The organism is Neisseria sp. P0009.S008, assembly GCF_051958615.1.
GTDB lineage: Bacteria > Pseudomonadota > Gammaproteobacteria > Burkholderiales > Neisseriaceae > Neisseria > Neisseria subflava.
The window spans coordinates 1-57496 of sequence record NZ_JBQCVG010000002.1 but is presented as its reverse complement, the minus strand read 5'-3'; the positions used below and the strand labels follow the sequence as shown (position 1 = coordinate 57496).

The window sequence follows — 57496 nt, the reverse complement described above, 5'->3', positions numbered from 1 at the left end:
CAAAGCATCCTCGCCGGTATGGCCAAATGGCGGATTGCCCAAATCATGCGCCAAACAGGCAACCTGCACCACGGCACCAATATCGCTGGGCGTATTGCCCTGCGGCAGAAAACCGCCGTTGTGCAACATCACGCCCACGCGGTTACCCAAGCTCCTGCCCACGCTGGCAACTTCAACGCTGTGCGTCAGGCGGTTGTGCGTCAAGTCATGTTGTGCCAGCGGATGCACTTGCGTTTTACGGCCAAGGCGACGGAAGGCTCCGGAAAAAACAACCCGGTCGTAGTCGATGTGAAAATCCGTACGCAAAGCATCGGCACCTTCCTGAGTCGAAGGGGTAACGGTCGGCACGATTTCGCCGTTTTTGGTACGGAAGCGTTGGGTGGACAATAAGTTTTGCCAATTCATTCGGATGGTCATAAAGGTTCCTCAAACAAAGTAAAGGCCGTCTGAAACATATTCAGACGGCCTTATGCTTATTTACCGCGCATCAATTCAAAGAAATCGTCATTGTTTTTAGAGTCTTTGAGTTTGCCCACCAAAAACTCGGTCGCTTCGATTTCGTCCATAGGATGCAGGAATTTGCGCAAGAGCCACATACGTTGCAACTGATCGTTCGGCACCAGCAATTCTTCGCGGCGCGTACCGGATTTGTTGATGCTGATGGCCGGGAACAAGCGTTTTTCTGCCATGCGGCGGTCAAGGTGCAATTCCATATTGCCCGTGCCTTTGAACTCTTCGTAAATCACGTCGTCCATGCGGCTGCCGGTTTCAACAAGTGCCGTCGCAATAATGGTAAGCGAACCGCCCTCTTCCACATTACGCGCTGCACCGAAGAAGCGTTTCGGACGGTGCAAAGCGTTGGCATCGACACCACCGGTCAGAATTTTGCCCGAAGTCGGCACAACGGTATTGTAGGCGCGTGCCAAACGGGTAATCGAATCCAGTAGAATTACCACATCTTTTTTGTGTTCGACCATGCGTTTGGCTTTTTCAATCACCATCTCGGCCACTTGTACATGACGTTGCGCAGGTTCGTCAAACGTAGAGGAAACCACTTCGCCGCGTACAGAACGACTCATTTCGGTAACCTCTTCCGGACGTTCGTCAATCAACAGGACAATCAGCTCGACATCGGGATAATTGGCGGTAATGGCATGAGCAATGTTTTGCAACATCACGGTTTTACCGGTTTTAGGAGGGGCAACCAACAATGCACGTTGGCCTTTACCGATTGGGGAAACCAAGTCGATGGCGCGGCCGGTCAAATTCTCTTCCGCTTTGATGTCGCGCTCGAGTTTGAATTGTTCTGTTGGGAATAAAGGCGTGAGGTTTTCAAAAAGGATTTTGTGTTTGCAGACTTCAGGCTGATCGCCGTTGATGGTGTCTAGACGGACAAGCGCAAAATAACGCTCATTGTCTTTAGGCACGCGCACGCTGCCTTCGATGGTGTCGCCGGTGTGCAGATTGAAGCGGCGGATTTGCGTGGGCGAAACATAAATATCGTCAGGACCGGCAAGGTAGGAAGTATCTGCGCTGCGCAAAAAACCGAAGCCGTCAGGCAGGATTTCGAGTGTACCGGAACAGGTAAAGCTGACATTCTGCTTCATCATCTGGCGGACGATGGCAAAAACGAGGTCTTGTTTGCGGAAACGGTTGGCGTTTTCAATGCCATGTTCTTCTGCCATTTCCAAGAGTTTGGAAATGTGGAGGGTTTGGAGTTCTGAAACGTGCATAGTATTGATATATTTTGAATGGTATCAGAGAGATGGCACAAAGGCCGTCTGAAAGTATGAAATCGTGCCGCAGGATACGGTAGATTTTTGAGAAAGTTGAATTTTAGGCAGTTGGAGGCAGGGTGTCAAATTTTTAAATCGAACACTAAGGCCGTAACTTAGTCTTATCCTTCAATAAGATTACGGCTGGAAGTAACGTGGCAACCGCAATCTTATTATCAAAAATCCGAGTATTTGCCCAACTTCAGACAGCCTTCTGCCCGTACCGCATCAGCGTCATGCCGCCGACTGCCGCTGCACAACCTGCAACCAGCGAAATATGCAGCGGTTCGCCCAAAACCCACGCCGAAGACAGCATACCGAAAATCGGCACCAGCGTAATATACGCCGCCGCGCTGCCTGCACCCAAAGTCTTCACGCCTTCGAAATACCACGCGTAGGCCAATACCGTCGCGCCGATGACCAACCACGCCAAGGCAGTCCAACCGCGTGCACCCATCGCCGCCATTGCATCAAACGGCAATCCATCGACCCACAACGCCACCACTGACAACATCAGCGCGCCGATGAACGACGTTGCCGCCGTTATCGTCAGCGCGTCTATCCCGCGCAAAACCGCACGTCCGATTAAAGTATAAGCCGCCCAGCAGACCACACAGCCGAAAATCAGCCACTCCCCCGCCTTGATGCCGCCCGACAACACCGTCAACGGCTGCCCCTGTGTGACCGCCACAATGGCACCGCTGACCGCCAGCAGCATACCCGCCAAAATCTTCGCATTTAAACGTTCGCCGAAAAGCCAAGCCGCCAGCAGCAGCGTCAGCACGGGATTCACCGCCACGACTACCGCCGCCTTACCCGCCGGCATCGCTTGCAAACCCAGCATAAAAAACACCGCATAGCCGCACACCCCGACGGAAGCGGCCACCGTCAAACCCAGCCATTGCCGCACCGACAAAGCCGCCAAAGTCGCAAACCTGCTGCGCGCAAACAACCAGCCCAACAACAAAACCGAAGCCAGCACAAACCGAACCGCCCCGCCCGTCAGCGGCGGAAGCGACTGCCCCAGCATCCGCCCCATCGGCCAAGACGCACCCCACAACACCGCCATCCCCAGCAGTTTAAAATGTACGGAATAACGTTCCATCTCAATCCTTTATCAACAAATGGCCGTCTGAAAACCGAAATTCAAGTTTTCAGACGGCCTTTCAGTGCAGCTGCTGCAAACAGATTACTTGGGCTGCCAAGAATCTTTCAGCGTGACCGTGCGGTTGAACACGGGTTGCCCGGGGCGGTGGTCTTTGCGGTCGGTCACGAAATAGCCCAGTCGCTCGAACTGCCAGCGGCTTTCGGCGGGCAGGTTTTTGGCTGCGGGTTCGGCGTAGGCGGTGATTTCTCTGGCCGATTCGGGGTTGAGGAAATCGGTAAACGGCAGGTATTCGCCGTCTTCGCCGCGCACGGCATCGGGACGCTCAACGGTAAAGAGGCGGTCGTACAGCCGCACGGTAACGGGCACGGCGTGTTCGGCTGAGAGCCAGTGAATCACGCCTTTCACTTTGCGGCCTTCGGGATTTTTGCCCAAGGTGTCGTAATCCAAGCTGCATTTGAGTTCGACGATGTTGCCGGCAGCGTCTTTCACCACTTCGTCGCACTTCATCACATAGCTGTGGCGCAGGCGCACTTCGCCGCCGGGCGTGAGGCGTTTCCAGCCTTTGGGCGGGTTTTCGCTGAAATCGTCGGCTTCGATGTAGAGCGTGGACGAAATCGGCAGTTCGCGGCTGCCCATGTCTTCGCGGTTCGGGTGATACGGCGCGATGCGGCTTTCGGTACGGGCGGCATCGTAGTTGGTAAGCGTTACTTTAATCGGATTCAACACGGCCATCATGCGCGGGGCGGAGTTTTCCAGCTCTTCGCGAATCGCGCCTTCCAACACGCTCATATCGACGATGTTTTCAGATTTGGAAATGCCGGCACGTTTGGCAAACAGGCGCAGGCCTTCGGGCGTGTAGCCGCGGCGGCGCATACCGGAAATGGTGGGCATCCGCGGATCGTCCCAGCCGGCAACGTGGCCGTCTGAAACCAGTTGGTTCAGCTTGCGTTTGGACGTGATGGAATACAAAAGCTCCAAACGTGAAAACTCGTATTGGCGCGGGCGGGTGGCGTGAGGCGCGGGGATGTTGTCCAACACCCAGTCGTACAGCGGGCGGTGGGCTTCAAATTCGAGCGTACACAAGGAATGCGTGATGCCTTCGATGGCATCGGAAATGCAGTGCGTGTAGTCGTACATCGGGTAGATGCACCATTTGTCGCCGGTGTTGTGGTGATGGGCGCGGCGGATGCGGTAGATGACGGGGTCGCGCATATTGATGTTGCCTGATGCCATGTCGATTTTCAGGCGCAGGGTTTTGCTGCCGTCGGGGAATTCGCCGTTTTTCATGCGCGTGAACAGGTCGAGGTTTTCTTCGATACTGCGGTCGCGGTAAGGGCTGTTTTTACCCGCTTCGGTCAGCGTGCCGCGGTATTCGCGCATTTCTTCGGGCGTCAAATCATCCACATACGCTTTGCCGTCTTTGATTAAGCCGACGGCGTAGTCGTAAAGCTGGTCGAAATAATTGGAAGCGAAACGCGGCTCGCCCGCCCAATGGAAACCGAGCCACTCGACATCTTCTTTGATGGCGTTGACGTATTCGTCGTTTTCTTTTTCGGGGTTGGTATCGTCGAAACGCAGGTTGCACAGGCCGTCGTAAATATACGCCAAACCGAAGTTCAGGCAGATGGATTTGGCGTGGCCGATGTGCAGATAGCCGTTGGGTTCGGGCGGGAAACGGGTTTGGATGGCTGTATGTTTACCGCTTTTGAGGTCTTCTTCGATAATGGTGCGGATGAAATGGTTGTCCGCGAATTGGTCTTTATTCAACATAATATTTCTTTGATGGGAAAATGATTTTCTGTTTTCAGACGGCCTGAGCATTCAATCAGGCCGTCTGAAAGGAATGGAATGATGGCTCAATTGTACCCGACTTGGCTACTTTGATACAGGGTCGGCAACCTGCCACGCCACGCCGCGCTCGTTTAGGGTTTTCTGCATGGCGGCGGATGGTGGGCGGTTGGTAAACAGCTTATCGAATGCACCGATATCGCCCAGTCTGACCAAGGCATTGCTGTTGAATTTGCTGTGATCGACGCCAAGATAGCGCACGCGGGCATTGTTCACCATCGCCTGCATCACGCTGACTTCCTTGTAATCGTCATCCAAAAGCGAGCCGTCGTTTTCTATGCCGTGGGTACTCATGATGGCATAGTCGACTTTGAATTGGTTGATGAAATCGACGGTCGCCACGCCGGTAATACCACCGTCCAAGGGGCGGACCACCCCGGAAGCGATGATGACCGTGTAGTCGGTACGTGCCGCAGTGATGGAGGCGGCGTAAATATTGTTGGTGATAATCCGCAGGTTTTTACGCTGTCTGACCAACTCGGCGGCAACGGCTTCCATGGTGGTGCCGATGCTGATAAACAGCGAGGCATTGTCGGGAATGGTGGAAGCAATCAGTCGGGCAATGGCGTTTTTTTCCTGCTGCTGATGGTTGCGCCGCTCCTGCCCTGCCGTTACAACTGAAACGTCGCCCAAAGATGCGCCGCCGTGATAGCGTTTGAGCTGTCCGGTCTCGCTTAACTCTTGCACATCGCGGCGTATGGTTTGTGGCGTCACATCCAAATTTGCCGCCAATTCTTCCACCGTCATAAAGTTATGTTCGCGGACAAGGGTGAGGATATGTTCGTGTCTTTGGATTTTGGGTTTCATGGTGTTTCGTTTTATAGGGATAAACCAATGGCCGTCTGAATATTTCAGACGGCCTTGTTATTGTCAAACCGATTACATCTCGAGTTTCTGTTCCAAGCGTTCCATACACGCACCCAAGTGGCGGCGCATGACTTTGGTCACACGGTTGCGCTTGCCTGCCAGCAACAAATCGAGGATTTCTCGGTGTTCATGGTGCGAATTGGAATCGATGTTGCGCTTTTCTTTGCGAAGCGGATCGGAAACGGCCACAATCAATGAAGAGCGCGCGCACAAGGTATTCATGATTTCAAACAAGACATTATTATCCAACAGCCGCGCCAATTCGACATGGAAGGCATTGGACAGGCGGTTCCAACCCACGCGGTCGCCGCTTTCGGAGGCTGCGCCCTCTTGCTCAATCATGGCGTAAAGCGGTTGCAGACGCGTTTCCAAATCAGGCATATCGATGAGGACGCTCAAAATCATGCTTTCCATTTCGATACGCGTGTTGAACACGTCTTTCATTTCTTTCAAGTCCGGCACATGGACAAATGCGCCGCGGTTGGGCTGCAAATCGACGATTTTGTCGTGCGCTAAAAGCGACAATGCGCCACGCACGGTATTGCGCGAGCAAACCATTTGTCGGCAAAGCTCAGACTCGGTCAGTTTTTTGCCCGGCAACAGCAGATGGTCGGTAATGCCGTCCAAAATCAATGCGTACACGCGGAAGAGTTCGGAATCATGACGCTCTTCCAAAATAAGCGATGAAGTTGCAGGCGCAACGTTGGTATTATTTTCGTAATCCATAATGTTTCCCCAGTATCCGTATTAAGGCGCAAGCGTTTACAAACCAGCATCTTCCGAGGTTGTTTAAAATATAATTAAAAATTGTTGACAATGTTAAACGAAACTTGCACAATGAGATCAACAAGCCAAGTTATAAAGGCTGATAGAGAGAGAAGAAAAAGGAATAAAAAGCAAGCAGATATATTCATGTTAATGCGTGAATATATCTGCTTTTTTTGTGGGCAGCCGTTTCACGCTCCGGCTTTTTCCTTGAAAACCGCCCTATTCTGCTTCGACGATTTCGAAGCTGTGGCTCATTTTTGCCGCTTTGCCCAGCATAATCGATGCGGAGCAATATTTTTCGGCGGACATCTGTACGGCGCGTTCAATCGCGCTTTCTTGTAAATTCCGACCATACACTTTGAAGTGGATATGAATTTCGGTAAACACGCGCGGCGCGGTGTCGGCGCGTTTGGCAGTCACTTCGGCACGGCAGTCGGTGATTTTTTGGCGTTGTTTCTCGGCAATCATCACGACATCAATGCTGGAGCAGCCTGCTACACCCAACAGCAGCATTTCCATCGGGCTGGGGCCGCATTTGACTTCGCCTTCAGCCGCCGCGCCTTCCATTACGACGCTGTGTCCGTTTGCCGTCGTGCCGACGAAGCACATTCCGTCTATCCATTTTGAGGTAACTTGCATGGTGTCTTTTTTATCCGTAAAAGCATTAATCCGATATTGTAAACAATTTCAAGTGATAAACCTAGTCAGGCCGTCTGAAAAATACAATCAATTACAATCGGACTAAACGCATCATTCGTCCCGATACGCCCAATGATTGACCGGCCCGTGCCCTGCCCCGATGCCCAAAGGATGGGAAATGGCGGCGGCAATATAGTTTTTTGCCGTTTGAACCGCCTCAGGCACGCTAAACCCTTTTGCCAACTCGGCAGTAATACAGGCGGAAAACGTGCAGCCCGTGCCATGCGTATGCGGCGTTGGGAAACGTTTGCTGTTCAGCTCGATGGTCTCGTATGGCGTAAACAGCCAGTCGGTGCAATATTCGCTTTGGCTGTCGGCAAGATGGCCGCCCTTAATCACCACATTTTTCACACCCCAATCCTGAAGAGTTTTGGCGGCGCGTTCCGCATCTTGGCGGTTTTCAATATTGATACCCGTCAATGCCTGCGCTTCGGGCAGATTGGGGGTCAATACGTCCGTATGCGGCAACAGCAGGCGTTTCATGGCTTCGACGGCTGAATTTTCCAACAACGGCGCACCGCCTTTAGCAATCATGACCGGATCCAATACGCGTTTACCGAAGTCGCATTCGGCGGTTTGTTCCGCCACGCATTCGATGATTTCCGCCGTACCCAGCATGCCGATTTTATAAGCGCGGATTTGAAAATCCTCCTGAATCGCGGCAATTTGCGCGGCAATTATGTCGGTCGGTATCGGATGCACTGCCGATACGCCCAAAGTATTTTGTGCGGTAACCGCTGTCAGTACGCTGGTACCGAACACGCCGCGCATCTGAAACGTCTTCAAATCCGCCTGTATGCCCGCGCCGCCTCCGGAATCTGAGCCGGCAATCGTCAGCGTTTGAATAAAAAGTTCGTCCATCGTATTCTCCTGTTTTTCAGACGGCCTTTTGCTTATCGTTATGGAAAGCCGTTTGGTTTTATCCGCAAGCAAAGGCATTCGCCGTCTATCTTTCCGAATGCCTTATCTGTTGTTTTGCCAAAAACAAATATATGTTCTCGGGCGAAATATCTTAACAAACAAAAGGCCGTCTGAAAACTATTTTCATTTTCAGACGGCCTGTTCAATTTTAAACCTATTCAGGCTTAATCTTCGTATGCGTCAATCGGCAAGCAGGAGCAAATCAGATTGCGGTCGCCATACACTTCATCTACCCGTTTCACGCTCGGCCAGAATTTGTGTTCGCGGACAAACGGCAATGGGAAGACGGCTTCTTCGCGGGAGTAAGGATGCGTCCATTCGCCGGTTACGTCTGATGCAGTGTGCGGAGCGTTGACCAGCGGATTGTCTTCTTTTGGCCATTCGCCGCGCTCGACTTTCAGCACTTCCTGTTTGATTTGTTTCAGGGCGGCGATGAAGCGGTCGAGTTCGGCTTTGCTTTCGCTCTCGGTCGGCTCAATCATCAGCGTACCGGCAACAGGGAAGGAAACCGTCGGCGCGTGGAAGCCGTAGTCCATCAGGCGTTTGGCGATGTCGGTTTCGGTGATGCCGCTTTCGGCTTTAAGCGGACGCAAATCGACGATACATTCGTGCGCGACACGGCCGTTTTTGCCTGTATACAGAATCGGATAGTCTTCGCTCAGACGTTTTGCAACGTAGTTGGCGTTGAGCAATGCCCAGCGTGTCGCCTGCTCCATGCCTTGTTTGCCCATCATGGTCAGGTACATCCAAGTAATCGGCAGGATGGACGCAGAACCATATGCTGCGGCAGCCACGGCAGTTTGATCGGCACTGGCATTGTGCATATCAGTCACCACATGGCCTGGTGCGAACGGAGCCAAATGGGCCTTCAAGCCAATCGGACCTATGCCCGGGCCGCCGCCGCCGTGAGGGATACAGAAGGTTTTGTGCAGGTTCATGTGCAACACGTCCGCACCGACTTCGGCAGGCTGCATGATGCCGATTTGGGCGTTGAGGTTGGCGCCGTCCATGTAAACCTGTCCGCCGTTTTCGTGAATAATGCGGCAGATGTCGCGGATGCCTTCTTCGTACACGCCGTGGGTGGACGGATAGGTAATCATGATGGCGGACAATGCGTCGCGGTGTTGCTCGGCTTTGGCTTTTAAATCGTCAATGTTGACGTTGCCGTGTTCGTCAGTGTCGACAACGACGACTTTCAAGCCCAGCATGGCCGCAGTCGCAGGGTTGGTACCGTGGGCTGATTTTGGAATCAGACAGATGTTGCGGTGTCCCTCGCCATTGGCTTCTTGGTAACGGCGTATGGAGAGCATACCGCTGTATTCGCCCTGTGCGCCGGAGTTGGGCTGGAAGGAAATCGCGTCAAAGCCGGTGATGGCTTTCAGGCTGTTTTCCATATCGGCGAGCAATTCGCGGTAGCCGGCGGTTTGCGCTTCGGGAGCGTAAGGGTGGATGTCGGTGAACTCAGCCCAAGTAATCGGCAGCATTTCCGCAGTCGCGTTGAGTTTCATGGTGCAGCTGCCCAATGAAATCATGCTGCGGTTCATCGCCAAATCGCGGTCTTCGAGTTTTTTCAGGTAGCGCAACATTTCGTGTTCGGTGTGGTAACTGTTGAACACAGGATGTTGCAGAATGTCGTCCTGACGCAGCAATTCGGCGTTCAGACGGCCTTTGACATCATCGGCAAATGTGAACGTATCTTTGCCGGTAAACGCGCGGTACAAATCGACCAAATCTTCGTATGCCGACGTTTCATGGAACGCAGCCGCAACTTGAGTGTCGTTGACGCGGCGCAGGTTGTAACCCGACTCCAAAGCAGCGGCAAATACTTGGTCTGCTTTCTCTTTGCTGCCGAAATCAACGGTAACGGTATCGAAGAAGACTTTGTGAACCACATTCAGGCCGTCTGAAACCAGCGCATCGGCAAAGGCGGAAGCCAGCGCGTGAATGCGGTTGGCAATGCGTTTCACGCCTTCAGGGCCGTGGTAAACGGCGTACATACCTGCCAAGTTCGCCAGCAATGCCTGTGCGGTACAAATATTGGATGTCGCTTTTTCGCGGCGGATGTGTTGCTCACGGGTGGACAAAGCCATACGCAAGGCAGGTTTACCCGATGCGTCTTTGGATACGCCGATAATGCGGCCCGGAGCGGAACGTTTGAACTCGTCTTTAAACGCGAAATAAGCAGCGTGCGGACCACCGAATCCCATCGGCACACCGAAGCGTTGGGTGTTGCCCAAAGCAATATCTGCGCCCAATTCAGCCGGAGACTTCAGCAAGACCAAGCTCATGATGTCGGCGGCAACGGCCACGATTGTGCCTTTTGCTTTCAGACGGCCGATAACGTCCTGCAGGTCTTGCACGTCGCCGTCTTTGCCGACGTATTGGAGCAGCGCGCCGAAGTATTCGCCTTCATCCGCTTGGGCAAAATCACCGACCACCAGTTCAAAGCCGAAATATTTGGCGCGGGTTTTCATCACGTCCAAAGTTTGCGGATACACGCGCGCATCCACAAAGAAACGCTCGGTTTTCACTTTGCCCACGCGGTGCGCCATCGCCATCGCTTCAGCGGCGGCAGTTGCCTCGTCCAACAAAGACGCGCCTGCCACAGGGAAACCGGTCAAATCGATACACACTTGTTGGAAGTTCAACAAAGCTTCCAAACGACCTTGGGCAATTTCCGCTTGATACGGGGTGTAGGCGGTGTACCAACCAGGGTTTTCCAATACGTTGCGCAAAATCACGTTCGGCACGCGTGTCGGGTAATAGCCCAAGCCGATATAGGACTTGTTGATCACGTTTTTCGCCGCAATGGCTTTCAGCTTCGCCAAAGCGTCCGCCTCGGTCAGGGCTGCGGGCAGGTCGAGTTCGGACGGCATACGGATGCTTTGCGGCACGGTGTTGCCGACAAAATCGTCCATACTCTTCTCGCCGAGCGCCTCCAAAAGCGCAGCCTCGTCGCCGAAACTCAAATGGCGCGCGGCAAATTCGTTCGGGTTGAACAATTCAGATAGTTTCATTTCTACTCCTTCGGTGTTATCGATATAAACACTGTTTTTTCTTGCAGATGTTGTTTCAGACGGCCTCCGCCCACTTTGGACGACATGCCAATATTTCCCTATAAACCGGACAGGTTGCCACATGCGCGCCGGGCAGGTAGCCGGTACTCATCAGAAATTCGCCGACGATTTCGCCACCGACAAATTTGAAATGTTTTTTAAACAGCTTCACCCATTCAGTCTTGTCGAGCGGATGGTGAGTATCCAGCCAGTTTTTGAATGAGCCGTATTCTTGCTGTATTTGTCTGATTTGTCGCGCGTTATAAATGGCTGCGTTGATTTTCAGGCGGTTGCGGACGATGCCTGCATCGGCAAGCAGTCGCTCAATATTGGCTTCGTCAAATGCAGCAACCGTATCGATGTCAAAACCTTTAAATGCCGTCTGAAATGCCTGCTGCTTCTTCAGCATCAGCGTCCAGCTTAATCCTGCCTGATTGATTTCCAACACCAGCCGCTCAAACAATTCATTGTCGTCCTCAATCGGAAAACCGTATTGCGTGTCGTGATAATGTTTGTTGGGATTGTCCGTATCATCAGGAAGCGTGTCGACAAATTCGCAGTAATTCATGTTTGCTGAGGAAAAATTGAAACAAAGGCCGTCTGAAAGCATTTTTCAGACGACCTAAGACCTGCAATATCAAACAGATGAAAAACCTGTTTGGATGTTTGCAAAAATCAAGCTACTTCGCCTGCGTATTGTTCGGCAGTCAGCAGACCGTCGTAATCGGCAGGGTTGGCAGGCTTGATTTTGAAGAACCAGCCTGCGCCGTAAGGGTCGCTGTTGGCAGTTTCCGGAGCGCTTGGCAAATCTTCGTTGACGGCGACGACTTCGCCTGCAATCGGCGCATACACGTCGGACGCGGCTTTTACAGATTCAACCACACCGGCTTGCTCTTCGGCAACCAGGTTTGCGCCGACTTCAGGCAGCTCGACAAACACGATGTCGCCCAACAGCTCTTGCGCGTGATGGGTAATGCCGACGGTGATGGTGCCGTCTTCTTCAAGGCGCAGCCATTCGTGGCTGGCAACGTATTTCAGTTCTGCTGGGATGTTGCTCATGGTTTGATACTCCATTGATAGGGGGTTATTTTCGGACGGCATCTGCTCAGCTTAGCGTGCGCAGATACCTCGTGCGATTAATTCTTCCAAGCGTCCGTAATGGACGGCAATCATATTGTTTTTATCTTGTTCCAATTTTTGCTTTTGGGCGGAAGGAAGTTTAGGGGAAGCAGAATAATCCAAATATGCTTCATTTATCTTGCGCTTGTTACTTGCCATTACGCCGCTTGCGCGGAATACAACGATTCCTTGTTTGGAACTCATATTGTCTGCAACGGCAACCTTCAGGCCTTTGCTGCGGTAATCTGCACAAATGCCTGTAACAGCCGATACTTTATCCACTTCAACTGTTCCTGCATAACGGCTGAACGCAAACAGGGTAAATGATTTCGCTTGCGACAATGATTTCAGGTCGGCAGCACGGCTTCTACCCTTATTATCTTGCACGGCAATACTCAAATCATCATTCATGCGGATAATATCAAGAGCATATTCCCCATCTATCATCACCTCGCTGGCAATCTTTCCATTGCCGCCAACGGTTTTCATAAATGTTGTAGTACGGGATTTTCCCTCTGTATCGAAAAACATCAATCCGCGCTCGCCGGCAGACGAAGCGCAAGCCGATAACATCAATAACAACAATAAACTGCCAAAGGTTGCTTTCATAGGAAACAACAATTCCTTAAAACCTGCTTTCAGACGACCCTTAACAAATAAAGGCCGTCTGAACCGATATTAATCAAATTGTTTTTGACCGTTGCGGACAAACGGCAGCTTCAGTACGCGTACGTCCACTTCTTTGCCGCGCATCAGCACTTTGGCGGTATCGCCGTCAAAGTCTTTCGGTACGCGTGCAATGGCGATGGATTGTTTCAGGCTGGGCGAGAATACGCCGCTGGTGGTTTCGCCTTGGCCTTTGTCGGTTAACACTTCCATATGCGCGCGTAGGATGCCGCCTTTTTCGAGCAACAAGCCGACCTGTTTGACGGCAACGCCTTTTTCTTTCAATGCCAACAAGGCGGCTTTACCGACGAAATCGCGGCTTTCGTCTTTCAAGTCAACCGTCCAACCCATGCCTGCTTCGAGCGGGCTGGTGTCGTCGTCCATATCGTTGCCGTAGAGGTTCATACCGGCTTCCATGCGCAGGGTGTCGCGTGCGCCAAGGCCGCAAGGTTGTACGCCTGCTGCTTGCAGGGCTTTGAAGAATGCGACGGCTTCGGTGTCGGGCAGGATGACTTCAACGCCGTCTTCGCCGGTGTAGCCGGTGCGGGCGACAAACCAGTCGTTGCCCAAATCCGCGCCTTGGAACGGTTTGAGGTTGTGGACGACATCCGCCCATTCAGGTTTGACGGTCAGGAGTTTTTCGATGGATTTAGGGCCTTGTACGGCAAGCATACCGAGGTCGTAGCGCGGGTTGAAGGCGACGCCGAATTCTTGTCCGACTTTGTGGAACTGGGCGGTATCTTTTTCACGGGTCGCGCCGTTGGACACGATGCGGTATTGGGTTTCGGCTTCGTTGGTACGGTAAACGATCAAGTCGTCAATCACGCCGCCGTTGTCGTTGAGCAGCGCGGAATAAAGGGCTTTGCCGACGAAAGCGAGTTTGGCAACGTCGTTGGCAATCAATTTGCGGAAAAAGGCTTTGGCGTTCGCTCCGGCGACGTCGGTAACGAGCATGTGGGATACGTCGAACATACCTGCGTCGGTGCGCACGGCTTCGTGTTCGGCGATTTGTGAACCATAATGGATGGGCAGCTCCCAGCCAGCAAAATCTACCAGCTTCGCGCCTGCATCTTGATGGGCTTGATGAAATGGGGTGGTTTTCAGAGCAGTCATTCTCAAATTTCTCCGGATTTTTTGTTCAGATGCCGCCCGCGCACCTATGCGCGGATGACCCTATCTGTCCTTGAACCTGAGATTTTCGGCCGTATCCGCATGATGGCAAACCAGTCTGCTCACTGCTTTGCGCGGTTGTCTGAATGGTGGTCCAGACGGCCTTCTCCCCTTCGGTGGACGTTATTCCAACGCCGCTCTCCAGATTGTTTGTTTCAATGTGCAGTCCCTGATACCTGAGCGATTTAAGGGTGTCTGCGCCTTCGGTGGTTACATTGTAGTTGGATGTAACACTCTCCTGCACATTTCCCGATTATGTCTTGAATCGGCGGTTTGGGCAAGTAGCCGACGAATATTTATGATGTGAATATTCGTCTTTTTATTGAGGCGGCAAAACCTTAGCCTTTATAAAATTGTTAGCCATGCGGCAAATGTTTTTGCAAAAGTCTCAGGCCGTCTGAAGCCCTTACCCGTTTTTCCTATATAATTCTGTTTTTTCGATTTATCTGCGTCCATCATGAACCGCCTCAAACGCATTAAAACCATCCTCTGCACGCTCTACCGCTACCGCCTTGCCGAGCTGATTGCCTCGCTGGTCCGTCCGGGTTGGGCGCGGACTTTCCTCAATATGCTGCCGCAGTCGTCCAAGTTCAAACACGAGACGCCTGCCGTGCGCCTGCGTTTGGCGTTGGAAAGTCTGGGGCCGATTTTCATCAAATTCGGACAGGTATTGTCCACGCGTCCCGATTTGATTCCGCACGATTACGCGGTCGAACTGGCAAGGCTGCAAGACAAAGTGCCGCCGTTTGACGCGCAGCTTTCACGCTCGCAAATCGAAAAATCTTTGGGCCAATCCATCGACACTTTATACGCGGAATTTGAAACCGAGCCTGTCGCCAGCGCGTCCATCGCCCAAGTACACAAAGCCCGCCTGCATTCTGGCGAACAGGTCGCAGTGAAAGTCTTGCGCCCCAATCTTCTGCCCGTTATCGAACAGGATTTGTCTCTGATGCGCTTTGGTGCAGGCTGGGTGGAACGTTTGTTTTCAGACGGCAAGCGTTTGAAGCCGCGCGAAGTGGTGGCCGAATTTGACAAATACCTGCACGACGAGTTGGACTTGATGCGCGAAGCCGCCAATGCCAGCCAGCTTGGCCGAAATTTTCAAAACAGCGATATGCTGATTGTGCCTAAGGTGTTTTACGATTACTGCACCAGAGACGTGCTGACTATCGAATGGATGGACGGCACGCCGGTATCGGACATCGCCAAACTCAAAGCCGACGGCATCGATTTGCACAAACTCGCCGATTACGGCGTGGAAATCTTCTTCACGCAAGTTTTCCGCGACGGCTTTTTCCATGCGGATATGCACCCCGGCAATATTCTGGTCGCCGCCGACAACCGCTACATCGCCCTCGATTTCGGCATCGTCGGCACGCTGACCGATTACGACAAACGCTATCTCGCCATCAACTTCCTCGCCTTCTTCAACCGCGATTACCACCGCGTCGCCACCGCCCACATCGAATCGGGCTGGGTGCCTGCCGACACGCGTGCGGAAGAATTGGAAGCTGCTGTCCGCGCCGTGTGCGAGCCTGTGTTCAACAAACCGATTTCGCAGATTTCCTTCGGCTTGGTGCTGATGCGCCTGTTTGAAGTCAGCCGCCGCTTCAATGTCGAAATCCAACCGCAGCTGGTATTGCTGCAAAAAACGCTGCTCAACATCGAAGGCTTGGGTCGCCAGCTCGATCCCGATTTGGACTTGTGGAAAACCGCCAAACCGTTTTTGGTGCGCTGGATGAACGAACAGGTCGGCCCCAAAGCCCTTTGGCGCAACCTCAAAAACGAAGCTCCCGATTGGGCGCAAATCATCCCTTCCCTGCCGCGCAAAATCAGTGCGCTGATTGATGAAAACCGCCAGCAGGAAATGCGCGATGCCTATGTTCACTTGGTCAAAGTACAGCAACGCCAAAGCCTGTGGCTGGGTGTGATTGCGGTTGTTTTGCTGCTGATTTTGCTGTTTAAGTAAACTGTAATACAGCTTTAAACGACATAATAAAGGCCGCCTGAAATCTGATTTTCAGACGGCCTTTTATATACCGACCTATTCTTTTTTCTCGTGCTGAACATGTCCGCTTTCGGCTTCAATATGCCGTCTGAAGCGCAAACCTGCGGCATGGTAAAACGGATGCGGCGAGAATTGGCGCGAGACTTGCGAAGCGAAGATGCAAGTCAGCAACATCCAAAACAGTAAATTCTGTCCGCCCGTCATTTCCATGACCACCACGGCGGCGGTCAACGGCGATTGGGTCGCGGCGGCAAGGAATGCGGCCATGCAAAGCAAAACCGCGACATTGGACGCGTCGCCCAGTTGCGCGAAAGAAGCCATGTGTTCGCCTATCATCGCGCCGATGGTTAAAGACGGCGTGAAGATGCCGCCGGGAATGCCTGCCCAATAGCTGAACACGGTTGCCGCCCATTTTGCGACTGCCAAGCCGAACGGCGCTTCATACGCGCCTTTTAGTGCGGCTGCGGCTTCGTGATAGCCCGTACCATAGGTTTTACCTTGATAAAACGTACCGAGCAGCGCGAGCAAGATACCCATTACAAAGGCGACCACCAACAAATGACGGCGGATGAAACTGCGCCAGCGTACCGGTGCGAATGCCGCCGCGCCACGATACAAAAAGCTACTGAACAATCCGCCAGCCACGCCGCAGACGATGCCCGACACCGCCGCCCACATCAGCATGTTTGGCAGCTCATGCCCTTGAAAACCTGAGAAATACGGGTTGTTGCCCTGTATCGCCACTTGAATGAAACCGGCCGCCAACACTCCCATCAGGATTTGGCGTTCCCAACGCAAAAGCACGCCGCGCCCCAATTCTTCGATGGCAAACACCACGCCGGCCAAAGGCGCGTTAAATGCCGCCGCCAAACCGCCGGCCGCACCTGCGGCAATCAAATCGTTTTCCTGCATACCCCTAAACGCCAGCCCGTGCTTTTTACACCACGCGCCCCAAGCGTTCATCACCGCCGCACCCACTTGCACAGACGGCCCTTCCCTGCCGACAGACGCGCCCAACAGCATGGCGCAAAACGTCAGCGGAATTTTGAAAAAGGTTTCGCCCAAACGAATCAAACGGGTTTTCTGCGCGCCATAAGGCAAAGACAATGAAGCGATGACCTGCGGAATACCGCTGCCGGAAGTGTACGGCGCAAATTTGCGCGTAAACCACGCCAAAAGCGGCAAACCCAGCGGCAAAGCCACCCACGCAAACCACGGATATTTCCCCACCAGCAAAGCGTTCCATTCCAAAGCCAAATCCGCCAAGTACGCAAACATCAAAGCCGTCAGGGCAACCAGTGCCGATCCTGCCAACAAAAACAGAAGGGCAATGCTCTTTTTCGACAAGCGTTTGGTTTGGCGGATTTTGTGGGCAAGGCGCGCCGCCCAAGTCTGGGGAAATTTCATAATAAACACGCAGTCAATGTGTTCAGACGGCCTTGATACTTTTCTCAAAGGCCGTCTGAACACAAGGATAAAGGTTTTTAAGAACGGTAATCCGCGTTAATCGACACATATTCGTGCGACAAATCGCAGGTATAGACAGCCGCCGTCGTATCACCGTGTTGCAAATCGATGCGGACGGTGATTTCCGGACGGTTCATCACCGCTTGTCCTGCTTCTTCGGTATAGCTTTCCGCGCGGCCGCCGTTTTCGGCAACCAACACGTCATCCAGCCACATTTTCAAAGCATCGACATCCAAGTCTTCAATACCGGCATAGCCGACGGCTGCCAACAGACGGCCCAAGTTCGGGTCGGAGGCAAAGAAAGCGGTTTTCACTAAAGGCGAATGGGCAACGGCATAAGCCACTTTGCGCGCCTCTTCGCGGTTTTTCGCATTTTGCACTTCAACCGTGATGAACTTGGTCGCACCCTCGCCATCACGGACAATCGCCTGCGCCAATTCCAAAGCCAGCGAACCGAGCAAGGCTTTGAGCTGCGCATAGCGCGGATCGGCGGTATTGTCGATTTCGCTCTGACCGCAACGGCCTGTCGCCATAATCACGAAGCTGTCGTTGGTGCTGGTATCGCCGTCCACGGTAATCGTATTGAAACTTTCGTCTGCGATTTCTTGCGTCATCAGTTGCAAAATCGGTTGGGACACTTTGGCATCAGTGGCAATAAACGACAACATGGTCGCCATGTTCGGATGAATCATGCCCGAGCCTTTGGCGATGCCGGTAGCGCGGACTGTGTGTTTTTCGCCGACCAAGCCTGTGCGTGAAGTGGCTTTCGGTACAGTATCCGTCGTCATGATGGCACGCGCCGCGTCCGACCAGAATGCAGGACGTACTTGCGGCAAGGCGGCCACGATTTTATCCACAGGCAGAGGCTCCAAAATCACGCCGGTCGAAAACGGCATAATCTGATTGGATTGGCAGCCGACCTGTTCCGCCGCCGCCGCGCACACTTTGATCGCGTCCAGACGGCCTTGTGCGCCGGTACCCGCATTGGCATTGCCCGTATTGATGACTAAGGCACACACGCCGTCTTGGTCAAACAGATGCGACTTGGCGATATGCACCGGCGCGGCGCAGAAACGGTTTTGCGTAAACACCGCGCCCACCGTATGTCCGCCGCCCAACACCATCAGTGTCAAATCGTCGCGGTCTTGTTGTTTGATGCCGGCACGACCTGTAAACAGACGGATGCCGTCGATTTCCAACAATTCGTCTGCACGTTTTTCAGTCAAATTTACAGCCATATCATTTTCTCCTGTTTACACTATTTTCAGACGGCCCAAACGCTATACGCCCAATAAGGGAATCAAGATAGGCACCAATATCGCCGTCAACACTCCGTTGAGCGTCAAGCCCAAGCCGGCATATGCGGCCATACGGCGACCGTATTCCAAAGAAGCCGCAATACCCATCGCATGCGAGGCTGTCCCCAAAGACATTCCCACTGAAGAAGGCATATACAACGCCCCTTTCAACACTTTATATCCGGCCATCTGTCCAAAAAGTCCGGCAATAATCACCGTTGCCGCCGTAATCGCCGGAATACCGCCGATAGACGCCGTGATTTCAATCGCAATCGGGTTGGTCACGGATTTGGAAGCCAGCGACAAAATCACTTCATGCGAAGCACCTAACCATTTGGCAAAATACACGCCCGTAACAATGCCTGTCACGCTGCCCGCCAACTGCGACAACACCACCGGCAACCACTGGCTGCGGATACGGTCCCAATTTCGATAAAGCGGCACGGCCAGCAACACGACTGCCGGTTTCAACCAAAAATCAATAAAGCGCGAAGCAGAATGATACAGCTCGTAATCGATGGCAAATACCTTCAAATACCCCATCAACACCAGCGTACTGATCAATACCGGATTACACAGCACATTCCCCGTGCGCGTCCGAATCTGCACCGCCAAAGCATATACGGCCAAAGTCAGGAACAGCATGACCGAGGGCATGCGCAACAGCCCGTCTATATTCATCACATCCGCCTCCTGACCCACTCATGCACTTTGCCGGTCACCAACAATACGCAGATCGTACTGCCGATTGTGGCCGTCAAAATCGAAAACCAGTCGTTTGCAATCACATCCAAATAGCTGATGACGGCCACGCAAGGCGGCACCAAAAACAAAGTCAGGTTTGCCATCAAAATGTCTGCCAGTTCGCCCACCCAAGACAATTTGACCCAGCCCGCCTGAAGCGCGGCAAACAGCAAAGCCATGCCGACAATACTGCCCGGCAGCTTCAACCCCAAAATCCAAACGGTTGCCTCGCCCAAAGCCAGGCAACCCAATACCACCAATAAGGCACGAATAATATTCATTAAGCCGGTTTCTCCTTATCCTTTTTCAGACGGCCTCAAAAAATTTATTAATCATTGAATCATATCGTGCCACAGGCCGTCTGAAAAGGGAAGAAACGCCTTCCTTCAAGTTTAATGAAAGATAAGTATGATTACTCTAGCGGATTGGCTTAGGAATGTTGAAACCCCTACCCTGCTTTTTGTCTTTAACGGCCACTGCAAACCGGGCATTCGGGATTGTGTCTCACCCCGTATTGCTGCCATTTTCCGCTCAACGCGTTGTAGGTAGAAAGTTTGCCGTGCGACGGCGTACCGATACCGATCAGCACTTTAAGCGCTTCGGCGGCTTGGGTCGTTCCGATAACGCCGACCAATGGCGAAAAAACGCCGAACAATGCACAAGCGCCGTCGCTGGCTTGTTCGCCATCAAACAGGCAGGCATAGCAGGGCGTATCGGGAAGATCGGGACGGTACACGGCGATTTGTCCGTCAAAGCCGACGGCCGCTGCGGAAACCAAAGGCGTGCGCGTGGCAACGGAGGCGCGGTTAACTGCTTGGCGTGTGGGATAATTGTCGGAACAATCAAGGATGATGTCGGCGGCGTTTGCCAATTCGACAAGCCTGGCCTCATCAAGAAATTCGGCAATAGCTGTAATGTGTGTTTGGCTATTGATCTGTTTCAGACGGCCTTGCATGACCAAAGCCTTGTTTTTACCGATGTCGGCTTCGGTAAACGTGATTTGGCGTTGAAGGTTGGTCTCGTCGATGGTATCGGCATCGGCAATCGTCAGGCTGCCGATACCGGCGGCGGCAAGATACGGCAAGGCCGCCGCACCCAGCCCGCCGCAACCGACAACAAGCACATGGGCGGACAAGAGTTTTTCTTGGCCTTCGATACCGATTTCGTCAAGCAAGATATGGCGGCTGAACCGCAAGAGTTGTTGATCGTTCATCATAATAATAAGGCCGGCTGAAACCCAATGTTCAGACGGCCTGAATGGTTTAGAAATTAATATTTTCGTATGCGTTGTCAAACAAGAAAGGACGGCCTTCGCTGCTGGTTTCGGATTCTAGGCGGATGCCGCTGAGCATCATATTGCGGTCAACGTCTTTCATCATGTCGTAAACGCTCAAGAGCGCCAAATTGAGGCCGGCCAGGGCTTCGGTGGCAATGCTGCCGTTGCTGTGCGCTTGGACGGTCAGCGTGGCCTTCAGGCAGGCCAACTCAACGTTAATATCGAAATCAACCTGCACGCCGATGATGCGGCCGGGCAGGTGTAGCGGAATCAGGTTGGCGGTCTGTTTGATGCTCTGAATGGCGGCAACGCGGGCAATGGTCAGGATACTTGCCTTTTCGGTGGCATTCTCTATCAACACCCTTATCGCCTGCTGGCTCATGTTGATAGTGCCGACGGCGACGGCGGTGTGTTGCTCAGGAAAATCGGGTTGGTTGGGAAATTCAATCATGGGTTTCTCGCCTCTGTTTTGATGGGCAATATTTTACGGCATTTTACAGACAGCGACCACGCGGCGGATACAGACGGCCGTTTTCCGGTTTGAAATGTATCGGGTGTTACCATTGGCAGTTTATAAAAATCTGCTATACAATGGATTCACGATACACCCAAATTAACATTTAAATAAGAGAAAAATCATGCAACTGCATATCTTGAATAATCCAAAAGATGCCGCTCTGGCAGCGGATGCGGAATTTTTAAAACAGTCTCTTTTCAATCTGCTGCATGAGGAAGCGTCGCCTTTGGTGGTCGAAACCGTTAAGCTATTATCGACCTCAGACGACAGCGCTGCCTTGATTGAGAAGGTGTTGCCGCAATTGGACGAACAACAAACCCACGATTTAACCTTGGCCTGCGGCCTGTTCGCGCAGATTTTGAACATCGCCGAAGACGTACACCACGAACGCCGCCGCCAAATCCACGAAGAGGCCGGACACAACAGTGCCGAAGGCAGCCTGACGGAAACCGTGCGCAAGCTCAAAGCCGGAAAAGTCAACGGCAAAGCGGTGCAACAACAACTGGACAACACGGTCGTTACCGCCGTTTTGACCGCGCACCCGACCGAAGTGCAACGCCAAACCGTCTTGAGCTTCAACCGCCGTATCCGCACGCTGCTGCCGCAACGCGAACGCTGCACCAACCCCGAAGCGCTGGCTCAGTTGCGCCGCGAAATCGACACTGTCCTTTTGGGCCTGTGGCAGACCAGCGAAACGCGCCGCCACAAACTTAGCGTCAACGACGAAATCAACAATGGTGTATCCATCTTCCCAATGAGCTTCTTTGAAGCCCTGCCTAAACTCTACCGCACAATGGAACGCGATTTTCAGACGGCCTATCCCGGTGTCCGCGTTCCGAATATCCTTAAAATCGGCGGCTGGATCGGCGGCGACCGTGACGGCAATCCGTTCGTTTCTGCCGAAACCTTGCGTTTTGCGTTCAGACGGCATGCCGATGCAGTGTTCCGCTTCTATCGTGGCGAACTCGACAAACTCTACCGCGAATTGCCGCTCTCCATCCGCCGCGTCAAAGTCAACGACGACGTGATGGCACTGGCCGCCCTCTCGCCTGACGAAGAAATCGCCCGCACCGAAGAACCCTACCGCCGCGCCATCGCCTACATCATGGCACGCGCCATGGGCAAAGCACGCTCACTCGGTTTGGGCATGGGCTGCAAATTCGGCTTCCTCGAGCCTTATGCCACGGTCGAAGAGTTCCTCAACGACCTGAAAAAACTGCAACGCTCGCTCCACGAAAACGGCAGCCAACTGCTGGCGGAAGGCCGTCTGGCCAATATTATCCGCAGCGTATCCGTGTTCGGCTTCCACATGATGCCGCTCGACCTGCGCCAACACGCAGGCAAACACGCCGATGTGGTTGCCGAGCTTTTCCAACATGCAGGCTTGGAAGACTACAACAGCCTGAACGAAGAGCAAAAACAAACCGCCTTATTGCGCGAATTGAGCCATCAACGTCCGCTGTACAGCCCGTTCATCACATACAGCGACCATACCCGCCACGAATTGGCAATTTTCAACGAAGCGCGCAAAATCAAAGACGAATTCGGTGAAGATGCCGTTACACAAAGCATTATTTCCAACTGCGAACAACCCAGCGACCTGCTCGCCTTGGCATTGCTGCTGAAAGAAAGCGGCCTGTTGGTGGTTGAAAACGGCAAACCGCACAGCCGCATCAATATCGTGCCTCTGTTTGAAACCATCGAAGCACTCGAAAACGCCTGTCCGGTCATGGAAACCATGTTCCGCCTCGACTGGTATGATGCCCTGCTCGAAAGCCGAGGCAACATCCAAGAAATCATGCTCGGCTACTCCGACTCCAACAAAGACGGCGGCTACGTTACCAGCTCATGGTGTCTGTATCAGGCCGAATTGGGCTTGGTCGAACTCTTCAAAAAATACGATGTCCGCATGCGCCTGTTCCACGGCCGCGGCGGCAGCGTAGGTCGCGGCGGCGGCCCATCTTACCAAGCCATCTTGGCGCAACCTGCAGGCAGCGTTGCCGGACAAATCCGTATTACCGAGCAAGGCGAAGTCATTACCGCCAAATACGCCGACCCGGGCAATGCCCAACGCAACTTGGAAACCTTGGTTGCCGCAACTTTGGAAGCCAGCATCCTGCCGGACAAAAAAGACCCTGATGCCAAACTGATGCAGGATTTGTCGGACGTATCGTTCAAATACTACCGCGAACTGATTACCCATCCCGACTTCATCGACTACTTCCTGCAAACCAGCCCGATTCAGGAAATCGCCACCCTCAACCTCGGCAGCCGTCCCGCCAGCCGCAAAACCTTGGCGCGGATTCAGGACTTGCGCGCGATTCCGTGGGTATTCTCATGGATGCAAAACCGCCTCATGCTGCCGGCTTGGTACGGTTTCGGCAGCGCAGTGGAAACCTTGTGCGAAGACAATCCCGACACACTGGCCGCCCTACGAGAACATGCCCAAAGCAATCCGTTCTTCCAAGCCATGCTCTCCAATATGGAACAGGTGATGGCAAAAACCGACATCACCTTGGCGGAAAACTATGCCGGCTTGAGCGAATCGCCCGATAAAGCAAAAGTCATCTTCGGCATGATCAAGGAAGAATACCAACGCAGCCGCAAAGCACTGCTCGACCTGCTGCAAACCGAAGAGCTCCTGCGCGACAACCGCAGCCTCGCCCGTTCGCTTGCCTTGAGGATTCCATACCTAAACGCCCTCAACGGCCTGCAAGTCGCCATGCTCAAACGCCTGCGCAAAGAGCCCGACAATCCGCACGCGCTGCTGATGGTCCACCTGACCATCAACGGCGTAGCGCAAGGTTTGCGTAATACCGGTTAAGGCAACACGGAAAAAAGGCCGTCTGAAACAGTTTTCAGACGACCTTTAAACTAATTGCGAACCGCAGCAAAGGTTTTACCTGTAAACCCCATAATGTTTCCCAACCTGCTTGCCACTCTTCCCCCCTATTCATTAAGCTTATCCTGTATTTCGGACTATTGCGGGCAAAAGCAGATAATCCACTGTCAAATCAAAGTGTTCATTTAAGTATAGCAACTGCTTCAGCATGGTGGATGGTCGGCCTACTGACGTACCTTACCGCGGCACTACCCCATACGCCGCACAATACGCTTTCAGACAATCCTGAGGCCGTCTGAAAACAAAAACATCTTACGCCAAGGCAACTATCATTATGTTTGACATTGTATTTATCTTGTTATTCGGCAGGCTTCAACCCCACAAAATACCCGATTCATCCGACACGCCCGTCCCTTTTGGGCATTCGGCGGCAGGATCGGCTTTAATTTATTTATGCATACGCATAGGGACAATCATCCTTCATGATTCGATTTCCGGAGCTATTGACAACCTCCCCCTCATTCTGTTTCAAACAATCTGCATGTTCGGCTGTCTGGTTTTGTATTTTAAAATGTTGCGTACCGCATCCGACCCGAAATACCGTCAGATGATTTATTGGGTACTGGGCATTCTTTCAGGTTTGATCTTAAGCCTCCTGTCCGAAAAATTGTTTTATTTAACGGCTTTATTCATTTACTCATTCTTCGGAGACACAATAAGCTGAATGCCTGCCCCTCTTTTTCAGACGGCCTTTTATCATAAGAACACACCAGCATTGCGGCTGTGTTGAGTACCTCCACAATATGCTATAATCCGCCGTTAAACTTTTATCTTTTCAGGAAAAACCATGAGCTTGAAATGCGGCATCGTCGGTTTGCCCAACGTCGGCAAATCTACCCTCTTTAACGCGCTGACCCAATCGGGCATCGAAGCGGCGAACTATCCCTTCTGCACCATCGAACCCAACGTCGGCATCGTCGAAGTACCCGACCCGCGCATGGCGGAGCTGGCGAAAATCGTCAACCCGCAAAAAATGCAGCCCGCCATCGTCGAGTTCGTCGATATTGCCGGTTTGGTTGCAGGCGCGAGCAAAGGCGAAGGCTTGGGCAACCAGTTCCTCGCCAACATCCGCGAAACCGACGCCATCGTCAACGTCGTGCGCTGCTTTGACGACGACAACATCGTCCACGTCGCAGGCAAAGTCGATCCGATTGCCGACATCGAAACCATCGGCACCGAATTGGCGCTTGCCGACCTCGCCAGCGTCGAAAAAGCCATTGTCCGCGAAGAAAAACGCGCCCGTTCCGGTGACAAAGACGCGCAAAAACTGGTCGAGCTGTGCAAAAAACTGCTGCCGCATTTGGACGAAGGCAAACCCGTCCGCTCTTTCGGTTTGGACGCTGAAGAACTCGCCATGCTCAAACCGCTGTTCCTGCTGACCGCCAAACCTGCCATGTATGTCGGCAACGTTGCCGAAGACGGTTTTGAAAACAATCCGCACCTCGACCGCCTGAAAGAATTGGCTGAAAAAGAAAACGCCCCTGTTGTCGCCGTATGCGCCGCGATGGAGAGCGAAATCGCTGAGTTGGAAGACGACGAAAAAGCCGAGTTCCTCGCCGAAATGGGCTTGGAAGAACCCGGCCTGAACCGCCTGATTCGTGCGGGCTACGACCTCTTGGGCCTACAAACCTACTTCACCGCCGGCGTCAAAGAAGTCCGCGCCTGGACCATCCACAAAGGCGATACCGCCCCGCAAGCCGCCGGCGTCATCCACACCGACTTCGAACGCGGCTTCATCCGCGCCCAAGTCATTTCCTACGACGATTTTGTCTCACTCGGCGGCGAAGCCAAAGCCAAAGAAGCCGGCAAAATGCGTGTAGAAGGCAAGGAATATGTCGTACAGGACGGCGATGTGATGCACTTCTTGTTTAACGTGTAAAATATACATTTGGTCAGTTTCACAGAGACTGACCAAACACAAATCTTTAAAGATGTCTAACTTATGAAACAGAGTTATATTGCATTGATTATTGGTCTAATTTTTCCTACTATTGTGGCCATATTCGCATGGTCCTTAGGCTGGATTACTATTCCAGATGACAAACTTTCTATAGATTACAGCTACTCAACAAAACCTCTTTTCCCCTCAGAAAATAATGAGTTATTGAAAAGTTTAAAAGTATCATTTCAAGGAAAAGAAACCCAAAACCTCAACATAAGCACCATTGAATTTATCAATCAATCTCCCAAAAATCTTGATAATTTAGATATTCAGATTAAATGGCCAAAAAATTATACTCTTCTTTCATCCTCTAAAAATATACCTATTGGATATTCGGAAAAATCAATACATGACTTATACAATCCCAATGAATCTCAAATAACATACAATCTACAAAAGTTTGATAGAAGCAATCTTGACTCAGATAGAGAAATTATTTCTTTTACCTTATTATTTTTAGGAGATGCCCCACTTAAAGAAGAAATATACATCTCAACCTCAACAAAATCTATTCAATTTACTGATTTTGATGAAAAAAGAGAAAAAATAAATACAAAAACTAAAATTTTTCTTTTAATATTTTTTATAGTATATTTAATTGTACTTATAATTTCTTTATTTTACGCCAATAAGAAAAGCAAGCAGAAAGAAATAGAATATAAAGAAAAAATGGAAAACTATATAAAAAATACGATTATTCCCCGTTACAAAATATTAAATAATAGTATTGACCAAGAAGTTGACCAAACATTTAACGAGTTAAAAATGATCAGTCTTTCTATTTATAATCCAAAAAAATTCAAAAAAATGAATAAAATTTAGCTCCCTACCATTTACTTAGCCATCTGAGCACTTTGATTTCATTAGTAATTTGAGAATTTAACATGACCTCCGTTATCCAAGACCTACAATCGCGCGGCCTTATCGCGCAAACTACCGACATCGAAGCCTTAGACGCTTTGTTAAACGAACAAAAAATCGCCCTCTACTGCGGTTTCGATCCGACTGCCGACAGCCTGCATATCGGCCACTTGCTGCCCGTGTTGGCATTGCGCCGTTTCCAACAGGCAGGGCATACGCCGATTGCCTTAGTGGGCGGTGCGACCGGCATGATCGGCGACCCCAGCTTCAAAGCGGTGGAGCGCAGCTTGAATTCCGCCGAAACCGTTGCTGGCTGGGTAGAAAGCATCCGCAACCAACTGAAACCGTTTTTGAGCTTTGAAGGCGAAAACGCCGCCATTATGGCGAACAACGCCGACTGGTTCGGCAGCATGAACTGCCTCGACTTCCTGCGCGACATCGGCAAGCATTTCTCCGTCAACGCCATGCTGAACAAAGAATCCGTCAAACAGCGTATCGAACGCGACGATGTGGGCATTTCCTTCACCGAATTCGCCTATTCCCTGCTGCAAGGCTACGACTTTGCCGAACTGAACAAACGCCATGGCGCGGTTTTGGAAATCGGCGGCTCCGACCAATGGGGCAACATCACTGCCGGTATCGACTTGACCCGCCGTCTGCACCAAAAACAAGTATTCGGCCTGACCCTGCCTTTGGTAACCAAATCAGACGGCACCAAATTCGGCAAAACCGAAGGCGGCGCGGTATGGTTGAACGCGAAGAAAACTTCTCCGTATCAGTTCTACCAATTCTGGCTGAAAGTGGCCGATGCCGATGTGTATAAATTCCTGAAATACTTTACCTTTCTGTCTATCGAAGAAATCGATGCCATCGAAGCCAAAGACAAAGCCAGCGGCACCAAGCCAGAAGCGCAACGCATTCTCGCAGAGGAAATGACCCGCCTGATTCACGGCGAAGAAGCCCTTGCCGCCGCCCAACGCATTTCAGAAAGCCTGTTTGCCGAAGACCAAAGCCATCTCACCGAAAGCGACTTCGAGCAGCTGGCACTCGACGGCCTGCCGACTTTTGAAGTTTCCGAGAGCCTCAACGTGGTTGAGACTTTGGTGAAAACCGGTTTGGCATCTTCTAACAAAGAAGCGCGCGGTTTTGTGAACAGCAAAGCGGTATTGCTCAACGGACAAGCCGCCGAACTGAACAATCCGAACCACGCCGCCGAACGCCCCGACGATGCCTATCTGCTGACCGACGCGCACAAACGTTTCGGCAAATACACCATCGTACGGCGCGGCAAACGCAACCACGCTTTGTTGGTTTGGAAATAATCTTTAAACATTAAACACATCGTTTAAAACAATCATGCCGTCTGAAATCAGCCACGCTTTTTTTTCAGACGGCATTTTCTATTGATGATATTCAGTTTTCCAAAAAGAAAGGGCAGGTTTTGCACCTGCCCTTCTATTAAGCCAATTTCCTTAAGAAACTTTTATCCCCAGCTTACTGCAAACGCTCATTTTCTTGACGGACGGCATTCACCACATCCGCGCCAAACAAAGCATTGACATCGGTTTCATCAAACACATACTTGGTATGGCAGAAATCGCAATCGATTTGAATGCTGCCTTGTTCCGCCACCACGCCGCCGACTTCTTGGCCGCCAAGCATCAACAGCATATCGCTGACTTTGCCGCGGGAGCAGGTGCAGGCAAATTCAATAGTCTCCGGTTCAAAAACGCGGGGCGGGGTTTCATGGTAAAGGCGGTAAAGGGCGTGATGAGCGTCCAAACCGGTCAATTCTTGCGAAGTAAGCGTTTGCGCAAGCGTAGTCACATGCTCCCACGCGGCATCATCCAATTCTTCTTCCGGCAGACGTTGCAGCAATAATGCGCCTGCGGCTTGGTCGTCGGCGGCAAGCGTAATATAGGTATCGAGCTGCTCGGAACGTTTCATATAGTTGACCAACATTTGCGCAATACTGTCGCCTTCCAGCGGTACAACACCTTGCCACGGGTCGGTATCTTTAGGCTGATGGGTCAAAACGAACACGCTGTTTTCGCCCAACAGCTCAGTCAGACTTTCATCATCACGGATTTCAGCAGTTTCGTCCCAACGCGCGGTAGCGCGGACAGTATTTTCAGAAGTCGCTTCCACCACCAACATTTTCAGACGGCCCTGACCTTGAACCTGAACAATCAGCGCGCCTTCGTTTTTAAGGTTGGCAGACAATAAAGCACCGGCGGCCAACAATTCGCCCAATGCGCGACGGATGGCGACAGGATAATGCTTTTGGTTGACAATGTGGTGCCAAACCTTTTCAAGGCGGATGTGCATGCCGCGGATAGGCATATCGTCGAAGATAAAGCGTGTACGGATATCGCTGTGATTTTGTGTCATGTCAGTCTCTGAAAATAAATCAATGAATGCCGCTTATATGGTTGCAGCGGCGGATAAATCAAGCGAAACCGTGTTTGATGTTTTTCTAGTTTGTTTGGAAACAAGGGTTTAACGCAAAATAACAGCAGTTTTTTTGCCAAAAAGACAGTTTTTGAATACAATCAAGCAGATAACAAGAGAATGATACGGGATAACATCTCAGAAACCGGCAATGTGCCTGCAATCGGCAGGGAATGCCTTCTGAAACGGAAGTTTTTATAATGAATTTTTTACTCCGGCTCGCAGCAGTTTGGACTTCGGTCGCCATGCTCGCGAGCGTCAATTTTTCTTACGCCGATGATTTGGAAAACCTGATTACCACCCGTCAGCATGTTTTAAACCAATTCAACGACAACGCCAACGTTTACGACAATACGCGTCAGGCAACCCCTGTCCACCCCGTCAATACACACCCCGCTCCAAGCAACAATACGCGCGCACCTTCAGGCAATGCAGACGAATTGATCGGCAGCGCCATGGGCTTGCTCGGCGTGGCCTACCGCTACGGCGGCACATCGGCTTCTACCGGCTTTGACTGCAGCGGCTTCATGCAACACATCTTTAAACGCGCCATGGGTGTAAACCTGCCGCGCACCTCTGCCGAACAGGCGCAAATGGGCGTTGCCGTGAGCCGTTCGGAATTGCAGCCGGGCGACATGGTCTTTTTCCGCACCATGGGTCCCGGCCGTATTTCCCACGTCGGCCTTTACATCGGCAACAACAATTTCATTCATGCGCCGAGAACGGGCAAACGTATCGAAATTACCAGCCTCGGCCACAAATATTGGAGCGCGAAATACGCCTTCGGCCGCCGCGTGAAGAAAAACGATCCATCCCGTTTCTTGAATTGAGGTGCATGATGGCAATGCCGCAAATGCCCAAATGGTATGACGATGACGGTCAGATTGTTTCCTGCACCGAAAAAGTCAAAGTCATGACCGAAAACTTGAACGAACTGTACCAAATAGCGCAGGACGCATTTGAAGACGCGCTGCTGATGGGTTGTTCCGAAAAACAGCTACGCGAATACTTCCGCGACTTAATGGCCGGACTGGAAAACCCTTATCAAAAAAACGGTTAGTTATTCGATCCATACAAAAAAGGCCGTCTGAAAGTTTTTCAGACGGCCTTTTCTTATTGGCCAGACCCCTACCCTATTGCTAACATTCCACCACGCGCACGGATACTGGGACGGCTTTTTTCTGCAAGGTAATGGCCAGGCCTGCGAGTGAGGTTTCTTTGTAGGTTGCCTTCATATCGCGGCCGGTTTGCAACATGGTTTGAATCACTTCATCAAGTGAGACTTTTTTGTCTGTGCCGTCTTCCAAAAGCGCAAGGGTAGCGAGCTTGAGGGCTTTTTCGGCGGCGATGCCGTTGCGCTCGATACAGGGGATTTGCACCAAGCCGCCGACCGGGTCACAGGTCAGGCCTAAGTGGTGTTCCATGGCCATTTCGGCGGCATTTTCCACTTGTTTCGGTGTACCGCCGATAACTTCGGCGTATGCGCCAGCCGCCATGGAACACGCCACGCCGACTTCACCTTGGCAGCCTACATCCGCGCCGGAAATCGACGCGTTGGTTTTATACAAAATACCGATGGCACCGGCAGTCAGCAGGAAATCTTCGACACGCGATTGGTTGGCGTGCGGATTAAATTTGCGGAAATAGTGCAAGACGGCAGGAATGATGCCTGCCGCGCCGTTGGTGGGTGCAGTTACAACACGGCCGCCGGCGGCGTTTTCTTCATTAACCGCCATGGCGTACACCATCGGCCAAAGTTGGGTATTGACGATTTCGCTCTCACGCAGGACTTTGAGTTTGGCCGCCAACTGCGGCGCGCGGCGGCGGACGTTCAAGCCGCCCGGCAGCTGCCCTTCCGCACCCAAGCCGCGCTTGATGCAGTTTTCCATTACATCGGCCACGGCAGCCACACGGCGGCGTACTTCCGCTTCATCGCAACCTGCCAACGCCGCTTCATTGGCCAACACGACTTCGGAAATATTCAACTGGTTCAGACGGCATTGTGCCAGCAGCTCGTCGCAGTTTTTGTAAGGATATGGCACGTCTGAATTTTCCTGCGCTTCTTGTGCAAACCCTTCGTCTGTTACGATAAAACCGCCGCCGACCGAATAATAAATCTGCTCTTTCAGCTTCTGGCCGTCTGAATTGTAGGCGATAAAGTTCAAACCGTTCGGATGTTTGGGCAACACTTTGTCGCCGCGGATATCCAAATCTTTTTCAGGATTGAATGCCATTTCACGGCCGTTGAGTTTTAAAACGTGCTGCGTGCGGATGCGTTCCAAGCGTTGGGGGATGTCTGCAAGCGGAATATCGTGCGGCAGGCTGCCTTCCAAACCAAGCAATAATGCGTCGAATGTGCCGTGTCCGATGCCGGTCAAGGCAAGCGAGCCGTACACTTCGATGACAATGCGCGCCACTTGCGTATCCAAGTTTTCGGCATGCAGCAAATCGGCAAAAGTGGCCGCAGCCTTCATCGGGCCGACGGTATGCGAGCTGGACGGGCCGATGCCGATTTTAAAAATATCGAAAATACTGATCATGGGGTTTTCCCTTATAGTCTGAAAAGGCCGTCTGAAGATTTCAGACGGCCTGTTGTTTGTAAAGCTTAAACAGTCTCTATCCAACCGCCAATGCGTTTTTCAACGGCTTCGGCATTCAGCCCCAAATCGGCTAAAAGTTTTTTCGGATCGCCGTGTTCGGTGACTTTGTCTTCTACACCCAGCAACAATACCGGTTTGCAGATGCCGTGTTTCGCCAACACTTCCAACACTGCGCTGCCTGCGCCGCCTTGTTCGGCGTTTTCTTCGGCGGTAACGATGTAATCGTGGCTTCGGGCAAGACGGACGATCAGCTCTTCATCTATCGGTTTGACAAAGCGCATATCGGCAACAGTGGCGTTCAGCTTGTCGGCGGCGGTCAATGATGGGGCAACCATGCTGCCAAAGGCAATAACGGCAATTTTCTCGCCTTCGCGACGGATGATGCCTTTGCCGATTTCAACGGTTTCCAGGCCGTCTGAAACGGTTGCACCCGTGCCTGTACCGCGCGGATAACGGACGGCAGATGGAGAGTTTGTCTGATAGCAGGTTGAGAGCAGCAGGCGACATTCGTTTTCGTCGCTTGGTGCAGCAATAATCATGTTCGGCACGCAACGCAAAAAGCTCAAATCGTACAAACCGGCATGGGTCGGGCCGTCTGCACCGACAATACCTGCACGGTCGATAGCAAACAAAACAGGCAGGTTTTGCAAGGCAACGTCGTGTACCAACTGGTCGTAAGCGCGTTGCAGGAAAGTGGAATAAATCGCCACGACAGGCTTGATGCCTTCGCATGCCAAACCGCCGGCAAAGGTAACGGCGTGTTGCTCGGCGATGCCGACGTCGAAATAGCGGTCGGGGAATTGCTGTTCAAACTCAACCAAGCCGCTGCCCTCGCGCATGGCAGGCGTGATGGCAACCAAACGCTCGTCCGCCGCCGCTTGATCGCACAGCCATTGGCCGAACACTTGCGTATAAGTCGGTTTGGCCGTGGCAGGTTTGACTTCCGGAGCAGGCACTTCGCTCGGCAGCTTGGCGACAGCGTGATATTTGACAGGATCGTTTTCGGCGAATTTGTAGCCGTTACCTTTTTTGGTGATGACGTGCAGCAACTGAGGGCCTTTGCGGCCGCGCAAGTCTTTTAATACATCGACCAGATTTTCAACGTTGTGGCCGTCCACCGGGCCGGTATAACGGAAACCGAAGTTTTCAAACAAAGACAGCGACTGTTTGGCGTGTTCCGCTTCGCCTGCCAAGGTTTTGATTTTGTTTTCAACTTTTTGGGCAAGCTCCATTGCGCCGGGCAATTTGTCCAACACTTTGCTCGATTGGGCTTTGATGGTGCTCAACAGGCCGTGCATATCGCGCACGACGTTGCTGGCAAGGTATTTCGGCAGCGCGCCGACATTGGGGGAAATCGACATTTCGTTGTCGTTGAGGATGACCAGCAAATCAACATCCATATCGCCTGCGCAGTTCAGGGCTTCAAATGCCTGACCCGCCGTCATGGCTCCGTCGCCGATGATGGCGACGCTGCGGCGGTTGTTGCCCAACTGTTTGTCCGCAACGGCCATGCCCAATGCCGCGCCGATGGATGTGGAAGAATGCCCCACGCCGAACGCGTCGTATTCCGACTCACTGCGTTTCGGAAAACCGGCTAAACCGCCGTATTGGCGCATGGTGTGCATTTGATTTTTGCGGCCGGTGAGGATTTTGTGCGGATAGCTTTGATGACCGACATCCCAAACCAAATGGTCTTCGGGCGTGTCGTACACATAATGCAGTGCCACCGTCAGCTCGACCGCGCCCAAGTTACTGGCGAAATGGCCGCCCGTCTTACCGACGGAATCCAACAGAAATTCGCGCAATTCGGCGGCGACTTGCGGTAGCTGTTTTTTCTCCAGACGGCGCAAATCCTGAGGCGTATCGATAATATCGAGCAAAGGGCTTGGGTTCATGATTTTTGGCGGTGAATTTTTGTGTAACGGACGATTATATCAAGAGATTGCACAACTTGTTACAAATGCTTTCAGACGGCCCGAACCTTTATCCTTTATAATACTACCAACTGAAAACATAAGGCCGTCTGAAATGACCCAAAACGCAAACAATCTCTGCTGGCTCGATATGGAAATGACCGGCCTCAACCCGGAACACGACCGCATTATCGAAGTCGCCATGATCATTACCGATTCCAATTTGAACGTACTGGCGCAATCGGACGTTTACGTCATCCATCAAAGCGACGAGTTGCTCGACGGCATGGACGAGTGGAACACCGCCACCCACGGCCGTACCGGCCTGACCCAACGCGTGCGCGAATCCAAACTGACCGAAGCCGAAGTCGAGCAAAACCTGTTGGACTTCATGTCCGCATGGATACCCGAGAAATCCACGCCCATGTGCGGCAACTCCATCCATCAAGACCGCCGCTTCATGGTCAAATACATGCCGCGTTTGGAAGCCTATTTCCACTACCGCAACTTAGACGTATCCACGCTGAAAGAATTAGCCAAACGCTGGAATCCTGCCGTTGCCAAAAGCGTGGTCAAACGTGGTTCGCACAAGGCATTGGACGACATCCTCGAAAGCATCGAAGAAATGCGCCATTATCGCGAGCATTTCCTCAAACTCCCTTCCGAACAATAATCTTAAGGCCGTCTGAAACAGGTTTTACACCGTTCAGACGGCCTCATCGGCTTCCTTCATCTCATGAAAATCACCAAAATTTTTACCTTCGATTCCTCGCACATGCTCGACGGGCATGACGGCAAATGCCAAAACCTGCACGGCCACACCTACAAACTCGAAATCACCGTCTCCGCGCCCGTTATCCAAGGCGGTGCCAAAGACGGCATGGTGATGGACTTTACCGACCTGAAAGCCATCGTCAAACAACACATTACCGACCCATTCGACCATGCCTTCATCTATCACGGCAACAACGAACGCGAAAGCCAAATCGCCGCGCTTTTGGAAGGCTGGAACATGAAAACCCTGCGCCTGCCCTGCCGCACCACCGCCGAAAACATGAGCGTAGAAATGTATGGCCGTCTGAAAAACGCCGGTGTCAAAGTATGCAGCGTAAAATTATGGGAAACGCCGACGTCGTGTGCTGAATATGAAGGGGAATAAACTGCTGTCCTCTATTTTTCAGACGGCCCGTTCCCATAAATACCTCATCCGCTAAACATCAAAAGGAATCTTCATGAAAATCATCTCTACCCTCCTCGTCCTCTTCGTCGCTGTCGAACACTTCTACATCGCCTGGCTCGAAATGACGCAAATCCCAAGCGAAAAAGCGTCGGAACTGTTCAACATGCCTTACGAATTTATGGAACAAAAACACGTGCAAACCCTGTTTTCCAACCAAGGCCTGTATAACGGCTTCCTCGCCATCGGCTTGGTATGGGCACGCTTTGCCGCACCCGACAACGCCGTTTACGGCGCAACCATCCTGTTCCTCGGCTTCGTCCTCATCGCCGCCGCATGGGGCGCGTTTTCATCCGACAACAAAGGCATTCTGCTCAAACAAGGCTTGCCGGCATTTTTGGCCGCCGCAGCCGTCATTAACGCTTAAACACACCAGCCATTCTTTCCCCTCAAACTAACAGAAAGAATGGCTGCCTCAACCGATTTCTCAAAACGCTTCACCACAACAATTAAATCCCGCACACCCTACATTCATGACCATTCAAATCACTCCGAACAATCCCCAATACCGCATTGTCGAAATCTTTGAAAGCCTGCAAGGCGAAGGCTGGAATACAGGTATGCCCGCCGTTTTCATCCGCTTGGGCAAATGCAATCTCGCGTGTAGCTGGTGCGATACCGACTACCTTAAATTCAGCATGATGAGCCTGTCCGATATTTTAGGCCGTCTGAAAACCTACACGGCGCGCAACATCATCATTACCGGCGGTGAACCCACCATCCAACCGCATTTGGATACCCTGCTCAATGCACTCAAAGCCGAAGGCTATTTTCTGTGTATCGAAACCAACGGCCTCAACCCCGCGCCGCCGCAAATCGACTACGTTGCCACCAGCCCTAAAGCCTGCTATGCCGCCAAATATGAATCTAGTTGCATCGAGAAAGCCGACGAAGTGCGTATTGTTGCCGACGGCGATGTCGTTGCGTTTTGCCAAGAGATGGAACGCAAAATCCGCGCCCAACATTACTACCTCTCGCCTTGCGAACAAGACAGTGTGATGAATATCTACGACACCATCCGCCAAATCGGCGTATTAAACAGCCGATCCGACTCCCCCGTCCATTGGCAACTGAGCGTACAGACGCATAAATGGGCAGGAATAGAATAATTCGTTTGAAATCAATTAAAAACAAATCCTTTACAAAATATTGAATGTAAATACCATTCGATATTCGACCAAATGCACTACTGGCAATGCTCTCAGGCCGTCTGAAAACCCAATTTCAGACGGCCTTTTTTGTTACAAACCTCTTGACCGATTACATAAGATTACGTAAAGTGTGCAACAGTTTTCATAAATTGGTAAAACCAATTTACCTGATAACTGGTTGCATCTAAAAAAGTGGCAATCCTTATTCGAAAAACATCTATTACTCAACACATCGCATCAAACCGCCATTGATTGACGGTTATGGTGCCCGTTGCCCCAAGGATAATCCCATGGCTCTCTTTCTCAGTATTTTTCCCATTGTGCTGCTGATCTGGCTGATGGTTAAGAAAAACAGTATGCCGTCCTACGTCGCGCTGCCGATTACCGCCGCGCTGATTTATGCCATCAAACTGTTTTATTTCGGCAACGACGCTATGTTGCTCAACGCAACAGCCGCGTCCGGCCTCGTCTCTACCCTGACCCCGATTACCGTGATTTTCGGTGCCATTATGTTTAACCGCATGATGGAAACCACCGGCTGTATCGACGTCATCCGCAAATGGCTGGCTACCATCAGCCCGAATCCGATTGCCCAGTTGATGATTATCGGCTGGTCTTTCGCCTTTATGATTGAAGGCGCATCCGGTTTCGGCACACCTGCCGCCATTGCCGCGCCAATCCTGATGAGCTTGGGCTTCAACCCATTAAAAGTAGCCATCTTCACTTTGGTCATGAACTCCGTACCCGTGTCCTTCGGTGCAGTAGGTACCCCGACTTGGTTCGGCTTCGCGCCTTTGGGCTTGGATCAAAAGAGCATTATGGAAATCGGTATGAGAACCGGCGTAATGCACTTCTTTGCTGGTTTCATCATCCCTGTGATCGGCTTGAGCTTCATCGTACCTTGGGCTGAAATCCGCAAAAACTTGGGCTTCATCGGTATCGCCGTATTCTCCTGTACCCTTCCTTACGTTGCCTTGGCGATGGTTAATGAAGAATTCCCATCTCTGGTTGCCGGCGCAATCGGCCTGATGGTGTCCGTATTCGCAGCAAACCGCGGCTGGGGCTTGAGCAAAGATTATGCCAAAGACCCGAATGCAGAAAAAGTACCTTTCGCACAAGTTGCCAAAGCACTGGCTCCTTTGGGTATGCTGATCGGCATGCTGGTGATCACCCGTATCAAACAGCTGGGCATCAAAGGCCTGCTGACCAGCAAAGAAGAATGGTTCAGCTTCCAACTGCCGTTTGATTTGTCCAAAATCACCGTCAGCGACTCCCTAACCATCACCTTCGGCAACATCTTCGACCAAGGCGTAAACGCTTCCTACCAAACCCTATACGTTCCGGCTTGGATTCCGTTTGTCTTCACCGTTTGGATTTGCATCCTGCTGTACAAAACCAAATTCAAAGATGCGTGGTCTTTCTATGCTGCAACCTTCAACCAAACCAAAAAACCTCTGCTTGCCCTGATGGGTGCGTTGATTATGGTTCAACTGATGATGGTTGGCGGCGACGACTCCATGGTGAAAATCATCGGTAAAGAATTTGCCAATGCGGCTGGCGAACACTGGGTGTACTTCTCCCCATACCTGGGTGCAATCGGTGCATTCTTCTCCGGCTCCAACACTGTATCCAACCTGACCTTTGGTCCGATTCAACAACAAATCGCGCTTGATACCGGCCTGTCCGTTACCCTCATCCTCGCCCTGCAATCTGTCGGCGGCGCAATGGGCAACATGGTCTGCATCAACAACATCATCGCCGTGTGCAGCGTGTTGAACGTAAACAACGCCGAAGGCGCCATCATCAAGAAAACTGTGATCCCGATGAGCATCTACGGCATCATCGCCGTGACTGTGGCTGCAATTTTCTTCTTCTAAACCGCTTCATATCAAAGGCCGTCTGAATATTCAGACGGCCTTTTTTGTATTCTTTCGCTATATTTCTTAAAGAATCATTAATGTATATATTCCGCAACAACCCGCATAACCACTTTGCAACACCAAATTACAAACAACTTTCTATTAATAAACAATCCGGTAACCATAAGTAAACACTGTTTTGCAATTTACCCAATTGCCACTACCGACAAAACGCCTAAAATACGCTTCATCTGCAAACGGAAACCCTTTCTCACTTTGCAAGATAACACACAACCCTCATATGGAGCTTAGATCATGAAATTACTTTCTGTTATCACTGCAGCCGCATTGGCTACTATTTCCTTCTCTGCTGCCGCTGCACCTGCCGGCTTCGTTTCTTACCGTTGTGACGGTAGCAAATCACTAAACGTGATGTACGGCTTTGACCGTAGCGGCCGTGCAGTTACTGCTGACGTAAATGCCGGTGGCAAAAAAGCCTCTTTGGTTGTCGACAAAAAACGTTCTGACAGCACTGGCACTACTTTCACCAACCGTAAAGGCTATGTAATGTCTGCCGGTTTCATCGACAAAAACACCCACACTACTTCTGAAGTAGTTGGCGTGAACGCCCCTAACGGCTCATTCCTGGTGAAAAACTGCGAACCACGTCCACGTTAATCCCAGTTTTCCTATTTAACCGAATCATCCCGGTTTGATAGAAAGGCCGTCTGGAAAACAATTTTCAGACGGCCTTTTGATTCAAGCCTATAAAAAAGAGCGTGTACCGTACACGCTCTTTTTGTTTGTTCACACACCAATTAAATACGCATCGGCATTACGATGTATTTGAAGTTCGGATTATTCGGCATGGTAAACAGCGTTGAACGGTTGGCATCGCCGAAAGCAAGCTGCATATCGTCGGAGTGTATGTTACGCAACACATCCATCAGGTAGCCGATGTTGAAACCGACTTCGAGTTCTCCGCCTTGGTAAGCGATTTCCAGCTCTTCGCGCGCTTCTTCCTGCTCGTTGTTGCTACATACGACACTCAGCAAACCAGGCTGCAGGAACAGTCGCGCGCCGCGGAATTTTTCATTGGCAAGAATGGCGGCACGCTCGAGCGCACCCAAAAGCTGGGTACGGGATACGAGGAAAATCTTGTCGTTATCCAAAGGAATCACACGGTTAAAGTCAGGGAACTTGCCGTCGATGACTTTGCTGACAATGGTTGTGCCATTGCATTGGAAACGTACTTGATTGTCCAAAAGCTCAACGGTGATGGACTCGGACGGATTGTTCAACAGCTTGAAGAGTTCCAATACCGTTTTGCGCGGCAGGATGACTTCCGTTTTCGGCAGTTCTGCTTCAATTTGGCTGGCCGCATAAGCAAGGCGGTGGCCGTCGGTTGCAACAAGGCGCAGCTGATTACCTTCAACCTGCATCAGCAAGCCGTTGAGGTAATAGCGGATATCTTGAACTGCCATGCTGTATTGCACTTGCGAAAGCATGGTTTTGAAGGTTTCTTGAGTCAGCGAGAAAGTTGCACTGACGTCGCTGCCGACGCTCATCAACGGAAAGTCTTCAGCCGGCAGGGTTTGCAGGGCAAAACGGGATTTGCCCGCGCGCAGAGTCAAACGGTTATCCGCCCAATCCAGTGACACCAACGCACTGTCAGGCAGGGCGCGCAGGATGTCTTGGAATTTTTTAGCGTTGGTCGTAATACGGAAATCACCTGCCTGACTTTCAGGGCCGGCGGTATTGATTTGGATTTCCAAGTCGGTTGCCAAAAGTTTGGTCTGTCCGTCTTTGCTTTCCAGCAACACATTGGACAAAATCGGCAGAGTATGGCGACGTTCGACAATACCAGTAACGGCTTGCAACGGCTTGAGCAGACTGTCGCGATCGGCTTGTAAAATCAGCATGTTCCATTCCTTTGAATTTGAAATCGGTTGATTTGGGTATTTTAAAATATTTTTTGTATTCAGACGGCCTCACATTGACATCAGGCCGTCTGAATATTGCATTGGGTCAGTTCTGAATCAAAATCAGCAGTTTTTCGTAGTCTTGCGCCAATTCGGGATCTTCTTCACGCAGTTTCGCCACCGCTTTGACACCGTGCATCACAGTCGTGTGGTCGCGACCGCCAAAGGCATCGCCAATAGAAGGCAGACTGAGCGTGGTCAGCTCTTTGGTCAGGCTCATGGCAACTTGGCGCGGACGGGCGATGTTGCGCGTGCGTTTTTTGCCCAATATATCGCTGATTTTAATACGGTAGTATTTGGCTGTCGCATCGATGATGATGTCGGCAGTAATGACTTTGTGTTTCTCGGCAATAATATCCTGCAAAGCCGTGCGCGCCAAATCCATGTCGATGACAGGGCGATTCATAAAACGGCTGCTTGCGCTGACACGGTTAAACGCACCTTCCAGCTCACGAACATTGGAGCGGATCAGATTGGCAATAAACAGAGCAGCTTCGTCTTCGATACTGATACCGGCTGCTTCTGCCTTTTTCTGCAAAATCGCCACACGCATTTCCAATTCGGGCGGTTCGAGTTCCAAAGTCAAACCCCATGAGAAACGGGACTTGAGACGGTCGTCCATGCCCTCGATTTTGGCAGGCAATACGTCGCACGTCAGGATCAGTTGTTTTTTCTCGTTGTGGAAATGGTTGTACAGATAGAAGAATTCTTCCATCGTACGGTCTTTACCTTTGATGAACTGGATATCGTCGATAATCAGCAGGTCATATTGTTTGTATTGTTGCTTGAACACATCATAAGTGTTGTTGCGCACAGCCTTCATAAAGCTGCGGATATAGTCGTCCGAGTGCATATAGCGCACTTTGGCATCAGGACGGTTTTTCAGCAATTCGTTGCCGATGGCTTGCACCAAGTGGGTTTTACCCAAACCGGTACTGCCGTATAAGAAAAACGGGTTGTAGCCCTGCCCCGGATTTTCAGCAATCGCCTGGGCGGCTGCGGCGGCAAGGCGGTTGCCCTTACCTTCCACCAAAGTTTCAAATGTATAGTCGCGCGACAAATTGGACTGTTCGTAGCGCGCTTCTTCCGCATCGTGTTGAGCGTCGGTTTTGGCTTTGGCAACTGCTTTAGATTCAGCCGGAGCAGTAGTTTGCACTTGAGGCTCATGCGGCAGGTTTTTCATGCGTTGCGCCAAAATCTCGGCAGCCGTCATGGCAGCTGCAGGTTTGGAAACCGTTTCAGACGGCCTATTTTCTTCCATTGGCGCAGCAGTTTGCAAAGGCATTTGAACAGGCTCTACACACTCTTCAACTTCAATGACCTCTTGCACTTGCACCGGCGCAACAGTCTGAGCCGCCATTTCATAATGCGTACCTACGCCCGGCTTAAACGCGAAAGCAGCCTGCTGAGGCACTAATTCGGCACGCACGGCATCAATTTTGGCGGCAAACTGGCTTTTAAGCATATTGCAGGCAAATTGGTTTTTACCATACACCACCCACACGCCGTTTTCTTCACCCACGGTCAAAGGCGCAATCCATTGCGCAAACTGCCCGGCAGGCAACATTTCGTGAAGGCGGCAAAGGCACAGCGGCCAAAATTCAGCTAACGTCATGAGATTAAGCTCGGAAATGGAAGATTTGGGAAATACAAGAAGGCAGAGCAGACAGGCAATCCGATAAAAATCAAATTTTTACGATACTCCCGCTTTCAGACGGCCTTGCACACAGAGAAAAGCAAGGTTGGTCAATTATACCCATTCCGCTCTTTTTTATCCACAACCGCCGCAAAATTTTATCCACAAATTCTATCAATGCATAAAACCCGTTGTCACACTTTAGCCAACGAAAAGTTTTTATATTGATTGACAAAAGCGGCAAATTGGAGTGTAATTCACGGTTTAATTATCTACCAATTTTTAGGAAACATCATGAAACGCACTTATCAACCTTCCGTTACCAAACGCAAACGCACCCACGGCTTCTTGGTTCGCTCCAAAACCCGCGGTGGTCGCGCAGTATTGGCTGCCCGTCGCGCCAAAGGCCGCAAACGCCTGGCTGTATAATTTTGAATTACGGCTTCTCGAAGCAGTATCGCTTATTAAAAACGGATGATTTTTCATCCGTTTTTGCGTTGAAAAACCGACGCAGCCGCGATTTGCTACAAGTCTCCCAGTCCGCAGACAACGCGCTCGGCCATCCGCGCCTTGGTTTGGTCGTCAGCAAAAAGACTGCCAAACGCGCCCATGACCGCAATTATATGAAGCGCGTCATCCGCGACTGGTTCAGACTGAATCAACACCAGCTGCCGCCGCATGATTTTGTTGTGCGCGTGCGTCAGGCGTTTAATCGGGAAACTGCCCCAGAAGCCCGAGACCAACTTGCCCAGCTGATGAAAAAACGCCGATGAATACCCTGCTTTCCAAGCTCTTCCTTGCACTCATCCACTTTTACCAATACTGCATCAGTCCCCTCATTCCGCCGCGCTGCCGCTATACTCCGACCTGTTCACAATACGCAGTCGAAGCCGTCAAAAAATACGGTGCATTCAAAGGTGGATGGCTGGCAATCAAACGCATCGCACGATGCCATCCTTTCGGCGGACACGGACATGACCCTGTTCCATAATGCTGCTGTCAACCATTTAAAGAACACGATTTCCTTTAATTTCCCGTCGGTTTCTATATAATGCCGTCTGAAGCAGTTTTCATCTCGATTACCTATCCGTCAATTCCAGGAATCTCTTATGGATTTTAAAAGACTAATGGCGTTTTTTGCCATTTCAGTGGCAATCTTTGCCGGCTGGGAACATTTTTTCCCCAGCCCCAAACCTAATCCGGCGCAACAAGCCGCGCAACAGCAAACGGCCGCCGCTCCGGCAAAAGCCGCTGCCGAAGCCGCGCTTGCCCCGGCCTCTCCTATTACCGTTACCACAGACACGGTTAAAGCCGTCATCGATGAGAAAAGCGGCGACCTGCGTCAGCTGACCCTCTTGCAATACAAAGCAACCGGCGACGAACACAAACCTTTCGTCCTGTTTAACGACGGCAAGGAATACACCTACGTTGCCCAATCTGAACTTTTGGACGCTCAAGGCAACAACGTTCTGAAAGGCATCAGCTTTACCGCCCCACAAAAACAATACAGTTTGGAAGGTGACAAAGTTGAAGTCCGCCTGAGCGCACCTGAAACCAACGGCCTGAAAATCGACAAAGTTTATACTTTTACCAAAGGCAGCTACTTGGTTAACATCCGCTTTGACATTACCAACAGCAACGGCCAACCTGTCAACCTGAGCGCGGACTACCGCATCGTACGCGACAACAGCGAACCCGAAGGTCAAGGCTACTTCACCCGCTCTTACGTCGGCCCGGTGGTTTACACCCCTGAAGGCGACTTCCAAAAAGTCAGCTTCTCTGATTTGGACGACGATGCCAAATCCGGCAAATCCGAAGCCGAATACATCCGCAAAACCACGACCGGCTGGCTCGGCATGATTGAACACCACTTCATGTCCACCTGGATTCTCCAACCTAAAGGCGGACAAAGCGTTTGCGCCGCTGGCGACTGCCGTATCGACATCAAACGCCGCAATGACAACCTGTACAGTGCAAGCGTCAGCGTGCCTTTAGCCGCGATCCAAGCCGGCGCAAAAGCCGAAACCGCCATCAACCTGTATGCCGGCCCGCAAACCACTTCCGTTATCGCCAATATCGCCGACAAACTGCAACTGGCCAAAGACTACGGCAAAGTACACTGGTTCGCCTCTCCCCTCTTCTGGCTCTTGAACCAACTGCACAACATCATCGGCAACTGGGGCTGGGCAATCATCGTTTTGACCATCATCGTCAAAGCCGTACTGTATCCATTGACCAACGCCTCTTACCGCTCCATGGCAAAAATGCGTGCCGCCGCACCTAAATTGCAAGCCATCAAAGAGAAATACGGCGATGACCGCATGGCGCAACAACAAGCCATGATGCAGCTTTACAAAGATGAGAAAATCAACCCGCTGGGCGGCTGTCTGCCTATGCTGTTGCAAATCCCCGTCTTCATCGGTCTGTACTGGGCATTGTTCGCCTCCGTAGAATTGCGCCAAGCGCCTTGGTTGGGTTGGATTACCGACTTGAGCCGTCCGGATCCTTTCTACATCCTGCCTTTGATTATGGCGGTAACCATGTTTGCACAAACTTATCTGAATCCGCCATCAACCGACCCAATGCAGGCGAAAATGATGAAAATCATGCCTTTGGTTTTCTCCATCATGTTCTTCTTCTTCCCTGCCGGCTTGGTTCTGTACTGGGTAGTCAACAACCTCTTGACCATCGCCCAACAATGGCACATCAACCGCAGCATCGAAAAACAACGTGCCCAAGGCGAAGTCATTTCTTGATGAAGGTTTAGGCAACACAAAGGCCGTCTGTTGTTCAGACGGCCTTTTTTTATTTCCTCAAATACAGTTTGAGATTAAACCCAATCCAGTTTTACGCGGCATGCAACACAAAAATAGTCGGACGTTTTTTCAAATTCGGCATTTCTTTTCTTTTTCGCCACTGCGCAATCGTCTGGCTGATGATTTCCTGTGTCGGCAAGGTCAAGTCCGTAGCCACGCACAAGCGCGTTTCAGGATGTAGGTTTTCCACCGCATCAGCCAACAACGCATCGTTGCGATACGGCGTTTCGATAAACAGCTGCGTTTCATTCTGCTGGCGTGAACGTTGCTCCAAAGCCTTCAAACTCTGAATTCGCTCATTTTTTTCAGACGGCAGATAACCCTTAAATGCAAAGTTTTGCCCATTCGCACCCGAAGCCATCAGCGCCAGCAGCAAACTAGACGGCCCAACCAAAGGCCGTACTTCAAACCCGTGTTTATGCGCCAATGCCACCAAATTCGCACCCGGATCGGCAACAGCCGGACAACCCGCCTCACTGACAATGCCCATACTGCGCCCTTCTTGCAAAGGCTTCAGCAATTCCGGCAAAGTCTTCCAATCCGTGTGTTCATTCAGCGTTTGCAAATTCAGTTCGCGGATAGGCGTAGTCACGCCCAAATGTTTCAAATGCGCGCGCGCTGTTTTTTCCGCTTCCACAACAAAATCCGTCAGCCCGACAATCGCCTGTTGTTCATGCGGCAACAGGCATGGCGTATCAGGCGCACCCAAAGGGGTAGGAATCAAATACAAAACCGGTTTCATTCTTGCAACTCCAAAAAATCTCAGGCCGTCTGAACACATTCAGACGGCCTCAAACTATAAAACTTCCACACCTTCGTTTTTCAAAAAATCAATCAGACGGAAAATCGGAAGGCCGATCAAAGCATTCGGATCCGTACTTTCAATCCGCTCCAACAAAGCAGCGCCCAAACCCTCACTCTTCGCCGCACCGGCACAATAAACCGCATCCGGCTCACGTTCCAAATATCGGCTGATTTGTTCCTGCGTCAACCGGCGCATGGTAACCACCGTATGATCGACATGATGCTGAACCTTACCCGTAGCAGTATTCAAAAGCACGATTGCACTGTAAAATTCAATCCGTTTTCCGCTTAAGTCCGCCAGCATCTGTTGTGCATTTGCGACGTTCATCGGCTTGCCCAATTGCCGTCCTCCGCACCATGCGACTTGGTCTGCACCGATAATCAGCGCGGCAGGAAAAGTTGCCGCCAATGAACGGGCTTTGCCTTCCGCCAAACGCAGCGCCGTCTCGCGTACATGCTCGCCCGCAATAGGCGTTTCGTCAAAATCAGGCGATGCCGTCTGAAAATCGACACCCAAACGGCGAAGCTGTCCGCAGCGGAAAACCGAACTCGACCCTAAAACCAAAGGCAGTTTTACTTCCATATTTTTACTTAAAAACATTGACGTTAGACTGCCGAAATTATATCATACTCCGTTTATGTCATACCCTAATTTGATTGACCCAGAAGTTTTCGCCGCCGAAGGGCAGAATCTGCAAGGCAGCTTCCTGCTCGAAGAATTGGATGAACGAGTCAGTTCGCACGATTATCCGGCCGACAAACAGACACGCGTGTCGTTTACGCTGCAAGGCGGTCGCGACCGGCTGCAACGTCTGTTTCTCGATTTAAACGTCAAAGCCGACATGCCCCTGTTTTGCCAGCGTTGCATTACGCCCATGCCGTTTCTGCTCGATGAAACCAGCCGTATCGTCCTGTTTGCCGATGAAGAGAGTTTGGACGAAGCCATGCTTGCCGATGAAGAATTGGAAGGCATGCTGCTCGAAAAAGAGCTTGACGTGCGGACTCTGGTTGAAGACCAAATCCTGATGTCGCTCCCTTTCTCCCCTCGACACGAAGACTGCGGCAACAATGGAACACTGGACGAAGTCAATCGGGACAAACCAAACCCCTTTGCTGTTTTAGCAGGTTTGAAAAGCAGTTAATTAGGACACAGTTTATTTATCTAGGAGCTTGAAATGGCCGTTCAACAAAACAAAAAATCCCCTTCTAAACGCGGTATGCACCGTTCACACGACGCTCTGACTGCGCCTTCTCTGTCTGTTGACAGCGCAACCGGCGAAGTGCATCGTCCACACCACATTTCCCCAAACGGCATGTACCGTGGCCGTAAAGTGGTAAAAGCTAAAGGCGAATAATCCGTTCGTCTGACTGAAAAAGCCAGAATATTGCCATGCAATGACTGGCTTTTTTGCATTGCACCCTGTATTTTCCTCTTCGGAAGCACACCATGAAACGTAAAATCTGGTACACCTACGACGACATCCACCGCGTAATCAAAGGATTGGCGGAAAAAATCCAAAACTCCGGCACCAAATACGATGCCATGATTGCCATTGGCGGCGGCGGTTTTATCCCTGCCCGTATGTTGCGCTGCTTCTTGGAAATTCCGATTTACGCCGTCACCACAGCCTACTACGACAGTGATAACGAAGGTCAAGTTACCGAGGAAGTGAAAAAAGTCCAATGGCTTGATCCCGTCCCAGATACCCTGAAAGGCAAAAACGTACTGGTCGTTGACGAAGTGGACGACAGCCGCGTTACCATGGAATTCTGCCTGAACGAATTGTTGAAAGAAGATTTCGGCACTGTCGGCGTGGCAGTATTGCATGAAAAAATCAAAGCCAAAGTCGGTAAAATTCCTGAAGGTATCCCTTATTTCAGCGGCATTACCGTTGAAGACTGGTGGATCAACTATCCTTGGGACGCGCTGGACATTGACGAACACAACAAATTGGCCGCGCAAAACCAATAAATCTGGCACGACCGTCGCAACAAGCCTTTTCATCTGATTTTCAATTCAATTTCCTGAAAATCAGATGAGTGTGCTTGTCCGATTGTTTGAGGCCGTCTGAAACACACAAACCGGAGAACAACATGATTACACTGGCCGTAGATGCCATGGGCGGAGATGCAGGCCTTGCAATTACCGTCCCCGGTGCAGTGGATTTCCTGAAACAGCAATCTGATGTACATCTGATTATGGTCGGAGATGAAGCAGCAGTACGCCAAGCATTAAGCTCGGCAGGCGCGCCTATGGACCGCATTACCGTCTGCCATGCAGCGCAAGTCGTCGAAATGGATGAAGCACCACAATCCGCGCTGAAAAATAAAAAAGAATCATCCATGCGCATCGCCATCAACCAAGTCAAAGAAGGCAATGCGCAAGCCGCCGTATCGGCAGGCAATACCGGCGCACTGATGGCGACCGCCCGATTCGTCCTCAAAACCATTCCCGGCATTGAGCGTCCTGCCATCGCCAAATTCCTGCCTTCCGACAGCGAACACGTTACTCTGGCTTTGGATTTGGGTGCAAATGTCGATTGCACGCCCGAACAACTGGTTCAATTTGCCATCATCGGCAGCGAGCTGGTACACGCGCTGCACCCTGAAAAAGGCAGCCCGCGCGTCGCCCTTTTGAACGTCGGTACAGAAGACATCAAAGGTACAGATGCCGTCAAACAAACCTTTAAACTGTTGAGCAGCAGCAAACTCAACTTTATCGGCAATATCGAAAGCAACAGCGTTTTGTATGGCGAAGCCGATGTCGTTGTCGCAGATGGGTTTGTCGGCAACGTTATGCTCAAAACCATCGAAGGCGCGGTTAAATTCATGAGCGGTGCCATCCGCCGTGAATTCCAAAGCACCCTGTTCAACAAACTTGCCGCCATTGCTGCCCTGCCCGCGCTCAAAGGTTTGAAAGGCAAACTGGATCCGCGCAAATTTAACGGCGCAATCCTGCTTGGCTTACGCGGCATTGTGATTAAGAGCCACGGCGGAACCGACGAAGTCGGCTTCCGTTATGCTTTGGAAGAAGCCTATCACGAAGCCAAATCTGCCGGCCTCGCTCAAATCGAACAAGGCGTAGCCACCCAGTTGGCTGCTTTGGAAGCCGCCAAAGCAGCAGCCGAACTGGAAGAAACCGCTACTCCAGCAACGGAAGCTTAAGGCTAATATATACAGGCCGTCTGAAACTTCAAAATGTTCAGACGGCCTGTTTTTATCTTTAATTACCGGCTTCATTCTTAATATTGGGAATTTTCCCATTTTCGCTTACAATACCCGACTATCTGAATCAATTCTCTAAAAAGGCCGTTCTCATGCAATATGCCAAAATTTCCGGTACAGGCAGCTATCTTCCTGCCAACCGCGTCAGCAATGACGACCTTGCCAAAAAAGTGGACACTTCCGACGAGTGGATTACCACGCGTACAGGTATCAAATTTCGCCATATTGCAGACGACAGCGAAAAAACCAGCGATTTGGCCGCCGAGTCAGCGCGCCGTGCCTTGGCAGATGCCGGTTTACAAGCTGACGATATCGATCTGATTATCGTCGCCACAGCCACTCCTGATATGCAATTCCCTTCTACGGCAACCATCGTGCAGCAAAAATTGGGCATTGCCAACGGCTGCCCTGCCTTTGACGTACAAGCCGTGTGCGCCGGTTTTATGTATGCACTGACCACTGCCAATGCCTACATCAAAAGCGGCATGGCAAAAAACGCTTTGGTTATCGGCGCGGAAACCTTCAGCCGCATCGTCGATTGGAACGACCGCACCACCTGCGTCCTCTTTGGTGACGGTGCGGGCGCGGTTGTCTTAAGCGCATCTGACGAACCGGGCATCATCCACAACAAACTCAAAGCCGATGGCAACTACCTCAACCTTTTGAACGTCCCCGGACAAATCGCCAACGGCCAGGTTTGCGGTTCACCCTACATCAGCATGGACGGCCCCGGCGTATTCAAATTTGCCGTCAAAATGCTATCCAAAATCGCAGATGACGTTATCGAAGAAGCCGGTTACACTGCCGATCAAATCGATTGGATTGTGCCGCACCAAGCCAATAAGCGCATTATCGACTCTACCGCCAAACACTTGGGCTTGAGCATGGACAAAGTCATCTTGACTGTCCAAGACCACGGCAACACGTCCGCCGCCTCCATTCCGCTGGCACTGGATGTCGGTATTAAAAACGGCCAAATCAAACGCGGACAAAACCTCTTGCTCGAAGGCATTGGCGGCGGTTTTGCCTGGGGTGCGGTTTTGGTGAAATACTAACGATTAGGCCGTCTGAACACCCTTTTCAGACGGCCTATTCTGCTCAAACCCATGAAATCCCTAACATTTGCACTCTGCATCAGCAGCCTGTTTTTAAGCATAACGGCGGCAATATTGCCCAAACTGGCAACCGCCTATATCGCACTGAGTGCATACGTTTTCCTGCTTTACTACCTAGACAAACAGCGCGCACGCAACCACCGCAAACGCATACCTGAAGCAAAATTGCACCTGCTCAACCTGCTTGGCGGCTGGCCGGGCGGTTATTGCGGCAGCCTCGCATTCAGGCACAAAACCAGCAAACCCAATTTTGTCCGCACCTTCCGGCTGACCGCCGCAACCAATACTGTCGCCACCCTCCTTCTGCTGGCAGACACCCTCAAACATTCAAACCAATAAGGAATTACCATGTCTTTCGCATTCTTCTTCCCCGGACAAGGCTCACAAAGCCTAGGCATGATGAACGGCTTTGCCGAGCAAGCCATCGTTAAAGCCACATTTGACGAAGCTTCCGCCGTATTGGGTCAAGACCTGTGGGCAATGATTAACGGCGAAGATGCCGAATTAATCGGACAAACCGTCAACACCCAGCCCATCATGCTGGCTGCCGGCATTGCCACCTACCGCGCCTACTTGGAAGCCGGCGGTAAAACCCCTTCCGTCGTTGCAGGCCACAGCCTCGGCGAATACACCGCCCTCGTTGCTGCCGGCGCATTGGATTTCGCAGACGCGGTCAAACTGGTCCGCCTGCGCGCCGAACTCATGCAATCTGCCGTACCGCAAGGCGTAGGCGCAATGGCCGCTATTTTGGGTTTGGAAGATGAACAAGTCAAAGCCATTTGTGCCGAAGCTGCACAAGGCGAAGTCGTTGAAGCCGTCAACTTCAACTCTCCAGGCCAAGTTGTGATTGCCGGCAATACCGCCGCGGTCGAACGCGCCATGGCCGCCGCCAAAGAAGCCGGAGCCAAACGCGCCCTGCCGCTGCCTGTTTCCGTTCCTTCACATTGCAGCCTCATGAAGCCTGCAGCGGAAAAACTTGCCGAAGCACTGAAAGACATCACCATCAAACAACCGCAAATCCGCGTCATCCATAACGCCGACGTTGCCTCTTACGATGATACCGACAAAATCAAAGATGCCTTGGTACGCCAACTGTACAGCCCGGTGCGCTGGACAGAAACCGTCAACGCACTTGTTTCCGAAGGCATCACCAAATCCGCCGAATGCGGCCCCGGCAAAGTCCTCGCTGGCCTCGCCAAACGCATCAACAAAGAAGCCGCGTGCAGCGCATTGACCAATGCCGACCAAGTGGCTGCATTTATCGAAGCCCACTAAAACGTTTTCAGACGGCCTTCCTCAAAAGGGCCGTCTTTAATTCTTGAATATAAACCAGTAAAATAACAACAAAAAAGATGGGGAAGAAATTCTAAATCAGAAAACATAGGCATTTACAAGAAGATTCATCTTAATAACCGTTTTTAATGCATATTTCAAACTAAGTAACTTTGCCAGACTCCTGCCTGCAGGAAAATATAGTATGATATTTACTAATAATTGAAAATTGTCATAGAATGAATATAAATATCAAAATTGTAAATACTGGAATTAAGTCGCCTAACTTATGGCAACTTGATTACGAAAACACCTTTAACAAGTCCTAATCAATATAAGAAATAGTTATGAGTAAAACAATATTATTTGGAATGCCTACTGTATCCGGATTGTATAAACTAATTGATAAAAATTTGAAATACCATGGTTTTAAAGTTATTAATATTACAGAAGACTTTGAAAACTTCCGTTATCCTTCTATTTCTAGTTGGCTAAAAGTAAAATGGAGTAAATTTATTTACAAAGATATATCTGCTAAAAAAAATTTGAAATGTTCAACATTACAGAATATTATTACAGAGAAAATTAAGAATATTGGCGAATTAGACTACGCTTTATTAATTAGTGGCGACATATACAATAATGATTTTATTCAATTTCTTAATAAAATAAGTCAAAATGGTGTAGTTAATTATCAATTTGACGGTTTACATCGATTTCCTTCAATTTATCCTTTAATAAATGAATTTAATAGATGTTATGTTTTTGATTCAAATGATTTATATTATTCGGAATACCATCTCTTTCCTGCAACAAATTTCTATTTTGACTATGAGCTAGATAACCTTCCCGAAAGAACAGTAGATTTCTACTTCACAGGTGTTCATATGGACTCCCGAGCAAAAGTAATTGCTAATTTTGGACGCTATGCAAAAACAAGGAATAAGAGTACTGACATAAATATATTTTGGAAAAGATACGCAGATGGCAGAAAAATATACCCTGATGAGAGCATTACACTTATTGATAAAACAATTAGCTTTGAGGAAAATATTAAACGTGCCCAACATGCGAAAGTATTAATTGACTTTGTTATTGATAAGCATAATGGCTTATCTTTTCGCACTTTCGAAGCACTAGGAAATAAACAAAAGCTGATTACCACAAATACACAAGTAAAATACTATGATTTTTATCACCCTAATAATTTCCTAGTTTGGGATGGATATGATTTTGCACAACTAGATGAGTTTTTAGCAAAACCCTACGTTGATATTGATGAGAAAATTCGACAAAAGTACAGTTTTAAAAATTGGATTAGTTATATACTACAAATTCAACCATATGAAGAAATAAAGCTTCCAAATCCAATAGAAGATATAAAAGTCAAACCATAATGATAGGCCCATATAAGAAATCAAAAACTTACTATCATATTTTGGGATAAATGTCTTTTAAATTTCTATTAACATGGAAATTAAACTTATAATTTAACTGAAAATTAAAAACAGGGCGAAAATGCATAAACATCAACCTCTTATATCCATTATTATTCCATGCTATAACTCAGCTAATTACATTAAGGAAACTTTATTAAGTATTTATCACCAGTCTTATCAAAACTTTGAAATTATAGCTATTGATGATGGTTCAAACGACAATACCTTAGAAATTCTATATGAAGAAGCAAAAAAAGAATCTAGATTAAAAGTACTTTCACAAGAAAATACTTACTGCGTCAAAGCTCGTATTCATGCTATTCAATATGCCCGTGGCGATTACCTTGTTTGTCTAGATTCAGATGATCTTTTGGGAATAGACTATTTGAAAGTATGTGTAGATGCAGCTGAAGCTGATAAGAAATTAGCAATTGTATATACTGATGCCTTTCTTTTTGGCGCGAGAAATGAACCATGGAAGTTACCTAAATTTACCTTACCAGACTTTTTACTGCAGAACTGCATCTATATTACCGCCTTAATCCGAAAAAAAGATTACGATGCAGTGGGTGGCTTTGATAGCAACATGACTTTTATTGAAGATTGGGAACTGTTTATTTCCATCATTAAAAATGGTGGGAAAGTCAAACAAATTCATCAACCTTTATTTTACTACCGACAACGACTCGACGAATCATCAGTGAGTAATTTAGCCTCTGATATAAAAGTCTCAGATAACCTACTAAGAATTTATAACAAACACTATGATTTTTATAAAGAAAACGGGATTTTTCTACAACTTTTAACCTCATACACACTAAAACAATATGAATTAAAACGAAAAAAATATAACAATCCTTTGAGAAAATATTTTTATAAATGGTTCAACCCCAGAAGATATCAAAAAATCCAACCCTACTTGGAGTAGTAGCTAATGAGACGAATATTAAAAAAAATATTTCATACTTGGAAAATACAACGTCAGCTTCAAGCAAATTATCGTTTCATTTCAAGTAATCCTTATATATATAAGTCAGAAAACTATCCAGATAGTTTTCTAAGTAAAGTTATTAAGCAAACAACTTTCATAATTGACAAGGATCCCGTTCCTAGAAAAATTTACACTTTTTGGACTGGTAACAATCCAATGTCAGAATCCCGTCAATCGCATTTCGAGCTTCTGAAACTAGTTTCAGGAGTAGAAGTGGTATTGATTACTCCAAATAATTTATCAGAATATATTTTACCTGAGTATCCGCTGCACCACGCATTCAAATACTTATCCTTAGTACATAAAGCTGATTATCTACGTTGCTATTTTATGCATCATTACGGCGGAGGTTATAGTGATATTAAAGCTGCTCAATACAATTGGAGTCCTGTTTTTGACACTTTAGATTGTAGTAATGCATATTTTATTGGCTATCCTGAGATTAAAGTAGAAGACTTAGCACCTGTTGAAGGCAAGATTGGCGAAGATATGCAATGTTATTTTAGTATCATAGCTGGAAATTGCGCCTATATTTTTCGCAAACAAACCCCTTTTACTCAAGAATGGTACAACGAACTATTAAATAGAATGGATAATTACGCTGAGCAACTGGAGAATAATCCTGGTAACGTTCTAGGTAATAACCCCGGATACCCTATCCCTTGGACAAATATATTAGGAGATATATTTCACCCTTTATGCTTGAAATATACTGATAAAATTCTCCTTGATAATACTTTACGTCCAAATTTGGAAAACTATCGTTAAATTAATAGCATGGTTGACATCCAAACATTTAACTACTATTCATACAGCATGTAATATAAATAGTATCAAAAAGGAAACAACATGAGCACACAAGATTTGAGCGGCAAAATTGCTTTGGTAACCGGCGCATCACGCGGTATTGGTGCGGCGATTGCCGACACGTTGGCGGCGGCAGGTGCAAAAGTTATCGGCACAGCCACCAGTGAGAGCGGTGCGGCTGCAATCGGCGAACGCTTGGCACAATGGGGCGGCGAAGGCCGTGCATTGAATTCTGCCGAACCTGAAACCATCGAAAATCTGATTGCCGACATTGAGAAAGAATTCGGCAAACTGGATATTCTGGTCAACAACGCCGGCATTACCCGCGACAACCTCTTGATGCGTATGAAAGAAGAAGAGTGGGACGACATCATGCAGGTCAACCTCAAATCCGTGTTCCGCGCTTCTAAAGCCGTCTTGCGTGGCATGATGAAACAGCGTACCGGCCGCATCATTAACATTACCTCCGTTGTCGGCGTGATGGGCAATGCCGGCCAAACCAACTATGCGGCGGCAAAAGCAGGCTTAATCGGCTTCTCCAAATCTATGGCACGTGAAGTCGGCAGCCGCGGTATTACCGTCAACTGCGTTGCCCCCGGCTTTATCGACACCGATATGACTCGCGCCCTGCCGGAAGAAACCCGCAAAACCTTTGAAGCGCAAACTTCTTTGGGCAAATTCGGTGAAGCGCAAGATATTGCCGATGCAGTCTTGTTCTTGGCTTCCGATCAGGCAAAATACATTACCGGTCAGACACTTCATGTCAACGGCGGCATGTTGATGCCTTAACCCGTTTGTTTATTTAAAGGCCGTCTGAATATTTCAGACGGCCCTTTTTGTCAATCAAAACACTACTTTACATTCTATCTTGATATAATCTTAACAATCCGTTAGATAACGCTCGAAACAGTAAGTCCAAATAAGCATAATACGGGAAATCAAATCGCAGAAATGAAGTTCATTCTGTGCGTTTTTATTTGGGTTTGCTGTCGGTTTTCGACGTGTTTCAGACGGCCTATATAACAATAGCTATTTTTAACGAAAGGCCGCCCACTCTATGCACGAATTCTCCCTCGCTCCCATTGTCATCGTCCTGTTGGTTTCCGTCATTACGGTTATCTGCTGTCGCAAGTTCAACATTCCTTCCATGCTCGGTTATCTTTTGGTCGGTTTTATTGCCGGTCCGGGTATGTTCAAACTGATTCCGCAAAGCCACGCCACCGACTATTTGGGCGAAATCGGCATTGTATTCCTGATGTTCAGCATCGGTCTCGAATTCTCCCTGCCCAAACTCAAAGCCATGCGCCGCCTCGTATTCGGCTTGGGCGGTTTGCAAGTCATCATTACCATGCTCTCGATTATGGGCATTTTGATGGCAATGGGTACGCCGTTTAACTGGGCGTTTGCCACTGCGGGCGCACTGACCATGTCGTCCACCGCCATCGTCAGCCGCATTCTGTCGGAGAAAACCGAGTTGGGTCAGCCGCATGGTCAAATGGCCATGGGCGTTTTGCTGATGCAAGATATTGCCGTGGTACCGCTGATGATTCTGATTCCGGCACTTGCTGGCGGCAGCGAAGGCAACTTATGGGTAGCGCTGGGCTTGGCCGGTTTGAAAATGTTGTTGACCTTGGGCATTTTGTTCGTTATCGGCAGCCGTGTGATGTCGCGCTGGTTCAGACTGGTTGCCAAACGCAAATCGTCCGAACTCTTCATGATCAACGTTTTGCTGGTTACTTTGGGCGTGGCCTATCTGACAGAGCTTGAAGGCCTGTCTATGGCATTGGGCGCATTCGTCGCCGGTATGCTGCTTTCCGAAACCGAATACCGCATTCAAGTGGAAGACGACATCCGTCCATTCCGCGACATCCTGTTGGGCTTCTTCTTCATTACCGTCGGTATGAAGCTCAATATTCAGGCGCTGATCGGCAACTGGCAGCAAATCCTGATTTTGTTGGCAATCCTGTTGGTCTTGAAAGCACTGGTCGTCTTCATCATCGCTTTGCGCATGAAAAACCCTGTGGGCGACAGCCTCAAGAGTGCGCTTTATTTGGCGCAAGGCGGCGAGTTCGGCTTCGTGATGCTGGCCATTTCCAGCAAAATCAATATGGTTTCACCTGAATTGGAACAAGCGGCCACTGCAGCCGTCTTGCTCTCCATGATTGCCGCACCATTCATTTTAGGCAGCAGCGATGCCATCGTCAGTCGCTTCGTTAAATCCGACTGGGACATGAAAGCCTTGGACTTACACTCTATGTTGGTGGAAACCATGAGCAAATCCGAACACGTCCTGATTATCGGTTTCGGACGCGGCGGTCAATCGGTTGCCCGTGTATTGGCGCAAGAAGGCATCCCCTACTTTGCCCTTGACTTGGACATTGCCCGCGTACAAGTGGCACGCAACGCAGGCGAACCGGTTTCCTTTGGCGATGCCAAACGCCGCGAAGTCTTGGAAGCCGCCGGCTTGGGACGCGCCAAAATGGTGGTCATCACGCTGAACAATATGCACGAGACCCAACATGTTCTCGGCAACATCATGTCCATGCATCCGAGTATGCCGGTTTATGTTCGCGCCACCAATGATGATTACGTCAAAACCTTTACCGAAATGGGTGCGGAAGAAACCGTCTCCGATACCAAAGAAACCAGCCTGGTGCTGGCAAGCTATGCCATGTTGGGCCACGGCCTCTCCTACAACCATGTTTATCAAACCATAACCCATATCCGTCACAGCCGCTATGCATCTTTGCAGGACTTGTTTGTCGGCAGTGATGATGACAGCTTCTCCGACGAAGACAGCAAGGCCGTCTGCCGCCATGCCTTCCCATTGCAAGGCGAAGCACACGCCATCGGCAAAACCATCCGTGAATTGCCATTGGCAGCGCATTATCTGAAACTATTGTTTATCCGCCGCAATACCGGAAAAATCCAGGACCTTGACCCTGATTTCGTTCTGGAAACCGGCGACATTTTAGTTGTCGCAGGCAAACAGGAAGAAATTATTTCCTTTGAAAACTGGTGCTTGCAGGGAGATATCTAATTATCGGCAAATAAATCTTGCGCGTATCAGGATTTTTTGGTTTAATAGCGTCTTCGCAATTTTGCGCATGGGTGATTAGCTCAGTTGGTAGAGCGTCTGCCTTACAAGCAGAATGTCGGCGGTTCGACTCCGTCATCACCCACCAA

The 57496-nt window shown here is 50.3% G+C and carries 56 protein-coding genes, 1 tRNA gene and 1 riboswitch (1 of these 58 cut by a window edge); of the genes, 31 read left to right on the top strand and 26 right to left on the bottom strand.

What is annotated here, in order from left to right:
- The 13 genes from ACTHSQ_RS02105 to gcvT form a co-directional block, all read right to left on the bottom strand.
- A protein-coding gene (locus ACTHSQ_RS02105; protein WP_440371198.1) for a deoxyguanosinetriphosphate triphosphohydrolase crosses the window boundary here: on the bottom strand, window positions 1-417 show its start. The gene continues 942 nt to the left of window position 1, outside the view; only the first 417 of its 1359 coding nucleotides appear in the window; its start codon is at window positions 415-417; its stop codon lies off the left edge, out of view.
- A gap of 56 nt (window positions 418-473) precedes the next feature.
- Window positions 474-1733 carry a transcription termination factor Rho gene (gene rho / locus ACTHSQ_RS02100; protein ID WP_003680905.1) on the bottom strand — a complete coding sequence of 420 codons (1260 nt, stop codon included), beginning with the start codon at window positions 1731-1733 and terminating at the stop codon, window positions 474-476.
- Window positions 1734-1977: 244 nt separating this feature from the next.
- On the bottom strand, window positions 1978-2880 hold the full coding sequence (locus ACTHSQ_RS02095) for a DMT family transporter (protein ID WP_440371197.1): 903 nt from the start codon (window positions 2878-2880) through the stop codon (window positions 1978-1980).
- Between the two features lie 84 nt (window positions 2881-2964).
- Window positions 2965-4653 carry a glutamine--tRNA ligase/YqeY domain fusion protein gene (locus ACTHSQ_RS02090; protein WP_440371196.1) on the bottom strand — a complete coding sequence of 563 codons (1689 nt, stop codon included), beginning with the start codon at window positions 4651-4653 and terminating at the stop codon, window positions 2965-2967.
- A gap of 105 nt (window positions 4654-4758) precedes the next feature.
- The gene (locus ACTHSQ_RS02085; RefSeq protein ID WP_440371195.1) at window positions 4759-5538 is read right to left on the bottom strand and encodes a DeoR/GlpR family DNA-binding transcription regulator; all 780 of its coding nucleotides are present in this window, start codon (window positions 5536-5538) and stop codon (window positions 4759-4761) included.
- A 72-nt stretch (window positions 5539-5610) separates the two neighbouring features.
- Window positions 5611-6324, bottom strand: coding sequence for a GntR family transcriptional regulator (locus ACTHSQ_RS02080; RefSeq protein ID WP_070589703.1), 714 nt, complete (start codon window positions 6322-6324; stop codon window positions 5611-5613).
- Between the two features lie 261 nt (window positions 6325-6585).
- Entirely contained in the window at window positions 6586-7005 is a 420-nt protein-coding gene (locus ACTHSQ_RS02075) for an OsmC family protein (RefSeq protein ID WP_440371194.1), read from the bottom strand.
- Window positions 7006-7116: 111 nt separating this feature from the next.
- Complete coding sequence (gene thiD / locus ACTHSQ_RS02070) at window positions 7117-7926, bottom strand: bifunctional hydroxymethylpyrimidine kinase/phosphomethylpyrimidine kinase (RefSeq protein WP_049348120.1); 810 nt, start codon at window positions 7924-7926, stop codon at window positions 7117-7119.
- 224 nt (window positions 7927-8150) lie between these two features.
- Window positions 8151-11003 carry an aminomethyl-transferring glycine dehydrogenase gene (gene gcvP / locus ACTHSQ_RS02065; RefSeq protein WP_440371193.1) on the bottom strand — a complete coding sequence of 951 codons (2853 nt, stop codon included), beginning with the start codon at window positions 11001-11003 and terminating at the stop codon, window positions 8151-8153.
- A 55-nt stretch (window positions 11004-11058) separates the two neighbouring features.
- Window positions 11059-11610 carry a DNA-3-methyladenine glycosylase I gene (locus ACTHSQ_RS02060; protein ID WP_440371192.1) on the bottom strand — a complete coding sequence of 184 codons (552 nt, stop codon included), beginning with the start codon at window positions 11608-11610 and terminating at the stop codon, window positions 11059-11061.
- Window positions 11611-11717: 107 nt separating this feature from the next.
- Window positions 11718-12116, bottom strand: coding sequence for a glycine cleavage system protein GcvH (gene gcvH, locus ACTHSQ_RS02055; RefSeq protein ID WP_036472705.1), 399 nt, complete (start codon window positions 12114-12116; stop codon window positions 11718-11720).
- A 36-nt stretch (window positions 12117-12152) separates the two neighbouring features.
- Complete coding sequence (locus ACTHSQ_RS02050) at window positions 12153-12692, bottom strand: hypothetical protein (RefSeq protein ID WP_152332595.1); 540 nt, start codon at window positions 12690-12692, stop codon at window positions 12153-12155.
- Window positions 12693-12839: 147 nt separating this feature from the next.
- Window positions 12840-13940 carry a glycine cleavage system aminomethyltransferase GcvT gene (gcvT, locus tag ACTHSQ_RS02045; RefSeq protein WP_440371191.1) on the bottom strand — a complete coding sequence of 367 codons (1101 nt, stop codon included), beginning with the start codon at window positions 13938-13940 and terminating at the stop codon, window positions 12840-12842.
- A 210-nt stretch (window positions 13941-14150) separates the two neighbouring features.
- A riboswitch (glycine riboswitch) is annotated at window positions 14151-14248 on the bottom strand.
- Between the two features lie 206 nt (window positions 14249-14454).
- On the opposite strand from gcvT, the gene ubiB reads away from it, so the two are divergent.
- Complete coding sequence (ubiB, locus tag ACTHSQ_RS02040) at window positions 14455-15966, top strand: ubiquinone biosynthesis regulatory protein kinase UbiB (RefSeq protein ID WP_003684607.1); 1512 nt, start codon at window positions 14455-14457, stop codon at window positions 15964-15966.
- A gap of 75 nt (window positions 15967-16041) precedes the next feature.
- Here ubiB and ACTHSQ_RS02035 read toward each other — a convergent pair whose 3' ends face one another.
- The 6 genes from ACTHSQ_RS02035 to ACTHSQ_RS02010 all read right to left on the bottom strand — a co-directional run bounded on the left by ACTHSQ_RS02035 (window position 16042) and on the right by ACTHSQ_RS02010 (window position 21241).
- Window positions 16042-17412 (bottom strand): chloride channel protein, encoded by a 1371-nt coding sequence (locus ACTHSQ_RS02035; protein ID WP_440371190.1) that lies wholly within the window; start codon window positions 17410-17412, stop codon window positions 16042-16044.
- 77 nt (window positions 17413-17489) lie between these two features.
- Window positions 17490-18710, bottom strand: a complete 1221-nt coding sequence (argJ, locus tag ACTHSQ_RS02030; protein WP_440371189.1) for a bifunctional glutamate N-acetyltransferase/amino-acid acetyltransferase ArgJ — start codon at window positions 18708-18710, stop codon at window positions 17490-17492.
- A 42-nt stretch (window positions 18711-18752) separates the two neighbouring features.
- Window positions 18753-19451, bottom strand: a complete 699-nt coding sequence (locus ACTHSQ_RS02025; protein WP_440371274.1) for an LrgB family protein — start codon at window positions 19449-19451, stop codon at window positions 18753-18755.
- Window positions 19451-19795 (bottom strand): CidA/LrgA family protein, encoded by a 345-nt coding sequence (locus ACTHSQ_RS02020; protein ID WP_049328555.1) that lies wholly within the window; start codon window positions 19793-19795, stop codon window positions 19451-19453. The genes ACTHSQ_RS02025 and ACTHSQ_RS02020 overlap by 1 nt, the downstream gene beginning before the upstream one ends.
- 185 nt (window positions 19796-19980) lie before the next feature.
- Window positions 19981-20727 carry a HesA/MoeB/ThiF family protein gene (locus tag ACTHSQ_RS02015; RefSeq protein WP_440371273.1) on the bottom strand — a complete coding sequence of 249 codons (747 nt, stop codon included), beginning with the start codon at window positions 20725-20727 and terminating at the stop codon, window positions 19981-19983.
- A 49-nt stretch (window positions 20728-20776) separates the two neighbouring features.
- Window positions 20777-21241 carry a cyclic pyranopterin monophosphate synthase MoaC gene (locus ACTHSQ_RS02010; RefSeq protein WP_049352038.1) on the bottom strand — a complete coding sequence of 155 codons (465 nt, stop codon included), beginning with the start codon at window positions 21239-21241 and terminating at the stop codon, window positions 20777-20779.
- 187 nt (window positions 21242-21428) lie between these two features.
- Between ACTHSQ_RS02010 and ppc the strand changes: the two genes are divergently transcribed.
- From ppc to tyrS, 5 genes are all read left to right on the top strand, one after another.
- Complete coding sequence (gene ppc / locus ACTHSQ_RS02005) at window positions 21429-24131, top strand: phosphoenolpyruvate carboxylase (RefSeq protein ID WP_440371188.1); 2703 nt, start codon at window positions 21429-21431, stop codon at window positions 24129-24131.
- Window positions 24132-24483: 352 nt separating this feature from the next.
- Window positions 24484-24873 (top strand): hypothetical protein, encoded by a 390-nt coding sequence (locus ACTHSQ_RS02000; RefSeq protein WP_440371187.1) that lies wholly within the window; start codon window positions 24484-24486, stop codon window positions 24871-24873.
- Between the two features lie 123 nt (window positions 24874-24996).
- Window positions 24997-26088: a redox-regulated ATPase YchF gene (gene ychF / locus ACTHSQ_RS01995; RefSeq protein WP_016687874.1), complete on the top strand. Its 1092-nt coding sequence runs from the start codon at window positions 24997-24999 to the stop codon at window positions 26086-26088.
- Between the two features lie 63 nt (window positions 26089-26151).
- The gene (locus ACTHSQ_RS01990) at window positions 26152-26973 is read left to right on the top strand and encodes a hypothetical protein (protein WP_440371186.1); all 822 of its coding nucleotides are present in this window, start codon (window positions 26152-26154) and stop codon (window positions 26971-26973) included.
- 62 nt (window positions 26974-27035) lie between these two features.
- Window positions 27036-28334: a tyrosine--tRNA ligase gene (gene tyrS / locus ACTHSQ_RS01985; protein WP_003684542.1), complete on the top strand. Its 1299-nt coding sequence runs from the start codon at window positions 27036-27038 to the stop codon at window positions 28332-28334.
- Window positions 28335-28506: 172 nt separating this feature from the next.
- Here tyrS and hslO read toward each other — a convergent pair whose 3' ends face one another.
- Complete coding sequence (hslO, locus tag ACTHSQ_RS01980; RefSeq protein ID WP_440371185.1) at window positions 28507-29403, bottom strand: Hsp33 family molecular chaperone HslO; 897 nt, start codon at window positions 29401-29403, stop codon at window positions 28507-28509.
- A gap of 260 nt (window positions 29404-29663) precedes the next feature.
- On the opposite strand from hslO, the gene ACTHSQ_RS01975 reads away from it, so the two are divergent.
- Together ACTHSQ_RS01975 and ACTHSQ_RS01970 are read left to right on the top strand one after the other, a co-directional pair.
- Window positions 29664-30293 carry a C40 family peptidase gene (locus tag ACTHSQ_RS01975; protein WP_003684586.1) on the top strand — a complete coding sequence of 210 codons (630 nt, stop codon included), beginning with the start codon at window positions 29664-29666 and terminating at the stop codon, window positions 30291-30293.
- Between the two features lie 8 nt (window positions 30294-30301).
- A complete protein-coding gene (locus ACTHSQ_RS01970; RefSeq protein ID WP_004519529.1) occupies window positions 30302-30523 on the top strand; it encodes a hypothetical protein in 222 nt (73 codons plus the stop codon).
- Window positions 30524-30602: 79 nt separating this feature from the next.
- Here ACTHSQ_RS01970 and ACTHSQ_RS01965 read toward each other — a convergent pair whose 3' ends face one another.
- Together ACTHSQ_RS01965 and dxs are read right to left on the bottom strand one after the other, a co-directional pair.
- Complete coding sequence (locus ACTHSQ_RS01965; protein ID WP_440371184.1) at window positions 30603-32003, bottom strand: L-serine ammonia-lyase; 1401 nt, start codon at window positions 32001-32003, stop codon at window positions 30603-30605.
- Window positions 32004-32068: 65 nt separating this feature from the next.
- The gene (dxs, locus tag ACTHSQ_RS01960; protein ID WP_440371183.1) at window positions 32069-33958 is read right to left on the bottom strand and encodes a 1-deoxy-D-xylulose-5-phosphate synthase; all 1890 of its coding nucleotides are present in this window, start codon (window positions 33956-33958) and stop codon (window positions 32069-32071) included.
- Window positions 33959-34091: 133 nt separating this feature from the next.
- Here dxs and orn point away from each other — a divergent pair, with 133 nt between their 5' ends.
- The 6 genes from orn to ACTHSQ_RS01930 all read left to right on the top strand — a co-directional run bounded on the left by orn (window position 34092) and on the right by ACTHSQ_RS01930 (window position 38901).
- Window positions 34092-34649 (top strand): oligoribonuclease, encoded by a 558-nt coding sequence (gene orn, locus ACTHSQ_RS01955; protein WP_283120824.1) that lies wholly within the window; start codon window positions 34092-34094, stop codon window positions 34647-34649.
- A 63-nt stretch (window positions 34650-34712) separates the two neighbouring features.
- Entirely contained in the window at window positions 34713-35135 is a 423-nt protein-coding gene (gene queD / locus ACTHSQ_RS01950) for a 6-carboxytetrahydropterin synthase QueD (RefSeq protein ID WP_003748900.1), read from the top strand.
- 73 nt (window positions 35136-35208) lie between these two features.
- The gene (locus ACTHSQ_RS01945; RefSeq protein ID WP_440371182.1) at window positions 35209-35580 is read left to right on the top strand and encodes a DUF1304 domain-containing protein; all 372 of its coding nucleotides are present in this window, start codon (window positions 35209-35211) and stop codon (window positions 35578-35580) included.
- 106 nt (window positions 35581-35686) lie between these two features.
- Window positions 35687-36322 carry a 7-carboxy-7-deazaguanine synthase QueE gene (locus ACTHSQ_RS01940; RefSeq protein ID WP_440371181.1) on the top strand — a complete coding sequence of 212 codons (636 nt, stop codon included), beginning with the start codon at window positions 35687-35689 and terminating at the stop codon, window positions 36320-36322.
- A 332-nt stretch (window positions 36323-36654) separates the two neighbouring features.
- The gene (locus tag ACTHSQ_RS01935) at window positions 36655-38241 is read left to right on the top strand and encodes an L-lactate permease (RefSeq protein ID WP_440371180.1); all 1587 of its coding nucleotides are present in this window, start codon (window positions 36655-36657) and stop codon (window positions 38239-38241) included.
- A gap of 297 nt (window positions 38242-38538) precedes the next feature.
- On the top strand, window positions 38539-38901 hold the full coding sequence (locus ACTHSQ_RS01930; protein WP_440371179.1) for an ACP-like domain-containing protein: 363 nt from the start codon (window positions 38539-38541) through the stop codon (window positions 38899-38901).
- Window positions 38902-39041: 140 nt separating this feature from the next.
- Here ACTHSQ_RS01930 and dnaN read toward each other — a convergent pair whose 3' ends face one another.
- Together dnaN and dnaA are read right to left on the bottom strand one after the other, a co-directional pair.
- Window positions 39042-40145: a DNA polymerase III subunit beta gene (gene dnaN, locus ACTHSQ_RS01925; protein ID WP_070749423.1), complete on the bottom strand. Its 1104-nt coding sequence runs from the start codon at window positions 40143-40145 to the stop codon at window positions 39042-39044.
- A 106-nt stretch (window positions 40146-40251) separates the two neighbouring features.
- Entirely contained in the window at window positions 40252-41820 is a 1569-nt protein-coding gene (dnaA, locus tag ACTHSQ_RS01920; RefSeq protein ID WP_440371178.1) for a chromosomal replication initiator protein DnaA, read from the bottom strand.
- Between the two features lie 315 nt (window positions 41821-42135).
- Here dnaA and rpmH point away from each other — a divergent pair, with 315 nt between their 5' ends.
- From rpmH to yidC, 4 genes are all read left to right on the top strand, one after another.
- Window positions 42136-42270 (top strand): 50S ribosomal protein L34, encoded by a 135-nt coding sequence (gene rpmH, locus ACTHSQ_RS01915; RefSeq protein ID WP_002214728.1) that lies wholly within the window; start codon window positions 42136-42138, stop codon window positions 42268-42270.
- Between the two features lie 2 nt (window positions 42271-42272).
- Window positions 42273-42614, top strand: a complete 342-nt coding sequence (rnpA, locus tag ACTHSQ_RS01910; protein ID WP_049352010.1) for a ribonuclease P protein component — start codon at window positions 42273-42275, stop codon at window positions 42612-42614.
- The gene (gene yidD / locus ACTHSQ_RS01905; protein ID WP_440371177.1) at window positions 42611-42832 is read left to right on the top strand and encodes a membrane protein insertion efficiency factor YidD; all 222 of its coding nucleotides are present in this window, start codon (window positions 42611-42613) and stop codon (window positions 42830-42832) included. Before rnpA ends, yidD begins: the two co-directional genes overlap by 4 nt.
- Before the next feature lie 118 nt (window positions 42833-42950).
- Window positions 42951-44597: a membrane protein insertase YidC gene (yidC, locus tag ACTHSQ_RS01900; protein WP_440371176.1), complete on the top strand. Its 1647-nt coding sequence runs from the start codon at window positions 42951-42953 to the stop codon at window positions 44595-44597.
- A 91-nt stretch (window positions 44598-44688) separates the two neighbouring features.
- On the opposite strand, the gene ACTHSQ_RS01895 is transcribed toward yidC, so the two are convergent.
- Window positions 44689-45399 carry an SAM-dependent methyltransferase gene (locus tag ACTHSQ_RS01895; RefSeq protein ID WP_440371175.1) on the bottom strand — a complete coding sequence of 237 codons (711 nt, stop codon included), beginning with the start codon at window positions 45397-45399 and terminating at the stop codon, window positions 44689-44691.
- 54 nt (window positions 45400-45453) lie between these two features.
- Entirely contained in the window at window positions 45454-46044 is a 591-nt protein-coding gene (locus ACTHSQ_RS01890) for a Maf family protein (protein WP_440371174.1), read from the bottom strand.
- Between the two features lie 55 nt (window positions 46045-46099).
- Between ACTHSQ_RS01890 and ACTHSQ_RS01885 the strand changes: the two genes are divergently transcribed.
- From ACTHSQ_RS01885 to ACTHSQ_RS01825, 13 genes are all read left to right on the top strand, one after another.
- Window positions 46100-46603 carry a YceD family protein gene (locus ACTHSQ_RS01885; RefSeq protein ID WP_003684480.1) on the top strand — a complete coding sequence of 168 codons (504 nt, stop codon included), beginning with the start codon at window positions 46100-46102 and terminating at the stop codon, window positions 46601-46603.
- A gap of 33 nt (window positions 46604-46636) precedes the next feature.
- Window positions 46637-46816, top strand: coding sequence for a 50S ribosomal protein L32 (gene rpmF, locus ACTHSQ_RS01880; protein ID WP_002240035.1), 180 nt, complete (start codon window positions 46637-46639; stop codon window positions 46814-46816).
- A 92-nt stretch (window positions 46817-46908) separates the two neighbouring features.
- The gene (locus tag ACTHSQ_RS01875; protein WP_440369760.1) at window positions 46909-47433 is read left to right on the top strand and encodes a phosphoribosyltransferase; all 525 of its coding nucleotides are present in this window, start codon (window positions 46909-46911) and stop codon (window positions 47431-47433) included.
- 122 nt (window positions 47434-47555) lie between these two features.
- Entirely contained in the window at window positions 47556-48626 is a 1071-nt protein-coding gene (gene plsX, locus ACTHSQ_RS01870; RefSeq protein WP_293203710.1) for a phosphate acyltransferase PlsX, read from the top strand.
- A gap of 152 nt (window positions 48627-48778) precedes the next feature.
- On the top strand, window positions 48779-49741 hold the full coding sequence (locus ACTHSQ_RS01865) for a beta-ketoacyl-ACP synthase III (RefSeq protein ID WP_440371173.1): 963 nt from the start codon (window positions 48779-48781) through the stop codon (window positions 49739-49741).
- 51 nt (window positions 49742-49792) lie between these two features.
- Window positions 49793-50140, top strand: coding sequence for a DUF1294 domain-containing protein (locus ACTHSQ_RS01860; protein WP_440371172.1), 348 nt, complete (start codon window positions 49793-49795; stop codon window positions 50138-50140).
- Window positions 50141-50149: 9 nt separating this feature from the next.
- Window positions 50150-51076: an ACP S-malonyltransferase gene (fabD, locus tag ACTHSQ_RS01855; RefSeq protein ID WP_440371171.1), complete on the top strand. Its 927-nt coding sequence runs from the start codon at window positions 50150-50152 to the stop codon at window positions 51074-51076.
- 344 nt (window positions 51077-51420) lie between these two features.
- Window positions 51421-52470, top strand: coding sequence for a hypothetical protein (locus ACTHSQ_RS01850; RefSeq protein WP_440371170.1), 1050 nt, complete (start codon window positions 51421-51423; stop codon window positions 52468-52470).
- Window positions 52471-52591: 121 nt separating this feature from the next.
- Entirely contained in the window at window positions 52592-53440 is an 849-nt protein-coding gene (locus tag ACTHSQ_RS01845; protein WP_440371169.1) for a glycosyltransferase family 2 protein, read from the top strand.
- Window positions 53441-53446: 6 nt separating this feature from the next.
- Window positions 53447-54271, top strand: a complete 825-nt coding sequence (locus tag ACTHSQ_RS01840) for a capsular polysaccharide synthesis protein (RefSeq protein ID WP_154953128.1) — start codon at window positions 53447-53449, stop codon at window positions 54269-54271.
- 81 nt (window positions 54272-54352) lie between these two features.
- Window positions 54353-55099, top strand: coding sequence for a 3-oxoacyl-ACP reductase FabG (gene fabG / locus ACTHSQ_RS01835; RefSeq protein WP_004520427.1), 747 nt, complete (start codon window positions 54353-54355; stop codon window positions 55097-55099).
- A gap of 268 nt (window positions 55100-55367) precedes the next feature.
- Window positions 55368-57350, top strand: a complete 1983-nt coding sequence (locus ACTHSQ_RS01830) for a cation:proton antiporter domain-containing protein (protein ID WP_440371168.1) — start codon at window positions 55368-55370, stop codon at window positions 57348-57350.
- 69 nt (window positions 57351-57419) lie between these two features.
- A tRNA-Val gene (locus ACTHSQ_RS01825) sits at window positions 57420-57495 on the top strand.
- The last annotated feature ends 1 nt before the right edge of the window (window position 57496 follow it).

Coding starts and splice junctions, on each gene's coding strand:
- rho (WP_003680905.1), bottom strand. CDS start 1,733: ATGCACGTTTCAGAACTCCAAACCCTCCACATTTCCAAACTCTTGGAA.
- ACTHSQ_RS02095 (WP_440371197.1), bottom strand. CDS start 2,880: ATGGAACGTTATTCCGTACATTTTAAACTGCTGGGGATGGCGGTGTTG.
- ACTHSQ_RS02090 (WP_440371196.1), bottom strand. CDS start 4,653: ATGTTGAATAAAGACCAATTCGCGGACAACCATTTCATCCGCACCATT.
- ACTHSQ_RS02085 (WP_440371195.1), bottom strand. CDS start 5,538: ATGAAACCCAAAATCCAAAGACACGAACATATCCTCACCCTTGTCCGC.
- ACTHSQ_RS02080 (WP_070589703.1), bottom strand. CDS start 6,324: ATGGATTACGAAAATAATACCAACGTTGCGCCTGCAACTTCATCGCTT.
- ACTHSQ_RS02075 (WP_440371194.1), bottom strand. CDS start 7,005: ATGCAAGTTACCTCAAAATGGATAGACGGAATGTGCTTCGTCGGCACG.
- thiD (WP_049348120.1), bottom strand. CDS start 7,926: ATGGACGAACTTTTTATTCAAACGCTGACGATTGCCGGCTCAGATTCC.
- gcvP (WP_440371193.1), bottom strand. CDS start 11,003: ATGAAACTATCTGAATTGTTCAACCCGAACGAATTTGCCGCGCGCCAT.
- ACTHSQ_RS02060 (WP_440371192.1), bottom strand. CDS start 11,610: ATGAATTACTGCGAATTTGTCGACACGCTTCCTGATGATACGGACAAT.
- gcvH (WP_036472705.1), bottom strand. CDS start 12,116: ATGGAGTATCAAACCATGAGCAACATCCCAGCAGAACTGAAATACGTT.
- ACTHSQ_RS02050 (WP_152332595.1), bottom strand. CDS start 12,692: ATGTTTTTCGATACAGAGGGAAAATCCCGTACTACAACATTTATGAAA.
- gcvT (WP_440371191.1), bottom strand. CDS start 13,940: ATGACTGCTCTGAAAACCACCCCATTTCATCAAGCCCATCAAGATGCA.
- ubiB (WP_003684607.1), top strand. CDS start 14,455: ATGAACCGCCTCAAACGCATTAAAACCATCCTCTGCACGCTCTACCGC.
- ACTHSQ_RS02035 (WP_440371190.1), bottom strand. CDS start 17,412: ATGAAATTTCCCCAGACTTGGGCGGCGCGCCTTGCCCACAAAATCCGC.
- argJ (WP_440371189.1), bottom strand. CDS start 18,710: ATGGCTGTAAATTTGACTGAAAAACGTGCAGACGAATTGTTGGAAATC.
- ACTHSQ_RS02025 (WP_440371274.1), bottom strand. CDS start 19,451: ATGAATATAGACGGGCTGTTGCGCATGCCCTCGGTCATGCTGTTCCTG.
- ACTHSQ_RS02020 (WP_049328555.1), bottom strand. CDS start 19,795: ATGAATATTATTCGTGCCTTATTGGTGGTATTGGGTTGCCTGGCTTTG.
- ACTHSQ_RS02015 (WP_440371273.1), bottom strand. CDS start 20,727: ATGAACGATCAACAACTCTTGCGGTTCAGCCGCCATATCTTGCTTGAC.
- ACTHSQ_RS02010 (WP_049352038.1), bottom strand. CDS start 21,241: ATGATTGAATTTCCCAACCAACCCGATTTTCCTGAGCAACACACCGCC.
- ppc (WP_440371188.1), top strand. CDS start 21,429: ATGCAACTGCATATCTTGAATAATCCAAAAGATGCCGCTCTGGCAGCG.
- ACTHSQ_RS02000 (WP_440371187.1), top strand. CDS start 24,484: ATGTTTGACATTGTATTTATCTTGTTATTCGGCAGGCTTCAACCCCAC.
- ychF (WP_016687874.1), top strand. CDS start 24,997: ATGAGCTTGAAATGCGGCATCGTCGGTTTGCCCAACGTCGGCAAATCT.
- ACTHSQ_RS01990 (WP_440371186.1), top strand. CDS start 26,152: ATGAAACAGAGTTATATTGCATTGATTATTGGTCTAATTTTTCCTACT.
- tyrS (WP_003684542.1), top strand. CDS start 27,036: ATGACCTCCGTTATCCAAGACCTACAATCGCGCGGCCTTATCGCGCAA.
- hslO (WP_440371185.1), bottom strand. CDS start 29,403: ATGACACAAAATCACAGCGATATCCGTACACGCTTTATCTTCGACGAT.
- ACTHSQ_RS01975 (WP_003684586.1), top strand. CDS start 29,664: ATGAATTTTTTACTCCGGCTCGCAGCAGTTTGGACTTCGGTCGCCATG.
- ACTHSQ_RS01970 (WP_004519529.1), top strand. CDS start 30,302: ATGGCAATGCCGCAAATGCCCAAATGGTATGACGATGACGGTCAGATT.
- ACTHSQ_RS01965 (WP_440371184.1), bottom strand. CDS start 32,003: ATGATCAGTATTTTCGATATTTTTAAAATCGGCATCGGCCCGTCCAGC.
- dxs (WP_440371183.1), bottom strand. CDS start 33,958: ATGAACCCAAGCCCTTTGCTCGATATTATCGATACGCCTCAGGATTTG.
- orn (WP_283120824.1), top strand. CDS start 34,092: ATGACCCAAAACGCAAACAATCTCTGCTGGCTCGATATGGAAATGACC.
- queD (WP_003748900.1), top strand. CDS start 34,713: ATGAAAATCACCAAAATTTTTACCTTCGATTCCTCGCACATGCTCGAC.
- ACTHSQ_RS01945 (WP_440371182.1), top strand. CDS start 35,209: ATGAAAATCATCTCTACCCTCCTCGTCCTCTTCGTCGCTGTCGAACAC.
- ACTHSQ_RS01940 (WP_440371181.1), top strand. CDS start 35,687: ATGACCATTCAAATCACTCCGAACAATCCCCAATACCGCATTGTCGAA.
- ACTHSQ_RS01935 (WP_440371180.1), top strand. CDS start 36,655: ATGGCTCTCTTTCTCAGTATTTTTCCCATTGTGCTGCTGATCTGGCTG.
- ACTHSQ_RS01930 (WP_440371179.1), top strand. CDS start 38,539: ATGAAATTACTTTCTGTTATCACTGCAGCCGCATTGGCTACTATTTCC.
- dnaN (WP_070749423.1), bottom strand. CDS start 40,145: ATGCTGATTTTACAAGCCGATCGCGACAGTCTGCTCAAGCCGTTGCAA.
- dnaA (WP_440371178.1), bottom strand. CDS start 41,820: ATGACGTTAGCTGAATTTTGGCCGCTGTGCCTTTGCCGCCTTCACGAA.
- rpmH (WP_002214728.1), top strand. CDS start 42,136: ATGAAACGCACTTATCAACCTTCCGTTACCAAACGCAAACGCACCCAC.
- yidD (WP_440371177.1), top strand. CDS start 42,611: ATGAATACCCTGCTTTCCAAGCTCTTCCTTGCACTCATCCACTTTTAC.
- yidC (WP_440371176.1), top strand. CDS start 42,951: ATGGATTTTAAAAGACTAATGGCGTTTTTTGCCATTTCAGTGGCAATC.
- ACTHSQ_RS01895 (WP_440371175.1), bottom strand. CDS start 45,399: ATGAAACCGGTTTTGTATTTGATTCCTACCCCTTTGGGTGCGCCTGAT.
- ACTHSQ_RS01890 (WP_440371174.1), bottom strand. CDS start 46,044: ATGGAAGTAAAACTGCCTTTGGTTTTAGGGTCGAGTTCGGTTTTCCGC.
- ACTHSQ_RS01885 (WP_003684480.1), top strand. CDS start 46,100: ATGTCATACCCTAATTTGATTGACCCAGAAGTTTTCGCCGCCGAAGGG.
- rpmF (WP_002240035.1), top strand. CDS start 46,637: ATGGCCGTTCAACAAAACAAAAAATCCCCTTCTAAACGCGGTATGCAC.
- ACTHSQ_RS01875 (WP_440369760.1), top strand. CDS start 46,909: ATGAAACGTAAAATCTGGTACACCTACGACGACATCCACCGCGTAATC.
- plsX (WP_293203710.1), top strand. CDS start 47,556: ATGATTACACTGGCCGTAGATGCCATGGGCGGAGATGCAGGCCTTGCA.
- ACTHSQ_RS01865 (WP_440371173.1), top strand. CDS start 48,779: ATGCAATATGCCAAAATTTCCGGTACAGGCAGCTATCTTCCTGCCAAC.
- ACTHSQ_RS01860 (WP_440371172.1), top strand. CDS start 49,793: ATGAAATCCCTAACATTTGCACTCTGCATCAGCAGCCTGTTTTTAAGC.
- fabD (WP_440371171.1), top strand. CDS start 50,150: ATGTCTTTCGCATTCTTCTTCCCCGGACAAGGCTCACAAAGCCTAGGC.
- ACTHSQ_RS01850 (WP_440371170.1), top strand. CDS start 51,421: ATGAGTAAAACAATATTATTTGGAATGCCTACTGTATCCGGATTGTAT.
- ACTHSQ_RS01845 (WP_440371169.1), top strand. CDS start 52,592: ATGCATAAACATCAACCTCTTATATCCATTATTATTCCATGCTATAAC.
- ACTHSQ_RS01840 (WP_154953128.1), top strand. CDS start 53,447: ATGAGACGAATATTAAAAAAAATATTTCATACTTGGAAAATACAACGT.
- fabG (WP_004520427.1), top strand. CDS start 54,353: ATGAGCACACAAGATTTGAGCGGCAAAATTGCTTTGGTAACCGGCGCA.
- ACTHSQ_RS01830 (WP_440371168.1), top strand. CDS start 55,368: ATGCACGAATTCTCCCTCGCTCCCATTGTCATCGTCCTGTTGGTTTCC.